This is a genomic window from Streptomyces sp. NPDC001530 (assembly GCF_042894545.1).
GTDB lineage: Bacteria > Actinomycetota > Actinomycetes > Streptomycetales > Streptomycetaceae > Streptomyces.
Window position 1 is genome coordinate 378,367 of the sequence record NZ_JBIAVS010000007.1, and the last position, 45,189, is coordinate 423,555.

The following is a 45,189-nucleotide window of genomic DNA, read 5'->3' on the forward strand; positions in this document are numbered from 1 at the left end:
GAAGCTGGTCGAGCTGGGCGCGAAGGTGGAGCTGCCGGGCAAGGCGCTCGGCTGACAGCAATCGCTCCACTCCCGGCCCGGGGCAGCGCCGCTCCCGGCCGGGGGTCCGGGGGGTTGCCCCCCGGATAGACACAGCATGGAGAAGCTGGTCGAGCTGGGCGCGAAGGTGGAGCTGCCGGGCAAGGCGCTCGGCTGACAGCAATCGCTCCACTCCCGGCCCGGGGCAGCGCCGCTCCCGGTCGGGGGTCCGGGGGCCCGCGGCGGAGCCGCTGATGTCACAGCCTCCGGATAGACACAGCATGGAGCAGCTCGTGGAGCTCGGCGCGAAGGTGGAGCTGCCGGGCAAGGCGCTCGGATAGCGACAGCAGTCGTCCGTACGCCAATGGGGCGGCCCCCGGTGAGGGGGCCGCCCCATTGGCGTTACTGGCGCCTCGTACGCGTCCCGTGGCGTACAGGAACGTACAAGAGGGCTTACTTGCCCTTGGCGGCTTCCTTGAGCTTGGAGCCCGCGGAGACCTTCACGCTGTAGCCGGCCGGGATCTGGATCGGGTCGCCGGTCTGCGGGTTGCGCGCGGTGCGAGCGGCACGGTGGGTGCGCTCGAAGGTCAGGAAGCCGGGGATGGTGACCTTCTCGTCGCCCTTGGCGACGATCTCGCCGACGGTCTCGGCGAAAGCGGCCAGAACGGCGTCGGCGTCCTTGCGGGTCACCTCGGCGCGGTCGGCCAGCGCGGCCACCAGCTCACTGCGGTTCATGTTGTTACTCCCGTGTTCTTCTTGCCGTTGAGGCGTGCCACGCGGCGGAGCCGCATATTGGGCACAGCGGAGTCGATGCTGCCAGGGTCCTCGGTCGGTCCCCGGACCCGGGTCCGTAGCCAGACCCTCGCGCCCGAAGACGCATCCTGCCCCCACCTGCGGCGGGAAAGCCAATCCGGCACCCCTGGGAGTCACACGAACACCCTTGGGAGTCACACGAAAAGGCCTGCAAGGCCTGAGCCTGGCCGCCACCCTAAAGGCGGCCACAGGCCCCGCGTCCCACGACGCGCCGGTTCTCAGGCGGTCGTGGCACCCGTCACAGCCGCGAAAACAGCCCTACTCACGCGGTCGTGCCCTCGGTCTCGACCCGACCTACATGGTCGCGTTGTCCGCCTCCGTCACCCCTGCCGCCCGCGCGGCGTTGCGCACCGCTCCGGCGACCGCGCCCGCGACCTTGTCGTTGAAGACGCTCGGGATGATGTAGTTCGGGTTGAGCTCGTCCTCGGTCACCACGTCCGCGAGGGCGGTCGCGGCGGCCAGCATCATCTCCGTGTTGACCGTACGCGACTGGGCGTCCAGGAGGCCACGGAAGACGCCCGGGAAGACCAGGACGTTGTTGATCTGGTTGGGGAAGTCGGAGCGGCCGGTGGCCACAACAGCCGCCGTCTGACGGGCGATTGCCGGGTCGACCTCGGGGTCGGGGTTCGCGAGCGCGAACACAATGGCGTCCTCGGCCATGGCGGCCACGTCGTCGCCGTCGAGCACGTTCGGGGCGGAGACGCCGATGAACACGTCGGCGCCGCGCACGGCCTCCTTCAATGTGCCCGTGAGGCCCTCGGGGTTGGTGTTGTCGGCGATCCAGCGCAGCGCCGAGTCCGGGGCGGCGTCCACCAGGTCCGTACGGTCCGCGTGCACGACGCCGTGGATGTCGGCGACGACGGCGTTCTTGACGCCCGCGGCGATGAGCAGCTTGAGGATGGCCGTACCGGCCGCGCCCGCACCGGACATGACGACGCGAATATCGCCAATCGCCTTGCCTGCCACGCGAAGTGCGTTGGTCAGGGCGGCGAGGACGACGATCGCGGTGCCGTGCTGGTCGTCGTGGAAGACGGGGATGTCGAGGGCCTCGCGCAGGCGCGCCTCGATCTCGAAGCAGCGCGGCGCGGAGATGTCCTCGAGGTTGATGCCCGCGAAGCCGGGGGCGATCGCCTTCACGATCTCGACGATCGCGTCGGTGTCCTGGGTGTCCAGGCACAGCGGCCAGGCGTCGATGCCGGCGAAGCGCTTGAAGAGGGCCGCCTTGCCCTCCATGACGGGCAGGGCGGCCTTGGGGCCGATGTTCCCGAGACCCAGCACGGCCGAGCCGTCCGTCACGACCGCAACGGAGTTGCGCTTGATGGTGAGGCGGCGGGCGTCCTCGGGGTTCTCGGCGATCGCCATGCACACACGGGCCACGCCCGGGGTGTAGATCATGGACAGGTCGTCACGGTTGCGGATGGGGTGCTTGGACTGCATCTCGATCTTGCCGCCGAGGTGCATGAGGAACGTACGGTCGGAGACCTTGCCGAGGGTCACACCCTCGATGCCGCGCAGCTGCTCGACGATCTCGTCGGCGTGAGCGGTGGAGGTCGCCGCGATGGTGACGTCGATCCGGAGCTTCTCGTGGCCGGAAGCGGTCACGTCGAGGCCGGTCACCGAGCCTCCGTGGGACTCGACGGCCCCGGTGAGCTGGGAGACCGCGGTTCCGCTCGCGGGCACCTCCAGCCGGACCGTCATCGAGTAGGAGACGCTGGGCGCCGTTGCCATGGCCGACTTCCTCTGCTTTCACCGTGTACTGCGTGTACTGCGAGTACTGCGCGCGTACTGCTGGGTCGCGGGTATGCCGTCCGATCGTCGCACCTACCGCTGAGTACGCGGTAGCCGCCCCGGATTGCGAACGTTTTGTTCGCGAGCGGACGGGCACTTTCGGAAAAGTACTTCCACCATACGAGAAGTCAAGGGTGCAGCAAAGAGGCCCACGTCACTGGGTGACGTGGGCCTCTCCTGCGTTCTTACGTTCAGTGACACCGACCCGCCATGCTCGCCTCGCGGCAAGTGGTCGCTCGTAGCGACGAAGGTTGGGCCCGGGGGCTTGGATCGGGCCGGTGTCACGTCAACGGTAACAAACGATCCCCGTAAGGCAATTCCCGCCCAGAGAGTTCTTCTGGGAGAGGCGAGACGGGTGGGTGGGCCCCGGGCCGCGTCCCGCATCAGTCCCGGAGCAGGTCTGGCACCCCGTTCACATCAGGCTCGTCACGATCGGCCGAGACCACGGTCAGCTGTTGAGTGGCCCGAGTGAGAGCGACGTACAGCACGCGCAGCCCGGCCGGCGACTCGTCGGCGATCTCCGCGGGCGAGACGACCACCGTCGCGTCGTACTCCAGTCCCTTCGCCTCCAGGCTGCCCAGCGCCACCACACGGTCGCCGAGCCCCGCGAGCCACCGGGCGGCCTCGTCCCGCCGGTTCATGGCGACGACGACACCCACGGTGCCCTCCACCCGGTCGAGGAGGCGGGCCGCCTCGGCGCGCACGGCCTGCGCGAGCGCGTCCCGTACGACGGCGCCGTGTCCGTTGTTCGTTGTCGCAAAACGCGGCTGGACGCCCGTGGACCGTACGGCGGACGGGGACTCGGAGCCCGGCATGGCCAAGGCGAGGACCTTGGCGGCCAGATCGGCGATCTCGGCGGGGTTGCGGTAGTTGACGGTGAGGGTGAAGCGACGCCGGGGACGGGTCCCGAGGGCCTCGTCGCGGGCCTCGGCTGCCTCGTCGGGGTCGGACCACGAGGACTGCGCCGGGTCGCCGACGACCGTCCAGGTGGCGTGCCGGCCCCGGCGCCCGACCATGCGCCACTGCATGGGCGTGAGGTCCTGCGCCTCGTCGACGATGACGTGCGCGTACTCGGTCCGCTCCTGCGCGAGCCGCTCGGCGCGCTCGCGCTGCGACTCCTCGCGTACGGGCATGAGCTCTTCCAGGCCCGTGAGCTGGTCGAGCGGATCGAGGTCGCGCCGCTTCCTGGGCCGGGCGGGGGTGCCGAGGATGGCGTTCAGCTCGTCGAGCATCGCCACGTCGTGCACGGAGAGCCCGTCCCGCTTGAGCGAGCGTGCCACCCTGCGCACCTCGCCAGGGTTGAGGATCCGCCGCGCCCAGCGCCCGAGCCGGCGCTCGTCGGCCATGGCGGCCAGCACGCCCCGCGGCGTCAGCTCCGGCCACCACGCGTCCAGGAACGCGATGAAGCTGTCCTCGGACGTGATGTCCTCGTCGAACGACGACCGCAGCTCGGCGGCCAGCTCCGGGTCCGTGTGCCGCGTCCCGGCGCCCGACTGCGCCCACAGCGCGTCCAGCAGCAGCTTGCGGGCGCGCGGGCGCAGCAGATTGACCGGCGCGGTCCCGCTGAGCGCGTTGCGCTTGATCCGCTCCAGCTCGGCGGCCTCCAGCTCCAGCCGCCGCCCGAAGGCGACGACACGAAGGCGGGTGGGGAGACCGGCGGGGGGCTGCGGCTCGACGGCGTCCTGGCCGGTGGCCCCGGCCCGCTCGACCTCCCCGGCTTCCTCGCCGAAGGCGAGCTGCTCGGCACGGCCCCGGTCACCGCCGCGCGCACCGGCGATCGCCGCGTCCACGCGACCCGCCCGCGAGCCTTCGGCAGCGGCGGCCCGGGCGGAATTCGTCCCGTCACCGCCCCGCGCGGAGCGCGAGGACGTGGCCCCGCGCCCGGCACCCGCGAGACGCTCCGCGTCCGCGGAGGACCGCTGAGTGGCGCCCCGCGAACCTTCGGCTGCGCCGCCGCCCGGCACCGCCGCTGCCGCCCTGCCACCCCGCGCCGGGCGCGACGGCGGCTCCCCGGTGACACCCTGCCGCGCGCCTTCGGCCGCGGCCTCGACGCCGCCCGGCACACCTGCCGCCGCCCCGCTGCCAGGCGCCGGGCGCGAGGACGTACGGGACTCGCCCCCGGGCCCCTCCAGCACCCCCCGCGCCGCCTTCCGCAGCACCTTCAGCATCCGGTACGAGCCCTTGGCGCGGGCCACCGCCGGGGAGTCGTACAAGGTGGCCTCCGCACCGTCGACGAGGGAGCCGATCGCGCGGATGGCGACCTGGCCCTCCTCGCCGAGGGAGGGCAGGACGCCCTCGGTGTAGGCCACCAGCAAAGGTGTGGGCGAGACGATCAGGATGCCGCCCGCGTAGCGACGGCGGTCCTGGTAGAGGAGGTACGCGGCCCGGTGCAGGGCCACCGCCGTCTTGCCCGTGCCCGGGCCGCCCTCCACGTACGTCACCGACGCGGCGGGGGCGCGGATCACCAGGTCCTGCTCGGCCTGGATCGACGCCACGATGTCGCGCATGGTGTGGCTGCGGGCCTGCCCGAGCGCGGCCATGAGCGCGCCGTCGCCGATCACCGGGAGTTCGCGGCCGTCGAGGGTGGCCTTCAGCTCCGGACGCATGAGGTCGTCCTCGACGCCGAGGACCTTGCGCCCCTTGGAACGGATGACCCGGCGGCGTACGACACGTCCCGGGTCGACCGGCGTCGAGCGGTAGAACGGAGCCGCGGCGGGCGCCCGCCAGTCGATGACCAGCGGCGCGTAGTCGGCGTCGAGGACACCGATCCGGCCGATGTGGAGCGTCTCCGCGATCTCCGCGTACTGACCGTTCTCGTCCTCGCGGACGGCACCCTCGGCCGGTTCCACCGCCGTGTAGGCGCCGTCCGGGCCCTTCTTGCCGTCCTTCCCCAGGAGCAGGTCGATACGGCCGAAGAGGAAGTCCTCGAACTCGTTGTTGAGACGGTTCAGGTGAATCCCCGCGCGGAACACCTGGGCGTCCCGCTCCGCGAGCGCCCCCGGCGTACCGACCTGACCGCGCTTGGCGGCGTCGTTCATCAGGAACTCCGCCTCGTCGATCTTCTCCTCGAGGCGCCGGTACACCCGGTCCAGATGTTCCTGTTCGACGCTGATCTCCCGGTCCCGTACGGAGTCGTCCTTGGCGGAGTCGTGCGGTACGGAGTGGACCGAGCCGAGCGCGGTTTCCTGCTGAGCCTGAGCGGCCACCGGGCCCCCTTCTGACGTGCTGGGCAGCCGTCAACCGTACGCGAAAGGGGGCCCGCCAGGCTACGTGCGCGCTAGGGGTTCGCTCACGCATCCACCTCCACGAGCCGCTTCCCGTCGAAGGTCATGACCTCGAAGTGGTCGATCTGGTTGGGCGAGAAGGCCGCGCCGCCGTGCACGTAGAGCGGCTCCTTGGCGTCCTCCGTCTTCGCGTTCGGGATGCCGTAACCCCACTTCGGGACCGCCCAGGAGGTCACCGTCTCGCGCTCGCCGTTCTTGCCGACGGCGATCAGGGAGCACTTGAGCGGGCCCGTGACGTTCTTGAGCTGGAGGACCGCGTGGGTACCCCAGTCCTTCTTCTCGACGGCGACCACGGCGTTGACGCCGGTGCTCTTGTCCGTGGCCGAGACCTTGTCGGTCATGACCTCGAAGGCGGCCTTGGCGGGACTGGTGGCGTGTGCCTGGGGCATCTGGGTGCCACCGTCGTCGCCGCCGTTGACCGCCATCACCGTCAGCGGACCGCCGATGATCAGCGCGGCCGCGGCCGCCACCAGGTACATCCCGCGCCGGCGCTTCTGGGCGCGCCGCTCCGAGACCTCGTCGACCAGCCGTTCCGCGAGCCGTGGGCTCGGGCGGGCGGCCAGGGACTCCCCGATGGCCGGAGTGCCCTGGGAGGCCGGCAGATCCGCGAGCGCGGCGAGCATCGGTTCCATCCCGGCGAGCTCGTCGAGCTGCTGGGCGCACCACTCGCAGGTGGCGAGGTGTGCCTCGAAGGCGGTCGCCTCCGCGTCGTCGAGGATGCCGAGGGCGTAGGCGCCGACGGTCTCGTGAATGTCGCCGGGGCCTTGCTGTCCCCGTGGACCCTGCATGGCTCCTGGACCACCCGTTCCGTAACCCCCGTATGTGTTCATGCCGTCACCCCCCGCTCCTCCAGCGCCAGCTTCATCGACCGCAGGGCGTAGAACACCCGTGAGCGCACGGTGCCGCTGGGTATGCCGAGGGTCTCGGCCGCCTCATTGACCGTACGCCCTTTAAAGTATGTTTCGACCAGAACTTCCCTGTGAGCAGGGGTCAGGTCGTCCAGCGCGTCCGACAGTGTCATCAGCCACAACGCCTTGTCGATCTCGTCCTCCGCGGGGATGACCTCCAGCGGCGACGGGTCGACCTCCTGCGGCCGGGCCTGCCGGCTGCGGTGGCCGTCGATGACGATGCGCCGGGCGACCGTCACCAGCCAGGGGCGTACCGAACCGGTCGCACGATTGAGCTGACCGGCGTTCTTCCAGGCACGGATGAGTGTTTCCTGCACGACGTCCTCGGCGCGCTGCCGGTCTCCGGCGACAAGCCGCAGTACGTACGCGAGCAACGGCCCCGCATGTTCCCGGTACAGGGCACGCATCAGCTCCTCGTCGGGTTCGGTCGACGAGGACTGCTGAGACATGCGATGTCGGGCCCTTGGCCTTCGTTCATCAGCCACGGCGGAATCCTTGCGCACGCCTACCTCCGGTGTCCGGGGGTTCCCCCAGTCGGTCGCTCATCACCGGGTACGTGCGCAGGCGGGCGCGTGTTCAAAGAGGTAGCAGTTATTTCTTGTGGGAGTGGTGAAGGCCGGTTGAAGAGGGGCTTTCGATCACGAGAGGTGATCGAAAGATCACGTACGGGTGGGATCACGCCCGGGCGAGTGCCGCCCGGCGCCGGTGCCGGGCCACCCGCTCCCGGTTGCCGCACACCTCACTGGAACACCATCGTCGGCGTCGCCCCCGGGAGGTGTCGAGATAGACGATCGGGCAGTTGTCCCCCTCGCACTGCCGCAGGCTCGCCCGCGCCACCGGGTCGGTGAGCAGTTCGAGGGCGTCCCGGGCGACGACGGAGAGCAGTTCGGCACAGCCGGGCGGGGTGCGCAGTCTGCGGTGCAGCGAACCGTCGTCCGCGCGGACGGCCCAGGGGGCGGGCGGGGTGCCCAGCGCGGCCGCGTTGACGCGGGCGAGCGCCGCGTCGGCGGGCCGTGCGTCGAACTCGCCGCGCACCAACTGGGCGATGTGTCCGCGCAGTTCACGGAAGCCGAGCAGCCACGCCGCGTCGACCGACGCCAGCGGCGTCCCCGCGGGGACGAGTCCGGATGCGGCGATCCAGGCGCTCAGCCGGGCGGCCGAGTCGAGCCGTTCCTCGGGGTGGGTGGTCGCCGTCAGATCCAGGCAGATCCGCCCGGAGTCGAACCGCAGCTCGTACGAGGCCGTGGCCATGCCCGATGCCATGTGCCTGTCACCGCCTTGGGGTTACCGCCATGAGGGGTCGGTGAGATGCCGATGAAAGGTGCTCGTGGGGTGGTCGGAGGGTGCTCGTGGGGGTGCTCGTGGGGGTGCTCGCGGGTTGCGTACTCCCTACAGTGCATGCCCGCGCGCCCCGCCGGAAGACTCAGTACCGCTCCCGTGCTGGACGCGCGCTTATGCGGCCGCGCGCCTGGGCCATGTCACCCGTGCCGCGGCGCCGGTTGACTGAAGGACATGACGGACAACAGCACGGGGCGGCGTACGACCGCCGGAGGTGTACTGGGAGCGGCCACGGTCGCGATGGGCCTGATCGCCGGGGTCTTCTACATATTCGCCTGCGCCATCATGCCGTCGCTGGCCCGCAGCGACGACCGCGTCTACATCGAGGTCATGCAGAACATCAACGACGTGATCCAGAACCCGGTGTTCTTCCTCAGCTTCCTGGGCGCGCTGGCGCTGACGGCGATCTCCGCCTGGCAGTTGCGCGGGTCACCGTACAAATGGTGGGTGTTCGCGGCCCTCGCCGCGTACGCGCTCACCTTCCTGTTCACCGTCGTCGCGAACATCCCGCTCAACAACGACCTCGCGGACGCCGGCGACCCGGCGAAGATCGCCGACCCGGCCGCCGTACGCGAGAAGTTCGAGGACACGTGGGTGGCATGGAACGTCGTACGGGCGCTGCTGTCGACGCTCGCGCTGGCGTGCCTCGCGCGTGCGCTGTTCCTGTACGGGAGGTACGGAAGGTCCTGAAGGTTCGGAAGGTCTGGGAGGCCTTACGCGTCCGCGTACTTGGAGTCCGCGGCCGGGTCGAGGGCGAGCCGGTAACCGCGCTTGACCACCGTCTGGATGAGCTTGGGCGCGCCCAGTGCCGTACGCAGCCGGGCCATCGCCGTCTCGACGGCGTGCTCGTCCCGGCCGGCGCCCGGCAGCGCGCGCAGCAGCTCGGCCCGGGCCACCACCCAGCCGGGCCGCCGCGACAGGGCCCGCAACAGCGACATCCCGGCGGGCGGCACGGGCCGCAGCGCCCCGTCCACCATCACGGCGTGCCCGCGGATCTCCACCCGGTGCCCGGCGATGGGCAACGCCCGCGCCCGCCCCGGCAGTTCCTGACACAGCAGCTGTACGAGGGGGCCGAGCCGGAAGCGTTCGGGCTGAACGGTGTCGATGCCCCGGGCCTGCAGCGGCAGCGCGGTGACCGGGCCCACGCAGGCGGGCAGCACGTCGTGGTGCAGGGCGGCGAGGAGTTCCGGGAGCAGCCCCCGGTCCTCCGCCCTGGACAGCAGGGAGGCGGCGGCGGGCGCGCTGGTGAAGGTGAGCGCGTCCAGGCCGCGGGTGACGGCCGCGTCGAGGAGCCGGTCGACGGGCCCGATGTCCTCCGGCGGCATCCACCGGTACACGGGGACGCCGACGACCTCCGCTCCCGCGGCGCGCAGCGACTCCACGAATCCGGGCAGCGGCTCGCCGTGCAGCTGGATGGCGATACGGCGCCCGTCGACGCCTTCGTCGAGGAGCCGGTCGAGCACCTCGGCCATCGACTCGGAGGACGGCGACCACTCCTCTGTCAGCCCCGCGGCCCTTATCGAGCCCTTGACCTTGGGCCCGCGGGCGAGCAGTTCGACGCCGCGCAGCCGGGCGAGCAGGTCCTCGCCGAGCCCCCAGCCGTCGGCGGCCTCGACCCAGCCCCGGAAGCCGATGGCGGTGGTGGCCACCACGACGTCCGGCGCGTGGTCGATCAGCTCCTTGGTGGCGGTGAGCAGTTCGCTATCGTCGGCGAGCGGCACGATGCGCAGGGCCGGGGCGTGTACGACGCAGGCGCCACGCCGCTGGAGCAGCGCGGCGAGCTCGTCGGCCCGGCGCGCGGCTGTCACACCCACGGTGAATCCGGCGAGGGGGCCGTTGTCCGGTCGCTGCTGTTGGTCGTACATGTGCTCTCGTCTCGCGCTCGTCGAGTCGTGGTGCACTGAGGGCCGCTGATCTCTTGTCTCTCGCGGCCGTGCACTTGCGGCTGAGCCGAGCCTGTCAACGCCCCGTGACAGACTCGGTTCAGCTGTATGTCGCTGGTGTTACGTCACACTTCGGCGTAGCTGAGCTGCGCCTTCGTGTCGTTCGCGGCCGTGGCCGGGGCCGCGGCGGCCGCCGGGCGGCGAAGGTATACGGCCCAGGTGACCGTGAAGCAGACCGCGTAGAAGGCGAGGAAGGCCACGAAGGCGCCGGTGCCGGAGCCCACGCTCAGGAACGACTGCCGGAAGGCCAGGTTGATCCCGAGCCCGCCGAGCGCGCCCACGGCTCCGATGAGCCCCATGGAGGCGCCGGAGAGCCGTCGCCCGTAGGAAGCAGCTTCCTCTCCGCTGAGCCCCATGGCTACGGCCTTCGCCTGGAAGATGCCGGGGATCATCTTGTACGTCGACCCGTTGCCGAGCCCGGTCAGCACGAACAGCACGATGAACGCGGTGGTGAACAGGGGCAGCGACTTCTGCATGGAGGCGATCACGATGACGCCGGTCGCCGCGGCCATGGCGACGAAGTTCCACAGCGTGATCTTCGCGCCGCCGTAGCGGTCGGCGAGCCAGCCGCCCACGGGCCGGATCAGCGAGCCGAGCAGCGGGCCGATGAAGGTGACGTACGCGGACTGCAGCGGCGTACGCCCGAATTGCGTCTGCAGGACGAGCCCGAACGCGAAGCTGTATCCGATGAACGACCCGAACGTCCCGATGTAGAGGAAGGACATGATCCAGGTGTGGGCATCCTTGACCGCCTCCTTGGCGGCGCCGGTGTCGTTCTTCACGGACGAGATGTTGTCCATGTAGAGCGCGCCGAGGACAGTGGCGATCACGATGAGCGGGATGTAGATGCCCAGCAGGACCCGCGGCCCTCCGCTGGCACCGATGACCGCGAGGCCGATGAGCTGCACGACCGGGACGCCGATGTTGCCGCCGCCCGCGTTGAGCCCGAGCGCCCACCCCTTCTTCCTGAGCGGGAAGAACGAGTTGATGTTGGTCATGGACGAGGCGAAGTTGCCGCCGCCGACGCCGGCGAGCATCGCGCAGACCAGGAAGGTCCCGAACGACGTACCCGGCTCCATCACGATGAACGCGGCGATGGTGGGGATCAGCAGCATGCTCGCGGCGATGATCGTCCAGTTCCGGCCACCGAAGCGGGCCACCGCGAAGGTGTACGGCACCCGGACGACGGCGCCGACCAGCGTCGCCATCGACACGATGAAGAACTTGTCGGCCGGGGTGAGCCCGTACTCGGGGCCCATGAAGAGCACCATGACGGACCACAGGGTCCAGATCGAAAACCCGATGTGCTCGGACAGCACGGAGAAGAACAGGTTGCGGCGGGCGACCTTCTCCCCGGTCTGCTGCCAGAAGGCCTCGTCCTCGGGATCCCACTGCTCGATCCAGCGGCCTCCCCTGCTCCGTGCGGGGGCTGTACTAGGGGCTGTCATGACGCCTCCACTGTTCTCCGGTGCGGTGCTCGTGTCTGTCCTGGGCTTGCCTGGGGATGACACCCGAAGGTAGGGAGGGCGCGTTTCCGGCCTGTGGCTGTGGGTGACTGGAAGGGAACGTTGCTCTCACCTGACCGCGAGCCCGACGGTGAGGACGGGCCCGCGGGATGATCGTCAGGCGGGCGCGTCGTGGTACGAGGTGATCGCCCAGGTCCGGTCGTGAGGGCCGCGGACAAGAACCCAGGTCGCACGGCGGATCCGGTCGGCGGGGAGCTCGTTCTCCCCGGCCAGGAGGATCCCGGCCTCACTGACGACGACCGCGGTGCCGGGGCTGAGGAAACGGATCCGGCGGGGTTCGTCGAGGGGCTTGGACCCCTTCAGCGGCCCGTTGGACCCCTTCAGCGGCCCGGCGCACGCGGCCGCCATGTACGCGCGGATCTCTTCCCTCCCGTCATGGAAGACGCCGGGCATCACGACCGTCACGTCGGTGCGTCGACGGCCTCCGTGAACAGCGCCCTCCAGCGGGGCCGCGAACGGGCAGCCGGCCGTCGCGGCTTACGTCCGCGCCGCGGGCGACGACGGGTACCGGCTGCACAGGTCGCAGGTGTTCACAGCCGACCGGGAGGGGGTCAGCCACACGGTGGTGTCCCAGACGCCCACGGTGCTCGAGGCGTTCGGGCTCGCGGAGGAGTGGCGGCCTTGAGGGCTACTGCTGGGGAGGCTGCCAGGTTCCGTAGGGGTTGGGCTGTTGGAGCTGGGGCTGGGGCTGGGGCTGTTGGGCTGCGGTGCCGGGTTGGGCGTAGGGCCCGGGGGCTTGCTGGGCGTAGGGACCGGGAGTCTGCTGACCGGGGTACGGCCCGCTGGGGGCCGGCTGTCCGTACGGACCGGCGGCCTGCTGCCCGTAGGGGCCAGGAGCCTGCGGAGTGTACGGACCGGGAGCCTGCGGAGCGTACTGGGCATAGGGCCCCGGCGCCTGCCCCGGCGCGTACCCGTGCCCCTGCCCCTGCCCCTGTGCCGTCTGCACCTGCGCCGCGTAAGCCGTCGGCGGCAGATACCGCACCCGCCCGCCCTCTTCCGTCACGGGAGCGAACCCGGCGGCCTGCAACCGCGCCGCGAACTTGGCGTTGCGCTTGCGCGTGACGACGAAGCCGATGCCGAAGACGGCCATGAGCACGGCCCAGAGAACGCCCGCCACGGTGTAGGCGACAGAATCCCCACCGGTCCGCACGGCCAGCACCACGCACCCGACCGTGACGCCGACCACCCCGTACAGCATCCGCTTCTCGGCGTTCTTGCCGGTGAGGTCGAAGTTGATCCGAGCCTTGAGCAGCTCCAGCGCGTCAGGGATGACAGGCGGCAGCGACTCCCCGTCCCCGGCCTGCGGATACTGCGCCCAGTTCTGCGCGGCCCGCGCCTGCGCCTGCGGGCTGGGGTCGGGCACGATCAGCATCGTGAGCGCGTTGTTGCGCCCGCTGCCCTGCCGTACATCCGCGTACTCGTACCCGAACTGCTGGGCGATGAAGGCGAGTCGGGCCAGTTTCTTCACCGAGGCCATCGGACTCGTGAGCTGAACCGCCTCCCCCGCGGCCATCAACTGGAACATCTGCCGAATCTGCCGCTTACTCATACCGCCCCCAACTTCCCCGCCGGTCCCACTCGTTCACTTCCGCAACCGGCCCAGCCTTTCACGCGCGCGTGCCTCCGCAGAACGGCGGGGCAATCTGGTTTACCGGGCCTTGACCTGGCCTTGACGGGAACAGCGAGACCAAGCCAATTGCGCGTAGAGAGTGAGATATTGGACAAGGTCTCACCCATCCCCGCATTTCACAGAAAACGCACAGGTCTCAGCCGTATCCCCACACCTGGCGGGCGGCTCCCACGACCCCGGGACAACGGCACAGTCCGGAACCTGTAACTCCTGGAACCCGTGTAACTCCTGGAACCCCTGGAATCCCCGAAATCCCTGGAACCCCGATCAGGAGCCCCCATGAGCGACGACCAACCCAACATCCTCGCCATCCTGCTGATCGGCCTCGTCGGCCTGGCCGTGGCGGGCGGGCTCGCTGTGTTCGGCTTCACCACACTGGCCCGGCACGGCGTCAGGCGCTCGGGGAAGGACGCCCTGCTCCGCGGCTTCGCGGGCCTCGCCGCCGCGGCAGCCGCCGCCCTGTACGTCTGGGGCGCCCTCCACCTCGTCAAGGACGAGACGATGACGGTCGACGCATGCCGCGCCGCGGTGGGCCGCGCGCACGCGGCCGACATCACCGGCGCCGACGTCTCCTACCTACCCCTGCACCTGAACTGCCATGTCAGGGGCGCCGGTACGTACGCCGCCGCCGTACCCGCATACGTCAACCCCGCGGCCCTGGGGCTGGCCCTGACCGCCGTGGCGCTCGGAGTGGGCGCGGCGTTCGCGTCGGAGCTCCGCGCCAGAGACAACTTCAGGAAAAAGAAGACAAGTTGAACGAGCCCCAGCACACCCCTCGAACCCCCTCCTCACGTATCCCGCCGTACGGTCCTCACCCGCACGGCGGTGATCACGGGCGCGGCGATCGCCGCGTCCCTCCCCGCCTCGCAGTTCCTGGCGAGCCCGGCGTACGCGGCCGGAAAGGACCCGGTCCCCGGCACGAACCCGCTCTCCGCGACGGTGCGGGAGGCCGTCCGCAAGGCGGAGGCACGCTCCAGACGCGTGATGACGGGCAAGCCGTCCCGCAACGGCTGGGAGATGGAACGCGTCACCGATGACGGCGGCCGCATCTTCACCCGCCCCGTCCCCGGCACCCCCCTCGCGGGCATCGCGGTACGCATGGGCGACGTCGAGACCGTCCTCGTCCACGTCGTACGCCGCTTCCACTACGAGGTCGAAGAACTCCGCAAGGGAGACGCCATCGGATGGCGCTCCCCCGGCACGGTCCGCAAGGGCCTCCCAGAGTCCAACCAGGCCTCCGGCACGGCGGTACAGATCCGCCCCGGCGCCTACCCCGCCGACACCCGCGGCGGCTTCTTCCCTCAACAGCGCCTACTGATCCAGGACATCCTCACCGAACTCAACGGCGTCATCCGCTGGGGCGGCAACGACCCCAACCCGGACGAGTCCCTCTTCTACACCGCCCCCCAACGACCGCCGCCTCACCACCACGGCACACCGCGTCCGCCGCTGGAACAACACACCGGGCCTGGGCGCGGGTGCATTGGCCGACGTGACGGGTTCACACCGGACGAGCTGAATAATCGGGCTCATTGCAAGGCCCCACCGTCACCTTCGCCCCAGCGGCCTGGTGGTCCACCGACTCGAAGGCCGTTCACCACGTCGAACGCGACGGTTGGGGCCGCCACCCCGTGAGCGAGTTCAGGGACCGTCAGAAGTGACGTACGCACGTGTCTGGCCAAGCAGACCGTGGGAGCCCGGAATGCGATACCGAAGTCCTCCGGGGTGGTGTCCATTGCCCCCGGCCGGAAACCGTCGACGGATGCCTCGACGGAACGAGCTCCCTCGGACACCGGTCTGACAACACCCGGACTTCTCAGGGATCTTCGTCGACGGGCTCGGGCTCACGGGTGTATGCGAGGTCGAGTACGTAGCGTTCGGTGACGGGGCAGTTGCTCCAGGCCTCGATGAGCCGACCTTCGGGGGCGTCGTCGGTGAGTTGGTCAAGCACGGTGCCGTAGTAGTCGGCAACTGCCCGGCGGTTGGCCCACCAGGCCTGGCCTTCGTACACGCCCGGCCGGGGCAGGGTCATCTCTCCGGCGGGGCCGAGGCCCAGCTGATTGACGACGAGGAAGCCCGTTTCGGATTCGATGCTGATGGCGACGTGGCCTTCGGCATCAGCGGGTGGAGCCGGTGGTACGTCCCAGATTACGTCCCAGATGCGGATGGTGACGTCGACGTCGATGTCCGGCTGGAGGCTGTCCAAGCCCGTGGCCCCCGCGTGATCGTTCTGCCTGAAGACCAGACATGATCACGCAAGGCCACGGGCACTTCCCTTCCAGGGCCAGGCTCTCCCCGGCTGAACACGGGCCGTGACACCAGTCCCATCGCGGGAGCCATCCGCACCGCTCAACCGCGGAGACCCCTCAATCTCCACGGCTTCAGGGCGTTCTCGAAGCGGAACACCTCGGCAAACTCCTGGCAACCTGGCGCTACGCCTCGGTGCCCGGTGCCGCCACGTACAGTTCCGGTACACGGATGCCCGCGCGACGGGCGCGTTCGACGGCGTGCGGGCTGGCCCCGTGGGCGTGGCCGGGGATACCCCTGTTGTAGCTCGGCCGCTGGCAGATCACGTAGAGGCGGCGGGGGCCCGGGATGGCGATGACGGCGGCGAAGCGGGGGTCGCCGGCGAACCAGATCTCTTGAACCTGAGCCGCCTTCTCAGGTTTGACGCCAGGGCCAAGACGCCGGGCCCAGAAGGTTGCTCGGAGATGGGAGCGCATGACCATGGCGACCTTGTCGGCAGACTGTTCGGGGTCGGGGAACTTCAGCCACACGTCGCCGGGCCCGGCGTCCGGAACCTTGCCAATGCCGCTCTCCGGCCTCTCGTAGACCTGCCAGGGGTATTCCCGCAACAGACGCAGCGCGCGGAGGGCCCAGGTGATGTACGCAGGCTGGAGGAAGGTCCGGTAGAACGAGTAGAGCATCGGGACGAAGAAGAACCACAGTGTCCATGTCGGCGAGGTCACGTACCACGCCAGCAGGCCAACCCACGCCACCGGCCAGAGAATCTGTCCGAGGATCGCGCACGTGACGAGTTGCGTCCAGGCACGGCGCGTGGCCGGGTCGGCCCAGGCTGTGGAGTACTGCGTGGGAGCCATGTCATTTCTCATCAGGCACATCCGGGAACGGGTTGTCGAAGCTGACCGACTCGGCGATGTCCCGGAGCAGAGCACGGTAGTGCCGCGCACGCCCGACCGCCGTGGTGGCCAGTGTGAGGATCGCGATCCGTGCACCGTCGGGGCAGGGAACGTACGCGGTGAACTGAAGCAGATCCCGCTGGCCAAGTCCCGCCTCCGGCGGCGTAGTCAGACGCTCCTGCACAAGTGAGGCCGGGCCGCAGGGAAGGTCCAGAGCCTCGATGTGCTCAGCGTTCGTCTCGCTGCCCGCTGCTGCACGAGCCGCGATGACACTCCGCGGAGCCCAGCTGGTCGCCCGCCACGCGAGTGTGAACAGTGAGAGCAGCAGACTGCCATCACCTTCGTCGTCCATGTGCAGGCCGAGGGAGCAGTGGATAGCTCCGGACTCCAGGAACGCCTGGGCCATCCGCTGGACCGGAGCGAAATCGGTCAGGAATCGCTCCCGAGACTCGGGATCGGGGAGCGCCTCCCACAGCGGACGCACCACATGCCCCGGATTCGCCTCCTCCGGGCCGCTCGCCGCCTCCGCCAGTTCCACGAGCGGAAATGCGACGAAGCCCGCGGGCAGCGCGAACCAGATATCGGCATCCTGACTCCGCGCTGACTCGTCGATCAGATAGGGAACGCTCACGATGCCGCCCTCGCCCCGAACATGAGGAAGTGAATCGCTCCGACCGCCGCTGGGAGATCTACCCCAAGGGTTCTGGGGCCATCCAGACCACTGGTGATCGCCTTGGCCGCGTCGTTATCCAGGCTCTCCGCAAGGGTGCCGGCCACGCCGTACAACGCGGTCCCGGCGCCCAGGAGAGTCGCCGGAGCGTCGATCCTCTCCACGATCGGAGCGAGCCGACCACCGAACACCTTCGGATGAGCCAAGATGCTCACGGCGCCTCCGGCTGCGGTGGCCTCTGTCTTGATCGAGGTTCCAACTGCCGCGATCTTCTGCGGCAGCGTCAGGACCTCACCGCTCGCACGCATGAGCTGTGGTGCCTTGAAGGCTCCCTTGAGCGCCACCCCCAGCGCCGGCACCATACCCAGAAGGTCCCCTGCCACCCCGAGGGCGTTGCTCCAGAAGTCCAGGTCCAGCTCACCCTTGGAGAAGCCGTCCGCCAGGGACGCCCGAACCTCGGGATCGCTGATCCGCAGACCGAAAGCCGTCGCGCTCAGCAGTCCCGCTGCCAGGAACAGCGCCCATGGTGCAATAGCCGTAAGCCCCAGCAATGCGATCACACCCAACACCGCTGCGCACGCGCTGAGGATGTCGGGCAGGTTGTCGCCCAGCCAGTCGGTGAACTTGTCCCACGCGCCGGGTTCATGCGGCGCCAGCTTCGTCGTCGCGTCGCGGATCTTGTTTGCCCGGTACTGAGCCTTCTGCTCGTGCTCCTCGGCCAGCTTCTTCGCCTTGCCGATAATCTTGTCGAGTTCGGCCTGGGCCTCGTCCACGGCCGTGTTCGCGTGGGTCAACGCCTTCTGGGCGTCGTCCTGGCGGGCGCCCTTCTTGTCCAGGTCAGGGTCGTTCTCCGCCTTGCTCGCTCGGCCCTTCGCCGTGTCCAGCGCGGCCTTTGCGTCCTTCGCGTCGCCTTCGAGCTTCTTGGCACGGTGCTGGAAATCGTCGAGTTCCCCTTCCCAGCGGTCGAGCTGCCGGGCCGCCTTGCGGATGGAGTGCGCGGCGTTCTTCAGGTTCAGGGGGAGGGGGCCGCCGTCCAGCTGCTCCCGGAAGGCAATGGCTGCATCACCTTTCCAGTAGCTGCCGTCCAGGAGCTTGGTGACGAGGTCGTAAGCCTCTTCCAGGGTCTTGGCGCAGTTCGCGAGCTTCTTGTGCAGGTCGCGAACCGTATCGGTGCTGCCGGGCACGGGGTTGAAGCCCAAGTGCGGATAGTCGGGATTCGGGATGGATGGGGACGACTTCAGCCCCTGGGGAAGATCACCGTTCCGGCGGGCCGCGGAATCGGGAAAAGGGGATGGTTCGACGCCTGAAGTGACGGTCACTTCTTACCTCCACCCTTACCGTCCTTGGCATTCCTCAGTGCTTCCTCCAGCGCCTTGTCCACCTCGTTGTAGCTGTCCTTACTTTGCCCGATGATCTTCGCAAGCTCCTCGGTCTGCTCACCGATCTGTTCGGTGCCGTACTTCCAGTCCTCCTGGAAGTCCTCGCACGCGGCGTCCAGATCGTCCGTGCCGAGCCCGGTGACAGTCGCGTCGGCCAGCGCCTTGCGCAGCCCCCTCAGCGAGTCGCTCGACTTGTTGAGCAACTTCATGAAGTGTGCGAGCTCATCGCCGTCGACGACCAGTCGATCCGCCATGCATCGGTCTCCTCTCCCTGCCTCTGGCACGAGTAAGTGACTCTATCCATTCCGCATTTGCCGTTGCGACGGTGCCCGCCCCTTCTCAGGAGCGGGCACCTGACGGCGGAGCCCCGCAAGCGGTCAGCGGTTGACGGCCTGGATCTCCTGCACGACGACGTCCTGCTCGGCCCCGAACGTGCCGTCCGGCAGGCCTTGTGCCTCGGTCACGCCCGTACCCGTCCAGTGGATCTTCCACGTGATGGTGGCCTTGAGCTTGTACGAGCCGTCGCCCGAGGAGCGCAGGTAGCGCACGCCGCAGGGTGGGATCTCGTCCGACTTGCCCTTGGCGTAGGCCTCGCCGATACGGCCGTTGTTGAACTCGCAGACACCGGAGGCGGGGTACGTCGTGGCGTCGTCCGTGCCGGGCTCGATCTTCAGCGACACCGGCTCCGCGGTGGTTGTCGCCGAGACGCCCAGCAGTGGGACCGAGGCGGTCACCGACACCGGCTTGAACTTCGCCGTGTCCAGCCATGCCCACGTCGGGAGGTTCACCTTCGTGGTGCCCTCGGGGGCGAGGTCCACCTTGGTCGAGGGGACGCGTATCTCGGCGTACGCGAGCTGCGCCAGCATCTTGGGGGTGATCGCCTCGGGGATGTCTGCGGGCGGGGCCTCGCCCTTGTCCACCCAGAAGATGGGCTTGTCGCAGTCGAGGGCGCCCGGGTCGCCCTCGCGGCCCTTGGTGACGTACGAGTCCCACCAATAGCCCTTGCCGGCCTTGGCCTTGTTGAAGTCCTTGTACTCGCCGCCGTTCACGTACTTATTGCGCTGCTCCAAATCCCACTGGGACCCCGTCGACTCGGCATTCCAGATCGGCTCCAGGTACTTCTGCAGCTCGTCCGGGGTGTATTTGGGAGCGTAGTAACACGCGGGCGGGGTCCACGTCGTCGCTGACGTCACCGGGCCCGCCGACTCGCCCGTACCGTTCTTGGAGCGGTCGAAGACGACAGCACCAGCAGTCGCAGCAACTCCGCCCTTGCCGTCCGATTTTCCTGACGCGCTGGTATCAGAGCCATTGGTGCTGCCGCCATGTCCGTAACCCGCGAACGCTTGAGTCGAGCTCAGCAGCAGGGCTGTGGAAGCGATGAGGGCAACTACTCCAGGGTTTCTGTATTTCAGGACTGGCATGCGCTGCTCCCCCGCTGCGACGTCAGCTTTTCCGTGATCCAGATGCCTTGCTTGTTGACCCGCAGTCGGCTGTTGTAGAGGACGTAGTTGTCCTTCGACTTCGGAGTAATCTCGATCTTGCCGGTCTTCAGGCTCTTGTTGTAGGCCTTGTTCTGGTCTTCGCAGTAGACAAAGCCGGCCGTTCCATCGGCGTTGATCTTCACGTTGGCGCTGTAGTAACGCTTTGCTCCGGTGATGCGGTCCTTGTAGTCCACGAACTCCTGGATGAACTTCTGGCTCCCGGCCGCCGCCGTGCCTTCGGAGTAGAAGCGGTACGCCTTGTGAAGCGGGTCCTGTTCAGCGATGGCCATGTCCACGGCCTTGATGAACTGCTCGCTGTCACTCAGGACCGCGTCCTTGTCCTTGTCACCTGTCTTCGGCCACTCGAAGGTGTACGTGAGATCCGCCGGCAGCTCGATCTTCGGCCGCGCCGCGGAGTCCGTCGCGCTCGCGCTAGGCGACCCCGAAGTCTCACCCCCCGTATCCGCCCCGGCGATCTTGTCGTTCCCCTTCGATCCGTCATCGCCCCCACCGCACGCGGTCAGAAGCAGTGCTGCCGTCGCACCGGCGGCGGCTGTGGCGAGCAGGCGGGGACGGCGGTTCACGGGAGGCTCCTGTGCGGCGTGGGGTTCGGGAGGGCCCGGACACGCTATCGGTGACGTGTGTGACGACACCAGAGCGAATTACGTCAACCGTGATGACAAATCCGGCATACAGCTACAGAAGCCCGCCAAATCAGCGATCAGAACCTTCGATTGAGTGACGTGAACTGCCGGAAAGCGCAACCACGTTGGCCGCTGCAAAGGCGTCAGCCGCGGTGGGCGCCCGTGGCCCGGGCGGACCGGCCTCGGCCCTTCCCCCGCACCCCGTTCGGCCACAGCCGCGGACTCCGCTTTGCCGCGATGTCCTCGATCCAGCCGAAGGCGGCGATCGTCAGGCCGATCAGGGGCCAGACGAGGACGAACATCCACAGCATGTACGTCGTGTCGAGGGCCGCGACCGCGCGGTCGCTCTGCATGAAGGAGAGGTTGTACGCCTGGTCGATGATCGGGACCGTGGCCATGATGAGCATGTTGTGCCAGAGGTAGATCGTGACGGCGCGGTTGTTGGACAGGGTCACCAGCTTGTCCCACTTGGCCAGGCGGCCCGGGAGCTCCTGCCAGGACGGGCTGTACTGGAGCAGGATCACCACGAAACCGAACGACCATGTCGCCTGGGCGAGTGGGATGTCGTTCAGGTCCCAGCCGTCGGGGCCCAGGTGGCCCGACGCCCACCACAGGCCGAAGGCCATGAGCAGGGTCGAGGATGAAATGGCTATGTAGCGGGGGACCTTCGCCAACATCCCCTCGTGGTGGGCGAAGCCCAGGACCCAGCAGCCGCCGAAGACCGCGAAGTCCGAGACGGCGTTGCCCGTTTCGCCAGGGATCGTGACCAAGCCCGTGCCGACGACTGCCGTGAGGGCCAGGGGGGCCAGCAGTGTTGCCCACGGGACTCTGCGGAACGCCCACAGCAGCAGCGGGGACGCCACCACGAACCACAGGTACGCGCGGAGGTACCAGAGCGGGCCCGTCGCCTGCACCGCCCATGTGTCTTCCAGCAGGCCCGACTTGGAGCCGATGTGCCAGGGGAACGGCGGCGCGCCGATCGGGATGATGTAGTTGATCAGCTCGACCACGCCCCATGTGCCGCCGTGGTCCGGGTCCTTCACCGGGTTCCAGCCGCCCGCGAACATCAGCGCCAGGGCCACCGCACTGAACGCCCACAGGGGCGGCAGCAGACGGCGGACACGGCCACGTATCACGCCCCAGGCCGGGCGGCTCAGCGAGCGCGCCATCAGCGAGCCGGCCAGGGCGAACATCACGCCCATGGAGGGGAAGAGGACCGTCAGCCAGGCCCAGCCGAAGAGGTGGTAGACGACCACTCGGACCAGGGCTATCGAGCGGAGCAGGTCCAAGTAGCGGTCCCGGCCCGGACGGCGCGGGGCCGACGACGGCTGTGCGACCGACGACGGCTGCGGAGCCGACGGCGACTGCGGAGCCGTCGCGCTCGGCACCCCCAGCGGCGGTGTCGGCGTCGTACCCGCCGTGTACTCGTGCGTCGTCATCCCACCGGCCTCCGATCGTTCCCGCTGCGTGCCGCCCGCTGCCGCGGGATCGATCCCGGTGCCTCCACCACACCCGTGCGCCGCAGCTTCTGCCAGCGCAGGCGGCCTCCGGTGAGGGCGGTGATCCAGGACTGGAGGAGGACCACGTACATCAACTGCCTGTAGAGGATTTGCTGGAGGGGGAGGGATATCAGGTGGGTCATGCGTTCTCGGTCCAGGCGGAACGCGTATGCCGCGCACGCCGCCTGGATCGCGAGGACGCCGAGCCAGGCCACGATCGTCTTCTGCGTCGGGCCGAAGACGATTCCGTACAGGAGGAATACGTCGATCAACGGAGCCAGCAGCGGTGCCAGGACCATGAAGAGGGAGACCAGGGGGAGGCCCACCCGGCCGAAGCGGCCCGACGGGCCGCGCTCGACCAGTGCCCGGCGGTGCTTCCAGATCGCCTGCATCGTGCCGTACGACCAGCGGTAGCGCTGGGACCAGAGTTGCTGGACGGACTCCGGGGCCTCGGTCCAGGCGCGCGCCTTCTCCGCGTACACCACGCGCCAGCCGTCGCGGTGCAGGGCCATGGTGATGTCCGTGTCCTCGGCGAGCGTGTCGTCGCTCATGCCGCCGACGCGTTCGAGAGCGGACCTCCTGAAAGCCCCTACCGCTCCCGGGATCGTCGGCATGCAGCGCAGGATGTCGTACATCCGGCGGTCGAGGTTGAAGCCCATCACGTACTCGATGTGCTGCCAGGCCCCGATGAGGGAGTCGCGGTTGCCGACCTTCGCGTTGCCCGCGACCGCGCCGACGCTGGGATCGGCGAAGGGTTGGACCAGCTCGCGGACCGTCGCCGGTTCGAAGACCGTGTCGCCGTCCATCATGACGATGATGTCGTAACGGGCGTTCGCCAGGCCCCTGTTGAGGGCCGCGGGCTTGCCCGCGTTGAGCTGGCGCACGACGCGTACGTTCGGCAGGCGCAGCCCTTCGACGATACGGGCCGTGCCGTCGCTCGAACCGTCGTCGATGACGATGACCTCGATGGGGTGTTCACTCGCCATCAGGGAACGGACGGTGTTCTCGATGCACTTCGCTTCGTTGTACGCGGGGACCAGCACCGACACCGGTTCGGTGATCGGGGCCGGGCCCCAGCGGAAGTCCTTCCGCCGCACCCGGCGGGCGTGCGCGGCGGAGAGCAGGAGCATCAGGCCGAATCGGGTGAAGACCAGGACGCCGATGATGGCAATGCCGACGACGAGGGCGTCGGTGACCTTCTCGGAGGCCTGGACCAGGTAGACCCAGGCCTTGCCCTTCCACAGCTCGAGCCCGGTGACCTCGGTGTGCGCGCTGGGGGCGCGCAGCGCCTCGGTGAGGTTCTGGAACTCGTAACCCTGGTGCTGCAGATCGGGCAGGAACCTGTCGAGCGCCTGCACCGTCTGCTGACGGTCGCCGCCGGAGTCGTGCATCAGGACAATCGCGCCCTTGCCGCCGTGCGGGGTGGCGCGGCGGATGATCTCTTCGACGCCGGGCTTCTGCCAGTCCTCACTGTCGGTGTTGTTGACGACGGTGATGTAGCCGCGCGTGCCGATGTACTGCGTGACCGGCCACGACTTGTTGTCCATGGCGTCGGCGAAGGACGAGTACGGGGGGCGGAAGAGGGAGGTACGGATGCCGGCCGCACCCGCCAGTGCCAGCTGGTTCTGGGACAGCTCCCAGTCGATGCGCTTCTTGGACTGGTAGGAGAGGTCCGGGTGGTTGAAGGTGTGCAGGCCCACCTCGTGGCCTTCCTCCACCATGCGCTGCACCAGCTCCGGGTAGCGCGAGGCCATGGTGCCGGTGACGAAGAAGACGGCGTGCGCGCGGTGCGCCTTGAGGACGTCGAGGACCTTGGGGGTCCAGGTCGGGTCCGGTCCGTCGTCGAAGGTGAGGACGAGACGGTGGTCCGGCACGCTCAGGCTGGTCGTACGGCCGCTGCGGGTGTCGATGACCGGGCCGCCCTTGAGGATCTTCTCCGGCACCTTGTCGGTGGCCGCCTCGGGCTGGACGCGGTGGTCGGCGAGGATCTCGCTGTGCGCGTAACCGCGCAGCATCAGCATCGCCATCAGGGCGAGCAGGATGAGCAAGGGCAGCACGAAGCGCATGGGCAGGCGTCGGCGCCGGGCGTCGGGCCCGGGGCGCCGCGTACCGGATTGCGGGTGCTGCGTAGGGGGTTGCGGGTGCCGCGAACTGGGTGCGGGACCGTGACGGCTGGTGCGGAATGCCATCAGAGGACGTTCTCCGGGTACGAGGAGCCGGCGCCGGTGGTGCTCGGCTCGGGCTCCAGGGGGCTCTGCTCGACGGGGCTCTGCTCCACGGCGCCGTCCGCGACGGTTCCCGACCCCGACCCGTCGGTGATCGGGCTCTCCGAGGGGTCGGTCGTGGCCGTACCGCTGTCCGTGGGTGTGGGGGTCGGAGGGTCGACCACCGGGTCGGTCGTCTCGGGGTCTGGGTCCTTGGTGGTGCTCATGCCCGGGTTCGGCTTGGTCGTGGTGGACTTCGAGGGCTCGGGGACCGTGGACGTGCCCGGGTCGGCGGCGCTGCCCGAGGCTTCGGGCGTCGGGCTCACACCCGGCGACGGCGTCGTACCGTCACTGGCCGTCGCGCTCGCGCCCGGCGAGGCGCTGCTCTTACCGGACGGGCTCACCGACTCGGCAGGCACCGGCGAGGTGTCGACCTGGCCGGCCGGCTGCTCGTCCTGCTGACCCGGCACCGGGAGCCAGGGCGCGTTGGAGTTGCCCGACAGGAGCGTGGCGACGATGACGACGGCGTAGACCGCGCAGGCGATGGCGACGAGGATGCCGAGGCGACGGAATCTGCGGCTGCGGCGGCCCGACTCGTCGACGAAGACCGGGCCGTCCGAGCCTTCCTGCGCACCCGGGGCGTCCTTGCCCTGCTGAACCAGCCAGTCCTCCAGCTGTCGTCCGGCACCGTCGAGCTGGACCGTCACCTCGTGCGGATCGTGGGTGTGGCCGGGGTCGTCGGGGTGCTCCCAGGAGGGATGCTCATGCGAGGGCTGCTCGCTGGTGGGCTGCCGGCCGGCCTGCTCGCCGGTGGGCTGATCACTGGTGGGCTGATCACCAGAGAGCCGGTAACCGAGGTGGCCGCGGCGCCGGCGCTCCGTACCGCTCGAGGCGAAGGCCGTGCCGAAAAAGGGGTCCGTGTCGGAAGCGAGGTCTGTGCCGGAAGCGAGGTCCTTGCCGGAAGCGAGGTCCGCAACGGAACCCGCATCCGTACCCGAACCCACGTCCGCTCCGGAAACCCGGCCCGAGAGCAGCTCGGTCTCCGGCTCCGCGTCACGGCCACGCTCACGCCCACGGCTCTGCCCGGCCGCCGGCCAGGACGCGGTTGAGCCCCCGGCTTCCGGCCAGACAACCGATGCGTCGGCTTCTTGCCAAGGTGACGGATCGGCTTCGGGCCCCTCGGCCTGATCGACATCACGTCGAGCCGGTTGGGCGTCTTTCCGCCAGTTTTCCACGCGCACGCACATCCCCCCACGGGACAGTTCTCGGGTGCGCGACGACGCCGGGCACTACTCATTTGTCGTCCGGACCGGGCCCCCACCCGATCCGAGCGCCCCCCTTACCACACTGCGCCCGGACGATGAATGTAGCGCACGCGGAGGACACGTGCGCTTCCGTCTCACCCGTGACCCATCATGATGAGTACATCGGTGGCCGGAATCCATCCCTCCTCGGGGCGCCGGAGCCACCCTTCCTCACTCGCGAGTTCGACGGCCGCTCGTCGAAGGGCGTCGATCCCCGGGTGCACCAGCCCCCTCCGCCACACCAGCGACAGGGGTGACAAGGGAACAGGGTCAACGAGGGGTCTCCGTACGGTTTCGGGCATGGCCGGAAAATCCACCACGGCGAGAACGGGGTTCCGTTTCTTGGCCATGATCCGCTGGAATTCCTCGGCACCGACGGCCACCGGAGCGGGTGGTGCGAGGGCGATGCCGCGCCCCTCGAAGAGACGACGCGCCAGGTCGGTCCACTCCAGCGTCCTGGGGTTTCCCGCACCCGCGTACACGGTCTCCCCCGCGAGCGCGTCCAGCGGCACCGCGTCCAGGGCGGCGAGGTGATGGTCCTCGGGCAGGACGACGGCCATCGGCTCGTACCGTACGGGCTGCTGCTCCAGCCGGGCCCGCACCACCGGGTCGAGCCCCGCGAACCGCCCGAAGGACGCGTCCAGCCGACCGGCGAGCAGCTCCTGCGCCGCGCCCGTCAGCCCGCTCTCGAAGCGGGCCATCAGTTCGCTGTCGGGGGCGAGTTCGCGGGCCCGGTCGAGGACGCGGCCGGAGACGAGCCCCGGGGAGTTGACGTCGACGAGCAGCGGCCGCTGTTCCCGCCGGCCTCGCGCGAACGCGGCCAGCAGCGCGTCCTGCGCGTCGAGCACGCGCCGAGCGTACGGAAGCAGCCGCTCGCCCTCCGCCGTCAGCGCCACCTGCCGGGTCGTCCGCACGAACAGCTCCACCCCGAGCTCGCGCTCAAGGCGCCGAATGTCACGGCTCAACGCCTGCTGGGCGACGTACAGCCGGGCGGCGGCCCGGGTGAAGTGCAGCTCCTCGGCTACGGCGAGGAAGGCGCGCAGGAGACGGGGGTCGAGGTGAGTCGCCCCTGCGCTTGCACCATCTCCCGGCTGTGGGCGTAGGAAGTCCGCGGGCATCCGGCGAACTTACAACGCGGGTGCGTCAATCGCCACGGAGTAGGTGTTGGACCGCTCACGCGACCCCGGGCGACGGTTGATCCATGCCGCAACAGACCACCGAGCCCACGCCCACGCCCACGCCCGCACCCGCACCCATGTCCGCGCCCGCGCCCACGCCGCAGCTCTCCGAACCGGCTCCCGCGTCCCTACCCCTACCCCAACAAACCTCCGAGCGGATACCCGCGCCGCTCTTCACCGTCACCGGGGACAGCCTGGTGGCAACGGACTTCCACCCGCGCCGACAGCCGCCCCGGCGCCGCCGGACACCCCCCTCCCCGTATCACCGCTCCCCGTACCACCGTCTCTTCGCCACCCCCGGCGCCCGCGCCTTCACCCTCGGGAATCTGATCGCCCGCCTGCCCATGGGCATGTTCAGCGTGAGCGCGGTCATCATGATCGCGGGCTCGCGGGGCTCGTACGCGCTCGCCGGTGCCGTCACGGCGACCGGTCTGGCGGCGACGGCGGTCGTCGGTCCGTTGACCGCGCGGCTGGTCGACCGGCACGGTCAGGCCCGTGTGGCCGTGCCCGCCACGGCGTTCGCCCTGCTGGGCGGCCTCGCGCTGGTGCTGTGTGTGCACTACGGGGCGCCCGACTGGAGCCTCTTCGTCGCATACGCCGCGACGGCCACGACGCCCAACACCGGGGGCATGTCACGCGCCCGCTGGGCCCACCTCTTCAAGGGCGACCCGGCCGCGCTGCACACCGCGAACTCCTTCGAACAGGCCGCGGACGAACTCTGCTTCATGCTGGGGCCGGTGTTCGCGGCCTTCCTGTGCGGGGCCTTCTTCCCGGAGGCGGGCACGCTGGTCGGGGGCGCCCTGATGATGACCGGCGTACTGGTCTTCGCCGCCCAGCGCTCGACGGAGCCGCCGCCCCGGAGACGTACGCAAGCCACCAAGTCGCCCGTCCGGGCCGCCGGAATGCCCGCCCTCCTCCTCGCCTTCCTCGCCACCGGCGCGGTCTTCGGTTCGATGGAGGTCGTCACGATCGCGTTCGCGGACGCGCAGGGCCACAAGTCGGCCGCGGGCGTGGTCCTCGCCCTGCAGGCGGCGGGCTCGTGCGGAGCGGGCCTGCTGTACGGGGCCCTGAAGCCGGCCGGTCCCGTCGAACGGCGCTACCCGCTGTGCGTCGCCGCCATGACGGCGCTGATGACCGTGCCGTTCCTCGCGGCCTCCCTGTCGGGCTCCCTCCTGGTCCTCGCGGGCGCCCTGCTCGTCGCCGGGACGGCCACCGCTCCGACCATGGTCACCGGCATGACCCTGGTCCAACGCCGCACGCCCGACGGCCGGTTGAACGAGGGCATGACCCTCGCCGTGACCGGCCTCCTCGGGGGGATCGCCTGCGGGTCGGCGGCCGGTGGGTGGGTGGTGCAGCATGTGTCGGCGACGGCGGGGTACGGGGTTCCGGTCGCGGCGGCTTCGCTCGCGCTCGTGATCGCGACGGGGGGTGCCGTACGCGATGCGGTACGCCACCCGGCGCGACGCTGAGCGCGGGTGGCCATGCGTGGACGCCCTTTTCGCCCCCTCCGCCCCTACCCGTCCCGTACCTGGGGGGCTCCGCCCCCCAGACCCCCGGTATCGCGCTTCGCGCTCGTCCTCAAACGCCGGACGGGCTAAAACGTGTCCGACCCACCGAACCCCCGCCCCAATTCCCGCGCACCCCATTGACGCGTCCGCAGCCCCCACATACCTTCCCCCGTCGAAGCGCTTCGACGTCACGCATCGAAACGATTCGATGAATGCTGCGTGACGACTCCGAAACCCATCCAACTCCCCTGGAGGCAGTGGATGTTGACGACACGACGGCGTGTGGTGGCGACGGCGGTGGCCCTGGTGGGGTCACTGTTGCTGGCCTCCTGCGGTGACTCGGACAGCGGCGGATCAGACGGCAAGACGTTGAAGCTGTGGCACTACGAAGGACCCGACAGCGCGATGGGCGTGGCCTGGAAGGAGGCCATCAAGGAGTTCGAGGCGAAGCATCCGGGCGTCAAGGTGAAGTTCGAGGAGAAGGGCTTCGAACAGATCCAGAAGACCGCCCCGATGGTCCTCAACTCGAACGACGCGCCCGACATCATGGAGTACAACAAGGGCAACGCGACGGCGGGCGCACTCTCCAAGCAGGGCCTGCTCACCGATCTGACCGCCGAGGCCACCCAGCGCGGCTGGGACAAGAAGATCACCGGCGGCGTGCGGACCATCAGCCAGTACGACACCAACGGGGTCATGGGCTCCGGGAAGTGGTATGGCGTACCCAACTACGCCGAGTACACGATGGTGTTCTACAACAAGGACCTCTTCAAGAAGTACGGCATCGCCGAGCCCACCACCCCCGACGAACTCACCGCCGCCATGGACAAGTTCGTCGCGAAGGGCATCACCCCGCTCGCGAACGCCGGCGCCGAGTACATGGCCCAGCAGTACCTCTACCAGCTGGCGCTGTCGAAGGCCGACCGGTCGTGGGTCGACTCGTACGAGTTGTACAAGGGCAAGACCGACTTCCACGACGCCGCCTGGACCTATGGCGCCGAGACCTTCGCCGACTGGGTGAAGAAGGGCTACATCAGCAAGAAGTCCACCGGCACCAAGGCCGAGGACGCGGGCGTCTCCTTCATCCAGGGCAAGAGCCCCATCCTGTTCAGCGGCAGCTGGTGGTACGGCCGCTTCCAGACGGAGAACAAGTTCGCCTGGGGCACCTTCCTCTGGCCGGGCAGCAACCTCACGCTCGGCTCCGGCGGAAACCTCTGGGTGGTCCCCAAGAACGCCAAGAACAAGGATCTCGCCTACGACTTCATCGACATCACCATGTCGAAGAAGATCCAGAACCTGCTGGGCAACAACGGCGGCGTTCCGGTGGCCGCCGACCCGGCCGCCATCACCGATCCGCAGTCCAAGTCCCTCATCGCCAACTTCAACACCTTGTCCGGCAAGGACGGTTTGGCCTTCTATCCCGACTGGCCCGTCGCCGGCTTCTACGACGTCCTGGTCTCCGAGACGCAGAAGCTGATCACGGGGAGCGAGAAACCGGACGCCTATCTGAGCGCGTTGCAGAAGGCGTACGACAAGGGCGTACCGAAGACATGACGGTCACCGTCGAGCGGGGCGGCCGGGTGGTCCACAAGCAGCACGCCCTGAGGCCCCCGCGCCGCCCCCGCACCTCCTACGCCCTCTTTCTGCTCCCCGGCATCCTCGCCTTCCTCGCCGTCATCGTCGTCCCGTTCCTGATGAACACCGGCGTCAGCTTCACCGACTGGCAGGGCGTCGGCAGCCCGAAGTGGTCCGGGCTCGCCAACTACCGCGAGCTGATGGACGATTCCGAGTTCTGGGCGTCCTTCCGGCACAGCGTGTTCATGGTCGTCGCCATGGCCGCCGTACCGACCGTCGTCGGACTCGTCCTCGCCGCCGCCCTGTTCGACTTCGTCGGCAAGCACTTCGGCAGCAGGATCGCGGCCGTACTCCGTGCCTGCTTCTACCTTCCGCAGGTCCTGCCCATCGCCGTCGCCGGCATCGTGTGGAGCTGGATCCTCGCGCCCGACAACGGCTCCCTGAACGAGCTGCTGAAGGCCGTCGGTCTCGGCTCCTGGCAGCGGGACTGGCTCGGCGACCCCGATATCGCCCTCTACAGCGTCATGGGCGTGATGGTGTGGGTGCAGATCGGCTTCCCGCTGGTCGTCTTCATGGCGGGACTGCAACGCGTCGACCCGCAGTTGTACGAGGCCGCCGAGCTGGACGGCGCGGGCTGGTGGCGCCGCTTCTGGCACATCACGCTGCCGCAGATCAGGCCCGAGATCTACGTCGTCCTTCTGTGGTGCACGATCGCCGCGCTCAAGGTGTTCGGGGCGGTGTACGTGCTGACGAAGGGCGGACCGGGCGGCGCCACGGACGTGCCCTCCTACTTCTCCTTCACGACCTTCTTCGAGAAGACCCAGGTCGGCTACGGCGCCGCGATCTCCACCGTGCTGACCGTGATCATCCTCGTCCTGGCCCTGATCGGCCTCAAACTCCAGACCCGGGCCGAGGACGCCGAGGAAGGGATCCGCGCATGACCGCCCTACGTCGTTATCCGGTGCTCGTCGCCCTCGTCATCGCGGCCCTGTTCATGGTGCTGCCGTTCCTCATCGTCGCGGTCAACGCCATCAAGTCGCCGGCCGAGTACTCGGAGAACGGGCCGCTCAGCCTGCCCGAGGGCTTTTACTTCGACGGCATCAAGGACTTCTGGGAACGTGTCGACTTCGGCCAGAAGCTCGTCAACTCGGTACTGATATCGGGCTTCGTGGCGATCGGCGCCGCCGTCCTCTCCGTCCTCAACGCGTACGCGATCGGCATCGGCCGCATCAAGGGCCGCACCTGGGTGCTCGCCTTCTTCGTCCTCGCCAACATGCTGCCGCAGGAGGCGCTGGTCTACCCGATCTACTACCTGAGCAAGCAGGTCGGTCTCTACGACACCCGGCTCAGCGTGATCATCGTGTTCACGGTCGTCCAGGCGGCCTTCGGCACGTACCTCCTCTCCTCCGTCCTCGGCCAGTTCCCGCGCGAGATCATCGAGGCCGCCCGGATCGACGGGGCGAACAAGTGGCAGGTGCTGTGGCGGATCGTGGTCCCGGTCAGCCGGCCCACCATCGGCGTGCTCCTCGTCTTCTTCTTCATCTGGACCTGGAACGAATTCCTGCTGCCCCTGGTCATGCTGATCTCCAACGACAACCAGACCGTGTCGGTGGCCCTCGGCGTCCTCCAGGGCCAGCGTCTGATGGACGCCACGATGACGAACGCGGCCGCCCTGCTCGGCGTGCTGCCCGCCATCGTCTTCTTCCTCGTCTTCCAGCGGACCCTCACCCGCGGCATCGCCGTGGGTGCCGTGAAGTAAGGACCCCCCACATGAAGTTCACCGACGGCTACTGGCTCCTGCGCGAGGGCGTCACCGCGGCCCACCCGGTCGAGGTCCTCGACGTGACCTCCGGGCCCGGCGGCCTGGAGATCCACGCGCCGACGCAGCCCATCCGCCACCGCGGCGACCTGCTGAAGGGACCGGTCGTGACGATCAGCGCGCACGCGCCGATGCCCGACGTCATCGGCGTCACGTTCACGCACTTCCAGGGCGAGGAACCGCGACGCCCTCAATTCGACGTGGGCAAAGAGGAGTTCACCCCTCAGGTGGAGTACGACGACGAGCACGCGACCCTGACCGCGGGCGCGCTGTCCGTCCGGGTCGCCCGCACCAGCCCCTGGCACATCGACTTCCTCGCCCATGGCCGCACCCTCACTAGTAGCGGGCCCAAGGGCATGGGCATCATGCGGGACGCCACCGGCGCCCACTATCTGCGTGAGCAGCTGAACCTCGGCGTCGGCACCCAGGTCTTCGGTCTCGGCGAACGCTTCGGGCCGCTCGTCAAGAACGGCCAGGTCGTGGACATGTGGAACGCCGACGGCGGCACCGCGACGGAACAGGCGTACAAGAACGTCCCCTTCTATCTGACGGACGCGGGCTACGGCGTCTTCGTCGACCACCCGGGCCGGGTGTCGTTCGAGGTCGGCTCGGAGGCGGTCTCCCGGGTCCAGTTCAGCGCCGAGACACAGCAGTTGACGTACTACGTCATCCACGGTCCGACCCCGAAGGACATCCTGCGCAAGTACACGGCGCTCACCGGGCGTCCGGCCCTGCCGCCCGCCTGGTCGTTCGGGCTGTGGCTGTCGACGTCCTTCACCACCTCCTACGACGAGGCCACCGTCACGTCCTTCATCGACGGCATGCGGGAGCGCGAACTCCCGCTCTCCGTCTTCCACTTCGACTGTTTCTGGATGCGCGAGTTCAACTGGTGCGACTTCCAGTGGGATCCGCGGGTCTTTCCCGATCCGGAGGGGATGCTGGCGCGGCTGAAGGACAAGGGGCTGCGGATCTGCGTATGGATCAACCCCTACATCGCGCAGCGGTCGCCGCTGTTCGCGGAGGGGCGGGCCCTCGGGCATCTGCTCAAGCGGCCGGACGGCAGCGTCTGGCAGTGGGACCTGTGGCAGCCGGGCATGGCGCTGGTCGACTTCACCAGCCCGGACGCCCGTGACTGGTACGCGTCCAAGCTGGAGGCGCTGCTCGCGCAGGGCGTCGACTGCTTCAAGACCGACTTCGGCGAACGGGTCCCCGTCGATGTCGCCTACGCGGACGGCGCCGACCCCGAACGGATGCACAACTACTACACCTACCTCTACAACCAGACCGTCTTCGATGTGCTCCGCAAACACCGCGGCGAACACGAGGCCGTCGTCTTCGCCCGCTCCGCGACCACCGGGAGCCAGAAGTTCCCGGTGCACTGGGGCGGCGACTGCGAGGCGACGTACGCGTCGATGGCCGAGTCGCTGCGCGGCGGGCTGAGCCTTGGGATGTCGGGGTTCGGGTTCTGGAGCCATGACATCGGCGGGTTCGAGGGGACGCCGACGCCCGCGCTGTTCAAGCGGTGGATCGCCTTCGGGCTGCTGTCCTCGCACAGCAGGCTGCACGGATCGTCCTCGTACCGCGTGCCCTGGCTGTTCGACGAGGAGGCCGTGGACGTCCTGCGGCTGTTCACCCGGCTGAAGCTCAGCCTCATGCCCTATCTGTACGAGGCCGCCCGCACCGCCCACGCGGAGGGCGTGCCGATGATGCGGGCGATGGTGCTGGAGTTCCCGGACGATCCGGGGTGCGCGCATCTGGAGCGGCAGTACATGCTCGGCTCCGATCTGCTGGTCGCGCCCGTCTTCAGCGACGAGGGGGACGTCTCGTACTACGTGCCCGAGGGCACCTGGACCCACTTCCTGAGCGGGCGGACGGTGACCGGTCCGCGCTGGGTGCGCGAGGGGCACGGGTTCCTGAACGTGCCCCTGCTGGTACGGCCGGGTGCTGTGATCCCGGTCGGTGCGGTGGACGACCGGCCCGACTACGACCACGCCGACGGGGTCACCCTGCGCGCGTACGGCCTGGAGCGGGGCGCGCAGGTCACGGTGCCGATAGGCGACGTCACCTTCACCGTCGTACGCGAAGGGGACACACTGCGGGCCTCGTCGAGTGATCCTTCGGCGCCGTGGGGGCTCGCCGCGGGTGGGCGGGAGACACGGGCGAAGGCCGGGACGGGCTTCTTGTCGTTGGAGCTGAACTGAGCATGGTCAAGATCACCGATGTGGCGCGGCACGCCGGGGTGTCCCCCAGCACCGTCTCGTACGCCCTCAGCGGTAAGCGCCCGATTTCCGAGGAGACCCGGCAGCGCATCGAGGCGAGCATCCGCGAGCTGGGCTACCGCCCGCACGCGGGTGCGCGGGCGCTGGCCAGCAGCCGGTCGAACGTGCTGGCGCTGGTGGTGCCGCTGCGGGCGGGCATCCATGTGCCCGTCGTGATGCAGTTCGCGGTGTCGGTGGTGACGGCGGCGCGACGGCACGACCACGACGTGCTGCTGCTCACCCAGGAGGAGGGCGAGGACGGGCTGCGGCGGGTCGCGGACACCGCGCTCGTGGACGCGCTGATCGTGATGGACGTCCAGCTCCACGACGCCCGGCTGCCATTGCTGCGCGCCCTGGACCGGCCGTCCGTGCTCATCGGGTTCCCCGCGCAGCCGGACGGGCTCACCTGCATCGACCTGGACTTCAAGGCGGCGGGCGAACTGTGCGTCGAGCGCCTTGCGGGGCTCGGGCACCGGGTCGTCGCGCTCGTCGGGTCACCGCCCGAGGTGTATGTGCGGGGGACGGCGTTCGCCCAGCGTGTGGTGGAGGGGTTCACGGCCGCCGCCGACCGGAACGGCCTCGCGTCCTCCGTCCACCCTTGCGAGGCCTCGCCCGCCGCCGCCCGCCGGGTCGCCGAGCAACTGCTGCGCGAACAACCCGCGCTGACCGGAGTCGTCGTGCACAACGAACCGATCCTGGAGCCGCTGATCGACGCCTTCGAGCAGCTCGGTCTACGGGTCCCCGGCGATCTGTCCGTCACCGCCATCTGCCCGGACGAGCTCGCCGAGGGCGTCCGCGTCCCCGTCTCGTCCATCGCCCTGCCGTCCGCCGAGGTGGGCGCACAGGCGGTGGAGCTGCTGATGAAGAAGCTGGGCGGCACGGACGTGCCCGAGGCGACGCTGCTCACTCCCCGGCTGACGGAACGGGCGAGCACGGCCCGCCGTGCAGCCCCCTGAAGTGCCATGGACCGCCCAAGTGCAAGGCCCTAGTCGAAGGAGCCGTGTCATGAAAGGCAAGAGAAGACAGAGAACAACGGTCGTCATCGCGATGACCCTGATCGCCGGCCTCGGCGCCACCGTGCCGGCCGCGGCCGACGACCCCGCGTACGCGTTCCGCGATCCCCGGCTCTCCGTCGATCAGCGCGTCGACGACCTGCTCGCAAGACTCACCCTCGACGAGAAGATCTCCCTCCTCCACCAGCACGAACCCGCCATCCCCCGCCTCGGCATCCAGGCGTTCCGCACCGGCACCGAGGCGCTGCACGGCGTCGCCTGGCTCGGCAAGACGACCGTGTTCCCGCAGGCGGTCGGGCTCGCCTCGACCTGGGACCCGGCGCTGATCGAGCAGGTCGGCTCGGCGGTCGGCGACGAGGCGCGCGGCTTCCAGCAGGACCGCCCGGACGGCTGGGGCCTCAACCTCTGGGCGCCGGTGGTGAACCTGCTGCGCGACCCGCGCTGGGGACGCAACGAGGAGGGCTACTCCGAGGACCCGTACCTCACCGGTTCGATCTCGACGGCGTACGGCGACGGCCTGACCGGCGGCGACCCCGACCACCTCAAGACGGCCCCCACCCTCAAGCACTACCTCGCCAACAACAACGAGGTGCACCGCGCGACGACGTCCTCCGACCTGCGCCCGCGCGTGCTGCACGAGTACGACGAGGCGGCCTTCAAGCCGGCGATCCAGGCGGACGCGGCGACGGGCGTCATGTCCTCCTACAACCTGGTCAACGGCCGCCCCAACACGGTCAGTCCGGACCTGAACGACGTCGTACGGACCTGGACCTCGCGCGATCTGCTGAACGTCACCGACGCCTTCGCCCCCGGCAACCTGCTCCCCGCCACCCAGAACTACTACCCCACGCTCGCCGAGGGCGACGCGGCCGCGCTGAAGGCCGGCATCGACAGCTTCACGGACAACAGCGCGGACTCCGGGCCGACGGTCACCGCCGTCAACTCGGCTATCCAGCAGGGCCTGTTGAAGGAGTCGGACATCGACACGGCCGTCTCCCACATCCTCGCCGTCCGCGTCCGGCTCGGCGAATTCGACCCGAACGGCGGCACGTTCGGTTCCATCGACAAGTCGGTGATCAACAGCCCGGCCCACCAGAAGCTGGCCCGCGAGGCGGCGACGGAGGCGGCGGTGCTCCTGAAGAACCAGAACGCGCTGCCGTTGAAGAAGTCCGCGAAGGACGTCGCGGTCGTCGGCCCCCTCGCCGACACCCTCTACACCGACTGGTACTCGGGCACCCTGCCGTACGCGGTCACGCCCGCCAAAGGCATCGCGTCGAAGCTCGGCACGGAGGTGACCAGCAGCGAGGGCACGGACCGTATCGCGCTGAAGGACACGGCGACGGGGAAGTACGTCACGGCGGGCACGGCGGCCGAGGGAGCGGCCCTGAAGGAGAGCGCGGAGTCGGGCACGGCCTCCCAGTTCGACGTATTCGACTGGGGCTCCGGCATCGTGACCCTGCGCTCGGCCGCCAACGGCAAGTACGTCGGCTACAACTGGTCGAACTTCGTCAATGATCAAGTGCAGCCGAACGGTTGGTTCGTCCAGCAGCAGTTCAAGCTGGAGCGGCAGGACGACGGCACCTACCTGCTCCGGTACGCCGGGTACGAGACCGGCGAGTCCTGGTGGTCGAACCCCGTCTACCTCGGCCCGACCGGCGACGACGGCACCCTCGGCCTGGTCTCCAAGGAGCGGGCCGCGCACTACGCGAAGGACGTCGTCCGCAGCGGGCTCGACGAGGCCGTGGCCGCGGTGAAGGGCAAGGACACGGCGGTGGTCGTGGTCGGCTCGATGCCGTCGATCAACGGCCGCGAGGACCACGACCGTGCCGACATGGGCCTGGCGCCCTCGCAGGAAGCCCTGGTCAAGGCGGTGCACGCGGCCAACCCGGAGACCGTCGTGATCGTCGAGAACAGCTACCCGACCACCCTCGGTGCCCTTCAGAAGGAGGTACCGGCCGTCCTGTGGACCACCCACGCGGGCCAGGAGACCGGCAACGCCCTCGCCGACCTCCTCTACGGCGACGCGAACCCGGCGGGCCGCCTCACCCAGACCTGGTACCAGTCGGAGTCGGATCTCCCGTCGATTCTCGACTACGACATCATCAAGTCCGACCGCACCTACCAGTACTTCAAGGGGCAGCCCCTCTACCCCTTCGGCTACGGCCTCTCGTACACCTCCTTCCGCTACGGCGCGCTCAAGCACGTCGACGGCGGTTACGAGGTGGCGGTGACGAACACCGGACGCCGGGCCGGCGACGAAGTCGTCCAGCTCTACACGCACCAGCGGACCTCGCGCGACAAACAGCCGCTGAAGCAGTTGAAGGCCTACGCGAGGGTGTCACTGAAGCCGGGCGAGACGAAGACGGTGACGCTGAAACTCCGCACGAAGGACCTCGCGCACTGGGACGTCACGCGCTCCAAGTGGGTCGTGGAGAGCGGCACGTACGACGTCCTGGTCGGCGCCTCGTCGTCCGACATCCGCGCCCGTACGTCGCTGCAGGCGCGGGGCGAGACGATCCCGGCCCGGAACCTCGCCAAGGTGACGCGCGCGGAGAACTTCGACGACTACGCGGACGTACGGCTGGTCGACGAGTCGAAGGTACGCGGGACGGCGGTGGGTTCCACCGGGGACGGCGCGTGGCTGAAGTTCACGGATGCCCAACTCGGCTCCGGGGCCCGGACGTTCACGGCCCAGGCGGCAGGAGCGGCAGGCACGATCGAGGTCCGCCTCGGGTCGCCCACCGGGGCGCTGGTCGGTACGGCGCACATGGACGGCACGGCGTCGGCGTATGACTACGAGACGGTGAGCACCGACCTGACCTCGGCGGCGAAGGGCCGCCAGGACGTGTATCTGGTGCTGAGCGACGGCCTGCGCCTGTCGACCTTCTCGCTTCGCTGAAGGTCACTGAAGGTTGCAGAAGGTCGCTGAACGTTGAAAGTCGCTGAAAGTCGCCAAAGGAAAAGCCCCGCTGCCAAAGGCAGCGGGGCCCGACCCACATGGGATGAGTGGAGATGGCGGGAATCGAACCCGCGTCCAACGGTGCAAAATCAGGGCTTCTCCGTGTGCAGTTCGCTGCGATTTTCTCGGCCCCGGTGATCACGCGAACAAGTCGCCGACGGGCCCAGCCACTGTTTGATTTCCTCCTACACCCCGTGACCGGGTCTAGGAGTTTAGTTCCCTAGCTGATGCCAGGATCCGGGTCGGGAACAGCCCCGGGCTGACACTTCGCAAGTCGCTACTTAGGCAGCGAGGGCGAAGGAATCGCGCTTGGTGTTGGCGATTATTTTTTGCGACATATGGTTTACGAGATCATTGCCGCTTCCTCGACACGCTTCCCCTGCTTCAACAGCCGCTGTCGAAACCGATCATCCCCATGTTGATTTTTCAAGCTCGCACCTTGTGAGGTGCACGCACCCGCTCTGAGGTGCAGATGCCATCGTACGTGACCAACGCACGCCGATGCCAGCCTATTCCCGCCGGCCGCCCGCCGGGGGGCCGCCTACTCGCCCCGCTGCTTCCGCTTCGCCGCCGCGATCGCGCGGTCCGACTCCCGCCGGTCCTGCTTCTCGCGCAGGGTCTGCCGCTTGTCGTACTCCTTCTTACCGCGCGCGAGCGCGATCTCGGCCTTCGCCCGGCCGTCCTTGAAGTACAGGGCCAGGGGCACGATCGTGTGACCCGTCTCCTGGGACTTCGACTCCAGCTTGTCGATCTCCTCGCGGTGCAGGAGCAGCTTGCGCTTGCGGCGCACGGAGTGGTTGGTCCAGGTGCCCTGGCTGTACTCGGGGATGTGGGCGTTGTGCAGCCACGCCTCGTTCCCGTCGATCTGGACGAAGCCGTCGGTCAGCGAGGCGCGTCCCTGGCGCAGCGACTTCACCTCGGTGCCGGTCAGGACGAGCCCGGCCTCGTAGGTGTCGATGATCGCGTAGTCGTGCCGCGCCTTCTTGTTCTGGGCGACGATCTTGCGTTTGCCGTCCTTGGCCTTGGCGGAGGCCGCCCCGCCCTGCTTCGGCTGGGACTCTTTCGGTACGTACATTCCCTTGCTCATAGTGCTGGCCATTTTCGCACTACAGGGGGGTCGGGGGGAAAGAAGATTAAGAGGACCTCGAACGGTCGGTCACCGAGGACCTCGAACGGCCGGTCACGAAGACCACAAGCGGTCGGTCACGAAGACGACGAGCGGTCGGTCACGAAGACCACGAGCGGTCGGCTAGGACGCTTCCCCGAGGCCGCTGAGCACCGTCTCGGCCCGCTCCAGGGACTTCTTGTCCGCCTCCAGGTCGGGCGTGATGCCCCGCCCGTCGACGCCGCGCCCGGAGGGGGTGCGGTAGTGCCCGACGGTCAGCTCGGCGACGGAGCCGTCGGGCAGCCGGCTCGGCATCTGTACCGAGCCCTTGCCGAAGGTCCTGGAGCCGACGACGACCGCGCGGCCGCGGTCCTGGAGGGCTCCGGTGAGGAGCTCGGCCGCGCTCATCGTGCCGCCGTCGACAAGCGCGACCAGGGGTCTTGCCGTGTCGCCGCCGGGGTCGGCGTGCAGGGCGCGCTGCTTTCCGTGCTCGTCGTACGTGGCGACGAGGCCGCCGTCGAGAAAGGCGGAGGCGGCGGTGACGGCCTCGGTGACCAGGCCTCCGGAGTTGCCGCGCAGGTCGAGGACGATGCCGGCCCGCCGGGGCGCCTGAGCGACGGCGGTGCGTACGAGATCGCCCGAGCCCTTGGTGAAGGCGGCGACCTTGATCACCGTGACGCCGCCGGGGAGCTTGTGGACGGTCACTGAGTCGGTGGACAGCCTGGCGCGGCGCAGAGTCCGGCTCCACGCGCGCGTGCCGCGCTCCAGGCCGAGGGAGACCTCCGTACCGGCGGCCGCGTCGTCCGCGTCGCCGCGCAGTAACGAGACGACCTCGGTGACCGGCCGGCCGTCGACCTTCTCGCCGTCGACGCTGCGCAGCCGGTCTCCCTTGCGGATCCCCGCGTCTGCCGCGGGCGATCCGGTCTGCACGCGGGTCACTTCGATCCGTCCGTCGCGCTCGCGCCGGGCCCAGAGCCCGACGCCGGTGTACTGGCCGTCCAGGGCCTCCTCGAACTCCTCGTACTCTCCCTGGGAGTAGACCGCGCCCCAGCGGTCGCCGCTGCGGCTGACGGCGCGCTCGGCGGCCTCCATGGGCGACTTGCCGTCGGCCATCGCCTCGGCGGCGGCCTCGGTGACGTCCTCGTGGTGGGCCGCAGTCGTCGAACGGGGCGTAGGAGAAGGGGACTTCCGGCCGGGGTCGGAGAAGGATCCGGTCGCCGCACCGGCGACGAGGACGCTCGCGAACAGCAAGGTCAGGGCGGCCCCGCGGCGGATGCGGCGGGGCTCACAGAACGGGTCACGACCTGACATGCCGGTGAGTCTAGGACAAGGCGAAGGGCCGTACCGCCGGTTGGCAGTACGGCCCCCTTGGCATGCGTCACACCTTCAGGTACTTGCGCAACGCGAAGAACGCGGCCAGCGCGGGCATCAGCAGACTCGTCGCGAGGATGAGCGGCAGCTTCGTCAACACGGCGTCCCAGCCGATGAAGTTGATCAGATTCAGCTTCTCGGACAGTGCCAGACCGTGGTCGATGATGAAGTAGCGGGCGACCAGCAGGAAGCCGCACGCGACACCGCCACCGATCAGCCCGGCGACGGCGGCCTCCATGATGAACGGCGCCTGGATGTAGAAGCCGGAGGCGCCCACGAGCCGCATGATGCCCGTTTCACGACGACGGCTGAACGCCGAGACACGCACCGTGTTGACGATCAGCATCAGGGCGACGACGAGCATCATCGCCATCACCGCGCGCGCGGCCCAGTTCATGCCGTTGAGCAGCCCGAAGAGGTTGTCCAGGATGCCCTTCTGGTCCTGCACGGACTGCACGCCGTCCCGCCCGTCGAAGGCGGTCGCGATGACCTGGTACTTCTCCGGGTCCTTCAGCTTGATCCGGTACGACTCCTGCATCTGGTCCGGTGTGAGGGAGCTGGCCAGCGGGGAGTCGCCGAACTGCTCCTTGTAGTGCTTGTACGCCTGGTCCGCGGACTCGTAGGAGACCTTCTCGACGACCGAGGACATCTTGTCCAGGTCGGCGAGGATCTGCTTCTTCTGGTCGGCGGTCACCGCGCCCTTGGCGCAGTTGGGGTCGGACTCGGCATCGCTCTTGTTGCAGAGGAAGATCGAGACGTTGACCTTGTCGTACCAGTAGCCCTTCATCGTGTTGACCTGGTCGCTCATCAGGAGCGAACCGCCGAACAGGGCGAGCGAGAGGGCGACCGAGACGATGACCGCGAAGGTCATGGTCAGATTGCGGCGGAGACCGACACCGATCTCCGACAGAACGAACTGCGCGCGCATGGCGTCTTCTTCAGACCTTTCCGTGGACGATGATCAGTGCTGGTAGCCGTAGACGCCGCGCGCCTGGTCGCGGACGAGACGGCCCTTCTCCAGCTCGATGACGCGCTTGCGCATCTGGTCCACGATGTTCTGGTCGTGGGTCGCCATCACCACGGTCGTGCCCGTCCGGTTGATGCGGTCGAGCAGCTTCATGATGCCGACGGAGGTCTGCGGGTCGAGGTTTCCGGTCGGCTCGTCGGCGATGAGCAGCTTGGGCCGGTTCACGAAGGCTCGCGCGATGGCCACACGCTGCTGCTCACCACCGGACAGCTCGCCGGGCATCCGGTCCTCCTTGCCGCCGAGCCCGACGAGGTCGAGCACCTGGGGCACGGACTTGCGGATCTCGCCGCGCGACTTGCCGATGACCTCCTGCGCGAAGGCCACGTTCTCGGCGACCGTCTTGTTCGGCAGCAGGCGGAAGTCCTGGAACACGGTCCCCAACTGGCGCCGCATCTGCGGCACCTTCCAGTTGGAGATGCGCGCGAGGTCCTTGCCCAGGACGTGCACCTGACCGTGACTGCACCGCTCCTCGCGGAGGATCAGCCGCAGGAAGGTGGACTTTCCGGAGCCGGAGGACCCCACGAGGAACACGAACTCACCACGCTCGACCTCCAGGGAGACATCCCTGAGAGCGGGGCGGGTCTGCTTGGGGTAGACCTTGGAGACATTGTCGAATCGGATCACGGATGCACCACGGGTCGCCGGGGGTAGGTGTGCGTGACCATACGCGACCCGGGCATGCGAGCGCAGGCGCTGGTAGGGGTTGCGCCGGGGTTGTGCCCGTTTGTGCAGGCCCAGGGGGGGGTGCCCCGTCAGGGCGCGGGGCTGTGACATTGTGCGGCTCCGCCGCGTGGGCGCGAGCAACCACAGCGGGCCGCGCAGCGGCGCAAACGACCCCAGCCACCCCTGCGAGAGCGCCCGTTTTCGAGACTGACCCCCAAACCGCGGGGCAGGATAAGGCGAGCCGCGCCGAAATCCACGGAACCTGGCACAGTGGAAGGGGAACGGTTGCGTTCCCCGCAGCGTTGAGTAGAGCGTTGTGTACGCGGAGAAGGCGCAAGGAGGGCGAGCGCATGACGTACGACCGATTGGTGTGCGCGAACTGCGCGGCGCCCGTGAGCGAGGGCCGCTGCCCCGTCTGCCGCGCGAACCGGGAGCGACTCCAGCAGGAGAGCCCCTTCGCCGGCCTGAACCCCATGGCACTGATCGCACTGCTGGCCGTGCTGATCGCGGCACTGGCGCTGGTGGCTCACCAGACGGGGTGAGACGGCGGGGGCGGTGCGCCCGCCCTGTGAGGTTGATGACATGAGAAGGGCCCGGAGCGAGCTGCTCCGGGCCCTTCTCACCTACGTGTCCGTCAGGCGGCGGCACCGCCGCGGCCGCCCGCGAGGCGCGGCAGCAGGCGGAAGCCGATACCGCCGGCGATCATCGTGGCCGCGCCGACCAGCAGGAACGCGGTCTGACCGGCACCCGTCTCGGCCAGCTCGCCGTCGTTCTTGCCCTGGGCCGAGGTGTCGGACGAGGTGTCCGAGCCGGTGTCGGTGAGGGCCGAGGAGCCCTCCTCCTGGGTGGAGGAGCCACCGTCGGGGTCGGTGTTGCTGTTGCCGCCACCGTTCCCGTTGCCGTTGCCGTTCCCGTTGCCGTTCCCGTTGCCCGGGTCGGTCGGCTCGGTGGTCGGGTCGGTGGGCTCATCGGTGGGCTCGGTCGGCTCCTCCGTGGGCTCCGTGGGCTCCTCCGTGGGTTCGGTGGGCTCCTCGGTGGGCTCGGTCGGCTCCTCCGTGGGCTCAGTCGGCTCCTCGGTGGGCGTGGGCTCCTCGGTCGGGATACCCGTCTCGGTCGGGGTCGGAGTCGGGTCGTCCAGACCGACATTCACGCCGACACCGGTCTCGTCCGCGCTCGCGCCCACGTTCAGGCCGCCCACGTTCACGCCGAGGTCCAGAGCCGAAGCAGCACCCGCTGCGGTCAGCGAAGCACCGGCGGCAATCACCGCACCGGCGGCAATCCGCGCCACGCGGATCCGCGTCTTCTTGGTCATCTGCCTGCTACCCCCAGTAGCTGATCGTCAATGGAGCAGCGCCCGGGGCCACGGCGTCACAGGTGACTTCTCTCAAGCCCCCCGGTTCACATGCGCCCCAGAGATACGCATGCCACGCGTTACCCTTCCCAGTTTTCAAAGCATCGTCAAGGTCGTTGCGTGCGCGATGTCCGGATCAACGTCATTTGCCTGCCGTGAGGACATGTGACTGTGACGTAAAACCCAGACAACCCACACACAAAAGGCAACTGCCGTCCGGTGGACGGCAGTTGCCTTGTCGACAAAGGGGCCTCAATGGGGCGTGAACACCCCCGCCTGTTGCCCGCTTACTTCTCCTGCTGCTTGCGCCAGCGAATTCCGGCCTCGAGGAAGCCGTCGATCTCGCCGCCGAACACGGCCTCGGGGTTGCCGACTTCGAACTCGGTGCGCAGGTCCTTGACCATCTGATACGGGTGGAGGACGTACGAACGCATCTGGTTTCCCCAGGAGTTGCCGCCGTCGCCCTTGAGGGCGTCCATCTTGGCCTGCTCCTCCTGCCGGCGCCGCTCGAGGAGCTTGGCCTGCAGAACGTTCATGGCGGAGGCCTTGTTCTGGATCTGCGACCGCTCGTTCTGACAGGAGACGACGATGCCGGTGGGAAGGTGGGTGAGGCGGACGGCGGAGTCGGTGGTGTTGACGCCCTGGCCGCCGGGACCGGACGACCGGTAGACATCCACCCGGAGCTCGGACTCGTCGATCTCGATGTGGTCGGTCTGCTCGACGACGGGCAGGATCTCGACACCGGCGAAGGAGGTCTGCCGACGGCCCTGGTTGTCGAAGGGCGAGATGCGCACGAGCCGGTGGGTGCCCTGCTCCACGGAGAGCGTGCCGTAGGCGTACGGGACGTGGACGGCGAAGGTGGTCGACTTGATGCCGGCCTCTTCCGCGTACGAGGTCTCGTAGAGCTCCGTCTTGTAGCCGTGCCGCTCCGCCCAGCGCAGGTACATGCGCTGCAGCTTCTCGGCGAAGTCGGAGGCGTCGACGCCGCCGGCCTCGGCACGGATGGTGACGACGGCTTCCCGGGAGTCGTACTCGCCCGAGAGCAGCGTCCGGACCTCCATCTCGTCCAGCGCCTTCTTGACGGCGGCGAGCTCGGTCTCCGCCTCGGCGCGGGTGTCCGGGTCGTCCTCCTCCTCGGCCATCTCGAAGAGCACGCTCAGATCGTCGATACGCCCGCGGAGCGCCTCGGCCTTCCTGACCTCCGCCTGGAGGTGGCTCAGCTTGCTGGTGATCTTCTGCGCCTCGTCCGGGTCATCCCACAGGGACGGCGCGGCCGCCTGCTCCTCGAGCACGGCGATGTCTGCCCTCAGCTTGGCGAGGTCCAGGACGGCCTCGATCGACTCCATGGTCGAGGAGAGGGACTTGAGCTCTTCGGATACATCGACGACTGCCACGCCTCCAGCGTAACGGCTACGACAAGCGAGCCTCGCCCCTCGCCCTACGGGGCCGGTACGCCAGGGCCCACCGTGGCTGGCGACGGGTTTCTTCGCCCCCGCCGCCCCTACCCTTCCCGTCCCTGGAGGGCCCCGCCCCCCCAGACCCCCCGTATCGCGCTGACGCGCTCATCCTCAAACGCCGGACGGGCTGAAACATTCCAGCCCCGTCCGGCGAAGGATCCAGCCCCTCCAGCGTTTGAGGAGCGGGGTCCAGGGGCGGAGCCCTTGGCGGGGGCCCTGGGGGCGGAGCCCCCGGTGGGGACGGGGCGGAGCCCCCGGGCAGGGGCGCGGGGCGCAGCCCCGGACAGGGTCACAGCGCCACAACCCCGAAACAGAGGCACAGCGCCACAGCCCCCG

The 45,189-nt window shown here is 68.9% G+C and carries 37 protein-coding genes, 1 other RNA gene and 1 pseudogene; 11 read left to right on the forward strand and 28 right to left on the reverse strand.

Going from position 1 to position 45,189, the window contains the following annotated elements; all coding sequences use genetic code 11:
* Nucleotides 1-471 precede the first annotated feature (471 nt).
* From ACFY0T_RS16870 to ACFY0T_RS16895, 6 genes are all read right to left on the reverse strand, one after another.
* Nucleotides 472-753 carry an HU family DNA-binding protein gene (locus ACFY0T_RS16870; protein ID WP_007382399.1) on the reverse strand — a complete coding sequence of 94 codons (282 nt, stop codon included), beginning with the start codon at nucleotides 751-753 and terminating at the stop codon, nucleotides 472-474.
* 372 nt (nucleotides 754-1,125) lie between these two features.
* On the reverse strand, nucleotides 1,126-2,559 hold the full coding sequence (locus ACFY0T_RS16875; RefSeq protein WP_388870291.1) for an NAD-dependent malic enzyme: 1,434 nt from the start codon (nucleotides 2,557-2,559) through the stop codon (nucleotides 1,126-1,128).
* A gap of 443 nt (nucleotides 2,560-3,002) precedes the next feature.
* Nucleotides 3,003-5,825 carry a UvrD-helicase domain-containing protein gene (locus ACFY0T_RS16880; protein WP_388870293.1) on the reverse strand — a complete coding sequence of 941 codons (2,823 nt, stop codon included), beginning with the start codon at nucleotides 5,823-5,825 and terminating at the stop codon, nucleotides 3,003-3,005.
* An 83-nt stretch (nucleotides 5,826-5,908) separates the two neighbouring features.
* Nucleotides 5,909-6,691, reverse strand: coding sequence for an anti-sigma factor family protein (locus tag ACFY0T_RS16885; protein WP_388870296.1), 783 nt, complete (start codon nucleotides 6,689-6,691; stop codon nucleotides 5,909-5,911).
* Nucleotides 6,692-6,729: 38 nt separating this feature from the next.
* Nucleotides 6,730-7,260 carry a sigma-70 family RNA polymerase sigma factor gene (locus tag ACFY0T_RS16890; protein WP_037619265.1) on the reverse strand — a complete coding sequence of 177 codons (531 nt, stop codon included), beginning with the start codon at nucleotides 7,258-7,260 and terminating at the stop codon, nucleotides 6,730-6,732.
* Nucleotides 7,261-7,486: 226 nt separating this feature from the next.
* Complete coding sequence (locus tag ACFY0T_RS16895; protein WP_388870299.1) at nucleotides 7,487-8,074, reverse strand: CGNR zinc finger domain-containing protein; 588 nt, start codon at nucleotides 8,072-8,074, stop codon at nucleotides 7,487-7,489.
* A gap of 249 nt (nucleotides 8,075-8,323) precedes the next feature.
* On the opposite strand from ACFY0T_RS16895, the gene ACFY0T_RS16900 reads away from it, so the two are divergent.
* Nucleotides 8,324-8,839 carry a DUF1772 domain-containing protein gene (locus ACFY0T_RS16900; protein ID WP_388870301.1) on the forward strand — a complete coding sequence of 172 codons (516 nt, stop codon included), beginning with the start codon at nucleotides 8,324-8,326 and terminating at the stop codon, nucleotides 8,837-8,839.
* A 23-nt stretch (nucleotides 8,840-8,862) separates the two neighbouring features.
* On the opposite strand, the gene ACFY0T_RS16905 is transcribed toward ACFY0T_RS16900, so the two are convergent.
* The 4 genes from ACFY0T_RS16905 to ACFY0T_RS16920 form a co-directional block, all read right to left on the reverse strand.
* A complete protein-coding gene (locus tag ACFY0T_RS16905; protein ID WP_388870303.1) occupies nucleotides 8,863-10,014 on the reverse strand; it encodes a uroporphyrinogen-III synthase in 1,152 nt (383 codons plus the stop codon).
* 143 nt (nucleotides 10,015-10,157) lie between these two features.
* Nucleotides 10,158-11,540 (reverse strand): nitrate/nitrite transporter, encoded by a 1,383-nt coding sequence (locus tag ACFY0T_RS16910; RefSeq protein ID WP_388870306.1) that lies wholly within the window; start codon nucleotides 11,538-11,540, stop codon nucleotides 10,158-10,160.
* 174 nt (nucleotides 11,541-11,714) lie between these two features.
* Complete coding sequence (locus tag ACFY0T_RS16915) at nucleotides 11,715-12,023, reverse strand: SgcJ/EcaC family oxidoreductase (protein WP_388870309.1); 309 nt, start codon at nucleotides 12,021-12,023, stop codon at nucleotides 11,715-11,717.
* 223 nt (nucleotides 12,024-12,246) lie between these two features.
* Nucleotides 12,247-13,167, reverse strand: coding sequence for a hypothetical protein (locus ACFY0T_RS16920; protein ID WP_388870312.1), 921 nt, complete (start codon nucleotides 13,165-13,167; stop codon nucleotides 12,247-12,249).
* Between the two features lie 360 nt (nucleotides 13,168-13,527).
* Between ACFY0T_RS16920 and ACFY0T_RS16925 the strand changes: the two genes are divergently transcribed.
* Both ACFY0T_RS16925 and ACFY0T_RS16930 read left to right on the forward strand, forming a co-directional pair.
* Entirely contained in the window at nucleotides 13,528-14,004 is a 477-nt protein-coding gene (locus ACFY0T_RS16925) for a hypothetical protein (protein WP_388870315.1), read from the forward strand.
* A gap of 69 nt (nucleotides 14,005-14,073) precedes the next feature.
* Nucleotides 14,074-14,767 (forward strand): annotated as a pseudogene (locus ACFY0T_RS16930) (hypothetical protein).
* Between the two features lie 297 nt (nucleotides 14,768-15,064).
* Here ACFY0T_RS16930 and ACFY0T_RS16935 read toward each other — a convergent pair.
* The 11 genes from ACFY0T_RS16935 to ACFY0T_RS16985 all read right to left on the reverse strand — a co-directional run bounded on the left by ACFY0T_RS16935 (nucleotide 15,065) and on the right by ACFY0T_RS16985 (nucleotide 26,687).
* Nucleotides 15,065-15,454 carry a hypothetical protein gene (locus ACFY0T_RS16935; protein WP_388870318.1) on the reverse strand — a complete coding sequence of 130 codons (390 nt, stop codon included), beginning with the start codon at nucleotides 15,452-15,454 and terminating at the stop codon, nucleotides 15,065-15,067.
* 226 nt (nucleotides 15,455-15,680) lie between these two features.
* The gene (locus tag ACFY0T_RS16940; protein WP_388870321.1) at nucleotides 15,681-16,349 is read right to left on the reverse strand and encodes a hypothetical protein; all 669 of its coding nucleotides are present in this window, start codon (nucleotides 16,347-16,349) and stop codon (nucleotides 15,681-15,683) included.
* A 1-nt stretch (nucleotide 16,350) separates the two neighbouring features.
* Nucleotides 16,351-17,019 carry a hypothetical protein gene (locus tag ACFY0T_RS16945; RefSeq protein WP_388870324.1) on the reverse strand — a complete coding sequence of 223 codons (669 nt, stop codon included), beginning with the start codon at nucleotides 17,017-17,019 and terminating at the stop codon, nucleotides 16,351-16,353.
* Nucleotides 17,016-18,377 carry a hypothetical protein gene (locus ACFY0T_RS16950; RefSeq protein WP_388870327.1) on the reverse strand — a complete coding sequence of 454 codons (1,362 nt, stop codon included), beginning with the start codon at nucleotides 18,375-18,377 and terminating at the stop codon, nucleotides 17,016-17,018. Before ACFY0T_RS16950 ends, ACFY0T_RS16945 begins: the two co-directional genes overlap by 4 nt.
* The gene (locus tag ACFY0T_RS16955) at nucleotides 18,374-18,691 is read right to left on the reverse strand and encodes a hypothetical protein (protein ID WP_388870330.1); all 318 of its coding nucleotides are present in this window, start codon (nucleotides 18,689-18,691) and stop codon (nucleotides 18,374-18,376) included. The genes ACFY0T_RS16950 and ACFY0T_RS16955 overlap by 4 nt, the downstream gene beginning before the upstream one ends.
* Nucleotides 18,692-18,814: 123 nt before the next feature.
* Nucleotides 18,815-19,858, reverse strand: a complete 1,044-nt coding sequence (locus ACFY0T_RS16960; RefSeq protein ID WP_388870332.1) for a hypothetical protein — start codon at nucleotides 19,856-19,858, stop codon at nucleotides 18,815-18,817.
* Nucleotides 19,846-20,502 (reverse strand): hypothetical protein, encoded by a 657-nt coding sequence (locus ACFY0T_RS16965; RefSeq protein WP_388870335.1) that lies wholly within the window; start codon nucleotides 20,500-20,502, stop codon nucleotides 19,846-19,848. The genes ACFY0T_RS16960 and ACFY0T_RS16965 overlap by 13 nt, the downstream gene beginning before the upstream one ends.
* A 203-nt stretch (nucleotides 20,503-20,705) precedes the next feature.
* On the reverse strand, nucleotides 20,706-22,001 hold the full coding sequence (locus ACFY0T_RS16970; protein ID WP_388870338.1) for an acyltransferase: 1,296 nt from the start codon (nucleotides 21,999-22,001) through the stop codon (nucleotides 20,706-20,708).
* The gene (locus ACFY0T_RS16975) at nucleotides 21,998-24,250 is read right to left on the reverse strand and encodes a glycosyltransferase (RefSeq protein WP_388870340.1); all 2,253 of its coding nucleotides are present in this window, start codon (nucleotides 24,248-24,250) and stop codon (nucleotides 21,998-22,000) included. The genes ACFY0T_RS16970 and ACFY0T_RS16975 overlap by 4 nt, the downstream gene beginning before the upstream one ends.
* On the reverse strand, nucleotides 24,250-25,269 hold the full coding sequence (locus ACFY0T_RS16980) for a hypothetical protein (RefSeq protein WP_388870343.1): 1,020 nt from the start codon (nucleotides 25,267-25,269) through the stop codon (nucleotides 24,250-24,252). The genes ACFY0T_RS16975 and ACFY0T_RS16980 overlap by 1 nt, the downstream gene beginning before the upstream one ends.
* A 395-nt stretch (nucleotides 25,270-25,664) precedes the next feature.
* On the reverse strand, nucleotides 25,665-26,687 hold the full coding sequence (locus tag ACFY0T_RS16985; RefSeq protein ID WP_388870346.1) for a LysR family transcriptional regulator: 1,023 nt from the start codon (nucleotides 26,685-26,687) through the stop codon (nucleotides 25,665-25,667).
* Between the two features lie 137 nt (nucleotides 26,688-26,824).
* Between ACFY0T_RS16985 and ACFY0T_RS16990 the strand changes: the two genes are divergently transcribed.
* The 7 genes from ACFY0T_RS16990 (at nucleotide 26,825) to ACFY0T_RS17020 (ending at nucleotide 37,819) form a co-directional block, all read left to right on the forward strand.
* Nucleotides 26,825-28,216 carry an MFS transporter gene (locus ACFY0T_RS16990; RefSeq protein ID WP_388870531.1) on the forward strand — a complete coding sequence of 464 codons (1,392 nt, stop codon included), beginning with the start codon at nucleotides 26,825-26,827 and terminating at the stop codon, nucleotides 28,214-28,216.
* Nucleotides 28,217-28,516: 300 nt separating this feature from the next.
* Entirely contained in the window at nucleotides 28,517-29,809 is a 1,293-nt protein-coding gene (locus tag ACFY0T_RS16995; protein WP_388870348.1) for an ABC transporter substrate-binding protein, read from the forward strand.
* Nucleotides 29,806-30,771 (forward strand): carbohydrate ABC transporter permease, encoded by a 966-nt coding sequence (locus tag ACFY0T_RS17000; RefSeq protein WP_388870351.1) that lies wholly within the window; start codon nucleotides 29,806-29,808, stop codon nucleotides 30,769-30,771. Before ACFY0T_RS16995 ends, ACFY0T_RS17000 begins: the two co-directional genes overlap by 4 nt.
* Nucleotides 30,768-31,589, forward strand: coding sequence for a carbohydrate ABC transporter permease (locus ACFY0T_RS17005; RefSeq protein ID WP_388870354.1), 822 nt, complete (start codon nucleotides 30,768-30,770; stop codon nucleotides 31,587-31,589). Before ACFY0T_RS17000 ends, ACFY0T_RS17005 begins: the two co-directional genes overlap by 4 nt.
* Before the next feature lie 11 nt (nucleotides 31,590-31,600).
* Nucleotides 31,601-33,850 carry an alpha-xylosidase gene (gene yicI, locus ACFY0T_RS17010; RefSeq protein WP_388870357.1) on the forward strand — a complete coding sequence of 750 codons (2,250 nt, stop codon included), beginning with the start codon at nucleotides 31,601-31,603 and terminating at the stop codon, nucleotides 33,848-33,850.
* 2 nt (nucleotides 33,851-33,852) lie between these two features.
* Entirely contained in the window at nucleotides 33,853-34,863 is a 1,011-nt protein-coding gene (locus tag ACFY0T_RS17015) for a LacI family DNA-binding transcriptional regulator (RefSeq protein ID WP_388870359.1), read from the forward strand.
* Nucleotides 34,864-34,912: 49 nt separating this feature from the next.
* Nucleotides 34,913-37,819 (forward strand): glycoside hydrolase family 3 C-terminal domain-containing protein, encoded by a 2,907-nt coding sequence (locus ACFY0T_RS17020; RefSeq protein WP_388870362.1) that lies wholly within the window; start codon nucleotides 34,913-34,915, stop codon nucleotides 37,817-37,819.
* Between the two features lie 105 nt (nucleotides 37,820-37,924).
* On the opposite strand, the gene ssrA is transcribed toward ACFY0T_RS17020, so the two are convergent.
* From ssrA to ftsE, 5 genes are all read right to left on the reverse strand, one after another.
* Nucleotides 37,925-38,294, reverse strand: a transfer-messenger RNA (tmRNA) gene (ssrA, locus tag ACFY0T_RS17025).
* A 126-nt stretch (nucleotides 38,295-38,420) separates the two neighbouring features.
* Nucleotides 38,421-38,954 carry an SsrA-binding protein SmpB gene (smpB, locus tag ACFY0T_RS17030; RefSeq protein WP_229702578.1) on the reverse strand — a complete coding sequence of 178 codons (534 nt, stop codon included), beginning with the start codon at nucleotides 38,952-38,954 and terminating at the stop codon, nucleotides 38,421-38,423.
* Between the two features lie 174 nt (nucleotides 38,955-39,128).
* On the reverse strand, nucleotides 39,129-40,295 hold the full coding sequence (locus ACFY0T_RS17035; RefSeq protein WP_388870365.1) for a S41 family peptidase: 1,167 nt from the start codon (nucleotides 40,293-40,295) through the stop codon (nucleotides 39,129-39,131).
* A gap of 67 nt (nucleotides 40,296-40,362) precedes the next feature.
* Complete coding sequence (gene ftsX, locus ACFY0T_RS17040; RefSeq protein WP_388870367.1) at nucleotides 40,363-41,283, reverse strand: permease-like cell division protein FtsX; 921 nt, start codon at nucleotides 41,281-41,283, stop codon at nucleotides 40,363-40,365.
* A 33-nt stretch (nucleotides 41,284-41,316) separates the two neighbouring features.
* Nucleotides 41,317-42,006: a cell division ATP-binding protein FtsE gene (gene ftsE / locus ACFY0T_RS17045; RefSeq protein ID WP_369246992.1), complete on the reverse strand. Its 690-nt coding sequence runs from the start codon at nucleotides 42,004-42,006 to the stop codon at nucleotides 41,317-41,319.
* 389 nt (nucleotides 42,007-42,395) lie between these two features.
* On the opposite strand from ftsE, the gene ACFY0T_RS17050 reads away from it, so the two are divergent.
* Nucleotides 42,396-42,587, forward strand: a complete 192-nt coding sequence (locus ACFY0T_RS17050) for a hypothetical protein (RefSeq protein WP_388870371.1) — start codon at nucleotides 42,396-42,398, stop codon at nucleotides 42,585-42,587.
* A 92-nt stretch (nucleotides 42,588-42,679) separates the two neighbouring features.
* Here the strand turns inward: ACFY0T_RS17050 and ACFY0T_RS17055 are convergent, their stop codons facing one another.
* Both ACFY0T_RS17055 and prfB read right to left on the reverse strand, forming a co-directional pair.
* The gene (locus tag ACFY0T_RS17055; RefSeq protein ID WP_388870374.1) at nucleotides 42,680-43,357 is read right to left on the reverse strand and encodes a hypothetical protein; all 678 of its coding nucleotides are present in this window, start codon (nucleotides 43,355-43,357) and stop codon (nucleotides 42,680-42,682) included.
* A gap of 326 nt (nucleotides 43,358-43,683) precedes the next feature.
* Nucleotides 43,684-44,790: a peptide chain release factor 2 gene (gene prfB / locus ACFY0T_RS17060; RefSeq protein ID WP_388870377.1), complete on the reverse strand. Its 1,107-nt coding sequence runs from the start codon at nucleotides 44,788-44,790 to the stop codon at nucleotides 43,684-43,686.
* Between the last annotated feature and the right edge of the window lie 399 nt (nucleotides 44,791-45,189).

What these genes read in the sequence shown, in the direction of transcription:
- ACFY0T_RS16870 (WP_007382399.1), bottom strand. Translation starts at nt 753, where the DNA reads ATGAACCGCAGTGAGCTGGTGGCCGCGCTGGCCGACCGCGCCGAGGTG.
- ACFY0T_RS16875 (WP_388870291.1), bottom strand. Translation starts at nt 2,559, where the DNA reads ATGGCAACGGCGCCCAGCGTCTCCTACTCGATGACGGTCCGGCTGGAG.
- ACFY0T_RS16885 (WP_388870296.1), bottom strand. Translation starts at nt 6,691, where the DNA reads ATGCAGGGTCCACGGGGACAGCAAGGCCCCGGCGACATTCACGAGACC.
- ACFY0T_RS16890 (WP_037619265.1), bottom strand. Translation starts at nt 7,260, where the DNA reads ATGTCTCAGCAGTCCTCGTCGACCGAACCCGACGAGGAGCTGATGCGT.
- ACFY0T_RS16895 (WP_388870299.1), bottom strand. Translation starts at nt 8,074, where the DNA reads ATGGCATCGGGCATGGCCACGGCCTCGTACGAGCTGCGGTTCGACTCC.
- ACFY0T_RS16900 (WP_388870301.1), top strand. Translation starts at nt 8,324, where the DNA reads ATGACGGACAACAGCACGGGGCGGCGTACGACCGCCGGAGGTGTACTG.
- ACFY0T_RS16905 (WP_388870303.1), bottom strand. Translation starts at nt 10,014, where the DNA reads ATGTACGACCAACAGCAGCGACCGGACAACGGCCCCCTCGCCGGATTC.
- ACFY0T_RS16910 (WP_388870306.1), bottom strand. Translation starts at nt 11,540, where the DNA reads ATGACAGCCCCTAGTACAGCCCCCGCACGGAGCAGGGGAGGCCGCTGG.
- ACFY0T_RS16920 (WP_388870312.1), bottom strand. Translation starts at nt 13,167, where the DNA reads ATGAGTAAGCGGCAGATTCGGCAGATGTTCCAGTTGATGGCCGCGGGG.
- ACFY0T_RS16925 (WP_388870315.1), top strand. Translation starts at nt 13,528, where the DNA reads ATGAGCGACGACCAACCCAACATCCTCGCCATCCTGCTGATCGGCCTC.
- ACFY0T_RS16940 (WP_388870321.1), bottom strand. Translation starts at nt 16,349, where the DNA reads ATGGCTCCCACGCAGTACTCCACAGCCTGGGCCGACCCGGCCACGCGC.
- ACFY0T_RS16955 (WP_388870330.1), bottom strand. Translation starts at nt 18,691, where the DNA reads ATGGCGGATCGACTGGTCGTCGACGGCGATGAGCTCGCACACTTCATG.
- ACFY0T_RS16960 (WP_388870332.1), bottom strand. Translation starts at nt 19,858, where the DNA reads ATGCCAGTCCTGAAATACAGAAACCCTGGAGTAGTTGCCCTCATCGCT.
- ACFY0T_RS16970 (WP_388870338.1), bottom strand. Translation starts at nt 22,001, where the DNA reads ATGACGACGCACGAGTACACGGCGGGTACGACGCCGACACCGCCGCTG.
- ACFY0T_RS16975 (WP_388870340.1), bottom strand. Translation starts at nt 24,250, where the DNA reads ATGGCATTCCGCACCAGCCGTCACGGTCCCGCACCCAGTTCGCGGCAC.
- ACFY0T_RS16985 (WP_388870346.1), bottom strand. Translation starts at nt 26,687, where the DNA reads ATGCCCGCGGACTTCCTACGCCCACAGCCGGGAGATGGTGCAAGCGCA.
- ACFY0T_RS16990 (WP_388870531.1), top strand. Translation starts at nt 26,825, where the DNA reads ATGTCCGCGCCCGCGCCCACGCCGCAGCTCTCCGAACCGGCTCCCGCG.
- ACFY0T_RS16995 (WP_388870348.1), top strand. Translation starts at nt 28,517, where the DNA reads ATGTTGACGACACGACGGCGTGTGGTGGCGACGGCGGTGGCCCTGGTG.
- ACFY0T_RS17000 (WP_388870351.1), top strand. Translation starts at nt 29,806, where the DNA reads ATGACGGTCACCGTCGAGCGGGGCGGCCGGGTGGTCCACAAGCAGCAC.
- ACFY0T_RS17005 (WP_388870354.1), top strand. Translation starts at nt 30,768, where the DNA reads ATGACCGCCCTACGTCGTTATCCGGTGCTCGTCGCCCTCGTCATCGCG.
- yicI (WP_388870357.1), top strand. Translation starts at nt 31,601, where the DNA reads ATGAAGTTCACCGACGGCTACTGGCTCCTGCGCGAGGGCGTCACCGCG.
- ACFY0T_RS17015 (WP_388870359.1), top strand. Translation starts at nt 33,853, where the DNA reads ATGGTCAAGATCACCGATGTGGCGCGGCACGCCGGGGTGTCCCCCAGC.
- ACFY0T_RS17020 (WP_388870362.1), top strand. Translation starts at nt 34,913, where the DNA reads ATGAAAGGCAAGAGAAGACAGAGAACAACGGTCGTCATCGCGATGACC.
- smpB (WP_229702578.1), bottom strand. Translation starts at nt 38,954, where the DNA reads ATGTACGTACCGAAAGAGTCCCAGCCGAAGCAGGGCGGGGCGGCCTCC.
- ACFY0T_RS17035 (WP_388870365.1), bottom strand. Translation starts at nt 40,295, where the DNA reads ATGTCAGGTCGTGACCCGTTCTGTGAGCCCCGCCGCATCCGCCGCGGG.
- ftsX (WP_388870367.1), bottom strand. Translation starts at nt 41,283, where the DNA reads ATGCGCGCGCAGTTCGTTCTGTCGGAGATCGGTGTCGGTCTCCGCCGC.
- ACFY0T_RS17050 (WP_388870371.1), top strand. Translation starts at nt 42,396, where the DNA reads ATGACGTACGACCGATTGGTGTGCGCGAACTGCGCGGCGCCCGTGAGC.
- ACFY0T_RS17055 (WP_388870374.1), bottom strand. Translation starts at nt 43,357, where the DNA reads ATGACCAAGAAGACGCGGATCCGCGTGGCGCGGATTGCCGCCGGTGCG.